The organism is Halomonas maura (genome assembly GCF_030409305.1).
In the GTDB taxonomy this organism is placed as follows: Bacteria; Pseudomonadota; Gammaproteobacteria; order Pseudomonadales; family Halomonadaceae; genus Halomonas; species Halomonas maura.
The window spans coordinates 55,504-109,372 of the sequence record NZ_JAUFPQ010000018.1 but is presented as its reverse complement, the minus strand read 5'-3'; the positions used below and the strand labels follow the sequence as shown (position 1 = coordinate 109,372).

At 69.7% G+C, this 53,869-nt stretch carries 58 protein-coding genes (2 of these 58 running past the window's edge); 31 read left to right on the top strand and 27 right to left on the bottom strand.

The window, feature by feature from the left end; all coding sequences use genetic code 11:
- Window positions 1-588, top strand: partial view of a methyltransferase domain-containing protein gene (locus QWY76_RS12600; RefSeq protein ID WP_290311598.1) — the 3' portion only. Its footprint begins 507 nt before the window's first position; only the last 588 of its 1,095 coding nucleotides appear in the window; the start codon falls outside the window, past its left edge; the stop codon is at window positions 586-588.
- Between the two features lie 87 nt (window positions 589-675).
- On the opposite strand, the gene QWY76_RS12595 is transcribed toward QWY76_RS12600, so the two are convergent.
- From QWY76_RS12595 to QWY76_RS12565, 7 genes are all read right to left on the bottom strand, one after another.
- The gene (locus QWY76_RS12595) at window positions 676-1,152 is read right to left on the bottom strand and encodes a VOC family protein (RefSeq protein ID WP_290311597.1); all 477 of its coding nucleotides are present in this window, start codon (window positions 1,150-1,152) and stop codon (window positions 676-678) included.
- A 106-nt stretch (window positions 1,153-1,258) separates the two neighbouring features.
- Window positions 1,259-1,612: a DUF1428 domain-containing protein gene (locus QWY76_RS12590; protein WP_290311595.1), complete on the bottom strand. Its 354-nt coding sequence runs from the start codon at window positions 1,610-1,612 to the stop codon at window positions 1,259-1,261.
- Window positions 1,609-1,986 (bottom strand): YciI family protein, encoded by a 378-nt coding sequence (locus QWY76_RS12585; RefSeq protein WP_290311594.1) that lies wholly within the window; start codon window positions 1,984-1,986, stop codon window positions 1,609-1,611. Before QWY76_RS12585 ends, QWY76_RS12590 begins: the two co-directional genes overlap by 4 nt.
- 19 nt (window positions 1,987-2,005) lie before the next feature.
- Window positions 2,006-2,827: a YciI family protein gene (locus QWY76_RS12580; protein WP_290311593.1), complete on the bottom strand. Its 822-nt coding sequence runs from the start codon at window positions 2,825-2,827 to the stop codon at window positions 2,006-2,008.
- A 143-nt stretch (window positions 2,828-2,970) separates the two neighbouring features.
- Window positions 2,971-4,194, bottom strand: a complete 1,224-nt coding sequence (locus tag QWY76_RS12575) for an RNA polymerase sigma factor (RefSeq protein ID WP_290311592.1) — start codon at window positions 4,192-4,194, stop codon at window positions 2,971-2,973.
- A gap of 117 nt (window positions 4,195-4,311) precedes the next feature.
- Window positions 4,312-5,157 (bottom strand): PhzF family phenazine biosynthesis protein, encoded by an 846-nt coding sequence (locus tag QWY76_RS12570; protein ID WP_290311591.1) that lies wholly within the window; start codon window positions 5,155-5,157, stop codon window positions 4,312-4,314.
- A gap of 463 nt (window positions 5,158-5,620) precedes the next feature.
- A complete protein-coding gene (locus QWY76_RS12565) occupies window positions 5,621-6,220 on the bottom strand; it encodes a LysE family translocator (protein WP_290311590.1) in 600 nt (199 codons plus the stop codon).
- A gap of 98 nt (window positions 6,221-6,318) precedes the next feature.
- On the opposite strand from QWY76_RS12565, the gene QWY76_RS12560 reads away from it, so the two are divergent.
- From QWY76_RS12560 to QWY76_RS12540, 5 genes are all read left to right on the top strand, one after another.
- Window positions 6,319-7,713, top strand: a complete 1,395-nt coding sequence (locus QWY76_RS12560) for an aminotransferase-like domain-containing protein (protein WP_290311589.1) — start codon at window positions 6,319-6,321, stop codon at window positions 7,711-7,713.
- 225 nt (window positions 7,714-7,938) lie between these two features.
- Window positions 7,939-9,147: an ammonium transporter gene (locus QWY76_RS12555; protein WP_290311588.1), complete on the top strand. Its 1,209-nt coding sequence runs from the start codon at window positions 7,939-7,941 to the stop codon at window positions 9,145-9,147.
- A 165-nt stretch (window positions 9,148-9,312) separates the two neighbouring features.
- A complete protein-coding gene (locus tag QWY76_RS12550) occupies window positions 9,313-11,061 on the top strand; it encodes a chloride channel protein (RefSeq protein WP_290311587.1) in 1,749 nt (582 codons plus the stop codon).
- Window positions 11,048-12,166 (top strand): extracellular solute-binding protein, encoded by a 1,119-nt coding sequence (locus QWY76_RS12545; protein WP_435388982.1) that lies wholly within the window; start codon window positions 11,048-11,050, stop codon window positions 12,164-12,166. Before QWY76_RS12550 ends, QWY76_RS12545 begins: the two co-directional genes overlap by 14 nt.
- A gap of 16 nt (window positions 12,167-12,182) precedes the next feature.
- Window positions 12,183-13,133, top strand: coding sequence for a threonine ammonia-lyase (locus QWY76_RS12540; RefSeq protein WP_290311584.1), 951 nt, complete (start codon window positions 12,183-12,185; stop codon window positions 13,131-13,133).
- Window positions 13,134-13,219: 86 nt separating this feature from the next.
- On the opposite strand, the gene QWY76_RS12535 is transcribed toward QWY76_RS12540, so the two are convergent.
- Window positions 13,220-13,747 (bottom strand): MarR family winged helix-turn-helix transcriptional regulator, encoded by a 528-nt coding sequence (locus QWY76_RS12535; protein ID WP_290311582.1) that lies wholly within the window; start codon window positions 13,745-13,747, stop codon window positions 13,220-13,222.
- 522 nt (window positions 13,748-14,269) lie between these two features.
- On the opposite strand from QWY76_RS12535, the gene hmgA reads away from it, so the two are divergent.
- The 3 genes from hmgA (at window position 14,270) to maiA (ending at window position 17,325) form a co-directional block, all read left to right on the top strand.
- A complete protein-coding gene (gene hmgA / locus QWY76_RS12530) occupies window positions 14,270-15,580 on the top strand; it encodes a homogentisate 1,2-dioxygenase (protein WP_290311580.1) in 1,311 nt (436 codons plus the stop codon).
- A 61-nt stretch (window positions 15,581-15,641) separates the two neighbouring features.
- Window positions 15,642-16,661 carry a fumarylacetoacetate hydrolase family protein gene (locus tag QWY76_RS12525; RefSeq protein WP_290311577.1) on the top strand — a complete coding sequence of 340 codons (1,020 nt, stop codon included), beginning with the start codon at window positions 15,642-15,644 and terminating at the stop codon, window positions 16,659-16,661.
- Between the two features lie 19 nt (window positions 16,662-16,680).
- A complete protein-coding gene (maiA, locus tag QWY76_RS12520; RefSeq protein WP_290311575.1) occupies window positions 16,681-17,325 on the top strand; it encodes a maleylacetoacetate isomerase in 645 nt (214 codons plus the stop codon).
- 103 nt (window positions 17,326-17,428) lie between these two features.
- Here maiA and QWY76_RS12515 read toward each other — a convergent pair whose 3' ends face one another.
- The 3 genes from QWY76_RS12515 to QWY76_RS12505 all read right to left on the bottom strand — a co-directional run bounded on the left by QWY76_RS12515 (window position 17,429) and on the right by QWY76_RS12505 (window position 19,772).
- The gene (locus QWY76_RS12515; RefSeq protein WP_290311574.1) at window positions 17,429-18,238 is read right to left on the bottom strand and encodes a DODA-type extradiol aromatic ring-opening family dioxygenase; all 810 of its coding nucleotides are present in this window, start codon (window positions 18,236-18,238) and stop codon (window positions 17,429-17,431) included.
- A gap of 22 nt (window positions 18,239-18,260) precedes the next feature.
- Window positions 18,261-19,208 (bottom strand): glutathione S-transferase family protein, encoded by a 948-nt coding sequence (locus QWY76_RS12510; RefSeq protein ID WP_290311573.1) that lies wholly within the window; start codon window positions 19,206-19,208, stop codon window positions 18,261-18,263.
- 81 nt (window positions 19,209-19,289) lie between these two features.
- Window positions 19,290-19,772 (bottom strand): DoxX family protein, encoded by a 483-nt coding sequence (locus QWY76_RS12505; RefSeq protein WP_290311572.1) that lies wholly within the window; start codon window positions 19,770-19,772, stop codon window positions 19,290-19,292.
- Between the two features lie 164 nt (window positions 19,773-19,936).
- Between QWY76_RS12505 and QWY76_RS12500 the strand changes: the two genes are divergently transcribed.
- From QWY76_RS12500 to QWY76_RS12470, 7 genes are all read left to right on the top strand, one after another.
- Window positions 19,937-20,845, top strand: coding sequence for a LysR family transcriptional regulator (locus tag QWY76_RS12500; protein ID WP_290311571.1), 909 nt, complete (start codon window positions 19,937-19,939; stop codon window positions 20,843-20,845).
- Between the two features lie 608 nt (window positions 20,846-21,453).
- The gene (locus tag QWY76_RS12495) at window positions 21,454-21,858 is read left to right on the top strand and encodes a cupin domain-containing protein (protein WP_290311570.1); all 405 of its coding nucleotides are present in this window, start codon (window positions 21,454-21,456) and stop codon (window positions 21,856-21,858) included.
- The gene (gene gstA / locus QWY76_RS12490; protein ID WP_290311569.1) at window positions 21,855-22,460 is read left to right on the top strand and encodes a glutathione transferase GstA; all 606 of its coding nucleotides are present in this window, start codon (window positions 21,855-21,857) and stop codon (window positions 22,458-22,460) included. Before QWY76_RS12495 ends, gstA begins: the two co-directional genes overlap by 4 nt.
- 143 nt (window positions 22,461-22,603) lie before the next feature.
- Window positions 22,604-23,023 carry a secondary thiamine-phosphate synthase enzyme YjbQ gene (locus QWY76_RS12485; RefSeq protein ID WP_290311568.1) on the top strand — a complete coding sequence of 140 codons (420 nt, stop codon included), beginning with the start codon at window positions 22,604-22,606 and terminating at the stop codon, window positions 23,021-23,023.
- Between the two features lie 397 nt (window positions 23,024-23,420).
- Window positions 23,421-24,509: a hypothetical protein gene (locus QWY76_RS12480; protein WP_290311567.1), complete on the top strand. Its 1,089-nt coding sequence runs from the start codon at window positions 23,421-23,423 to the stop codon at window positions 24,507-24,509.
- Window positions 24,510-24,561: 52 nt separating this feature from the next.
- Window positions 24,562-24,996: a DUF411 domain-containing protein gene (locus QWY76_RS12475; protein WP_290311565.1), complete on the top strand. Its 435-nt coding sequence runs from the start codon at window positions 24,562-24,564 to the stop codon at window positions 24,994-24,996.
- 110 nt (window positions 24,997-25,106) lie between these two features.
- Window positions 25,107-25,577, top strand: coding sequence for an aminoacyl-tRNA deacylase (locus QWY76_RS12470; RefSeq protein ID WP_290311564.1), 471 nt, complete (start codon window positions 25,107-25,109; stop codon window positions 25,575-25,577).
- A 53-nt stretch (window positions 25,578-25,630) separates the two neighbouring features.
- On the opposite strand, the gene QWY76_RS12465 is transcribed toward QWY76_RS12470, so the two are convergent.
- Complete coding sequence (locus QWY76_RS12465; RefSeq protein WP_290311563.1) at window positions 25,631-26,827, bottom strand: methyltransferase; 1,197 nt, start codon at window positions 26,825-26,827, stop codon at window positions 25,631-25,633.
- 128 nt (window positions 26,828-26,955) lie between these two features.
- On the opposite strand from QWY76_RS12465, the gene QWY76_RS12460 reads away from it, so the two are divergent.
- The 3 genes from QWY76_RS12460 (at window position 26,956) to QWY76_RS12450 (ending at window position 30,646) form a co-directional block, all read left to right on the top strand.
- Window positions 26,956-28,110, top strand: a complete 1,155-nt coding sequence (locus QWY76_RS12460; protein ID WP_290311562.1) for a ChaN family lipoprotein — start codon at window positions 26,956-26,958, stop codon at window positions 28,108-28,110.
- 389 nt (window positions 28,111-28,499) lie between these two features.
- Entirely contained in the window at window positions 28,500-29,984 is a 1,485-nt protein-coding gene (nhaD, locus tag QWY76_RS12455; protein ID WP_290311561.1) for a sodium:proton antiporter NhaD, read from the top strand.
- A 176-nt stretch (window positions 29,985-30,160) separates the two neighbouring features.
- Window positions 30,161-30,646, top strand: coding sequence for an SRPBCC family protein (locus QWY76_RS12450; RefSeq protein ID WP_290311560.1), 486 nt, complete (start codon window positions 30,161-30,163; stop codon window positions 30,644-30,646).
- 18 nt (window positions 30,647-30,664) lie between these two features.
- Here the strand turns inward: QWY76_RS12450 and QWY76_RS12445 are convergent, their stop codons facing one another.
- The 4 genes from QWY76_RS12445 to QWY76_RS12430 form a co-directional block, all read right to left on the bottom strand.
- Window positions 30,665-31,135, bottom strand: a complete 471-nt coding sequence (locus QWY76_RS12445; RefSeq protein WP_290311558.1) for a GFA family protein — start codon at window positions 31,133-31,135, stop codon at window positions 30,665-30,667.
- 141 nt (window positions 31,136-31,276) lie between these two features.
- Window positions 31,277-31,552 (bottom strand): hypothetical protein, encoded by a 276-nt coding sequence (locus tag QWY76_RS12440; protein WP_290311556.1) that lies wholly within the window; start codon window positions 31,550-31,552, stop codon window positions 31,277-31,279.
- 415 nt (window positions 31,553-31,967) lie between these two features.
- Entirely contained in the window at window positions 31,968-32,705 is a 738-nt protein-coding gene (locus tag QWY76_RS12435) for an aspartate racemase/maleate isomerase family protein (protein WP_290311555.1), read from the bottom strand.
- Between the two features lie 160 nt (window positions 32,706-32,865).
- Window positions 32,866-33,864 carry a zinc ABC transporter substrate-binding protein gene (locus QWY76_RS12430; protein ID WP_290311554.1) on the bottom strand — a complete coding sequence of 333 codons (999 nt, stop codon included), beginning with the start codon at window positions 33,862-33,864 and terminating at the stop codon, window positions 32,866-32,868.
- Window positions 33,865-34,028: 164 nt separating this feature from the next.
- Here QWY76_RS12430 and QWY76_RS12425 point away from each other — a divergent pair, with 164 nt between their 5' ends.
- Window positions 34,029-34,745 carry a metal ABC transporter ATP-binding protein gene (locus tag QWY76_RS12425; RefSeq protein ID WP_290311553.1) on the top strand — a complete coding sequence of 239 codons (717 nt, stop codon included), beginning with the start codon at window positions 34,029-34,031 and terminating at the stop codon, window positions 34,743-34,745.
- Complete coding sequence (locus QWY76_RS12420; protein WP_290311552.1) at window positions 34,742-35,566, top strand: metal ABC transporter permease; 825 nt, start codon at window positions 34,742-34,744, stop codon at window positions 35,564-35,566. Before QWY76_RS12425 ends, QWY76_RS12420 begins: the two co-directional genes overlap by 4 nt.
- A 47-nt stretch (window positions 35,567-35,613) precedes the next feature.
- Here the strand turns inward: QWY76_RS12420 and folE2 are convergent, their stop codons facing one another.
- Together folE2 and QWY76_RS12410 are read right to left on the bottom strand one after the other, a co-directional pair.
- Window positions 35,614-36,522: a GTP cyclohydrolase FolE2 gene (gene folE2, locus QWY76_RS12415; protein ID WP_290311551.1), complete on the bottom strand. Its 909-nt coding sequence runs from the start codon at window positions 36,520-36,522 to the stop codon at window positions 35,614-35,616.
- A 67-nt stretch (window positions 36,523-36,589) separates the two neighbouring features.
- A complete protein-coding gene (locus tag QWY76_RS12410) occupies window positions 36,590-37,021 on the bottom strand; it encodes a TraR/DksA family transcriptional regulator (RefSeq protein ID WP_290311550.1) in 432 nt (143 codons plus the stop codon).
- 121 nt (window positions 37,022-37,142) lie between these two features.
- Here QWY76_RS12410 and QWY76_RS12405 point away from each other — a divergent pair, with 121 nt between their 5' ends.
- Window positions 37,143-37,808: a DUF1826 domain-containing protein gene (locus QWY76_RS12405; protein ID WP_353960407.1), complete on the top strand. Its 666-nt coding sequence runs from the start codon at window positions 37,143-37,145 to the stop codon at window positions 37,806-37,808.
- Window positions 37,809-37,817: 9 nt separating this feature from the next.
- On the opposite strand, the gene QWY76_RS12400 is transcribed toward QWY76_RS12405, so the two are convergent.
- The 4 genes from QWY76_RS12400 to QWY76_RS12385 all read right to left on the bottom strand — a co-directional run bounded on the left by QWY76_RS12400 (window position 37,818) and on the right by QWY76_RS12385 (window position 41,047).
- The gene (locus QWY76_RS12400) at window positions 37,818-38,396 is read right to left on the bottom strand and encodes an antibiotic biosynthesis monooxygenase (RefSeq protein WP_290311549.1); all 579 of its coding nucleotides are present in this window, start codon (window positions 38,394-38,396) and stop codon (window positions 37,818-37,820) included.
- A gap of 37 nt (window positions 38,397-38,433) precedes the next feature.
- Entirely contained in the window at window positions 38,434-39,375 is a 942-nt protein-coding gene (locus tag QWY76_RS12395; protein ID WP_290311548.1) for a pirin family protein, read from the bottom strand.
- A 102-nt stretch (window positions 39,376-39,477) separates the two neighbouring features.
- A complete protein-coding gene (gene ycaC, locus QWY76_RS12390; protein ID WP_290311547.1) occupies window positions 39,478-40,101 on the bottom strand; it encodes an isochorismate family cysteine hydrolase YcaC in 624 nt (207 codons plus the stop codon).
- Window positions 40,102-40,177: 76 nt separating this feature from the next.
- Entirely contained in the window at window positions 40,178-41,047 is an 870-nt protein-coding gene (locus QWY76_RS12385) for a pirin family protein (protein WP_290311545.1), read from the bottom strand.
- Window positions 41,048-41,166: 119 nt separating this feature from the next.
- On the opposite strand from QWY76_RS12385, the gene QWY76_RS12380 reads away from it, so the two are divergent.
- A complete protein-coding gene (locus QWY76_RS12380) occupies window positions 41,167-42,102 on the top strand; it encodes a LysR substrate-binding domain-containing protein (RefSeq protein WP_290311544.1) in 936 nt (311 codons plus the stop codon).
- Window positions 42,103-42,133: 31 nt separating this feature from the next.
- Here QWY76_RS12380 and QWY76_RS12375 read toward each other — a convergent pair whose 3' ends face one another.
- Together QWY76_RS12375 and QWY76_RS12370 are read right to left on the bottom strand one after the other, a co-directional pair.
- On the bottom strand, window positions 42,134-42,727 hold the full coding sequence (locus tag QWY76_RS12375; RefSeq protein WP_290311543.1) for a cell wall hydrolase: 594 nt from the start codon (window positions 42,725-42,727) through the stop codon (window positions 42,134-42,136).
- A gap of 215 nt (window positions 42,728-42,942) precedes the next feature.
- Window positions 42,943-43,494, bottom strand: a complete 552-nt coding sequence (locus QWY76_RS12370; protein WP_290311542.1) for an HIT family protein — start codon at window positions 43,492-43,494, stop codon at window positions 42,943-42,945.
- A gap of 34 nt (window positions 43,495-43,528) precedes the next feature.
- Here QWY76_RS12370 and QWY76_RS12365 point away from each other — a divergent pair, with 34 nt between their 5' ends.
- From QWY76_RS12365 to QWY76_RS12335, 7 genes are all read left to right on the top strand, one after another.
- The gene (locus QWY76_RS12365; protein ID WP_290311540.1) at window positions 43,529-43,807 is read left to right on the top strand and encodes a peptidylprolyl isomerase; all 279 of its coding nucleotides are present in this window, start codon (window positions 43,529-43,531) and stop codon (window positions 43,805-43,807) included.
- 158 nt (window positions 43,808-43,965) lie between these two features.
- Window positions 43,966-44,172, top strand: coding sequence for a DUF6494 family protein (locus QWY76_RS12360; protein WP_290311539.1), 207 nt, complete (start codon window positions 43,966-43,968; stop codon window positions 44,170-44,172).
- The gene (locus QWY76_RS12355) at window positions 44,165-45,109 is read left to right on the top strand and encodes an ABC transporter ATP-binding protein (protein ID WP_290311538.1); all 945 of its coding nucleotides are present in this window, start codon (window positions 44,165-44,167) and stop codon (window positions 45,107-45,109) included. The genes QWY76_RS12360 and QWY76_RS12355 overlap by 8 nt, the downstream gene beginning before the upstream one ends.
- Window positions 45,106-45,867 (top strand): ABC transporter permease, encoded by a 762-nt coding sequence (locus tag QWY76_RS12350; protein WP_290311537.1) that lies wholly within the window; start codon window positions 45,106-45,108, stop codon window positions 45,865-45,867. The genes QWY76_RS12355 and QWY76_RS12350 overlap by 4 nt, the downstream gene beginning before the upstream one ends.
- A gap of 68 nt (window positions 45,868-45,935) precedes the next feature.
- On the top strand, window positions 45,936-46,940 hold the full coding sequence (gene yejK, locus QWY76_RS12345; protein WP_290311535.1) for a nucleoid-associated protein YejK: 1,005 nt from the start codon (window positions 45,936-45,938) through the stop codon (window positions 46,938-46,940).
- A gap of 78 nt (window positions 46,941-47,018) precedes the next feature.
- Entirely contained in the window at window positions 47,019-48,239 is a 1,221-nt protein-coding gene (locus QWY76_RS12340) for a GGDEF domain-containing protein (RefSeq protein ID WP_290311534.1), read from the top strand.
- Window positions 48,240-48,320: 81 nt separating this feature from the next.
- A complete protein-coding gene (locus QWY76_RS12335) occupies window positions 48,321-48,908 on the top strand; it encodes an NAD(P)H-dependent oxidoreductase (RefSeq protein WP_290311533.1) in 588 nt (195 codons plus the stop codon).
- Window positions 48,909-48,949: 41 nt separating this feature from the next.
- On the opposite strand, the gene trxC is transcribed toward QWY76_RS12335, so the two are convergent.
- Window positions 48,950-49,399: a thioredoxin TrxC gene (gene trxC / locus QWY76_RS12330; protein WP_290311531.1), complete on the bottom strand. Its 450-nt coding sequence runs from the start codon at window positions 49,397-49,399 to the stop codon at window positions 48,950-48,952.
- 138 nt (window positions 49,400-49,537) lie between these two features.
- On the opposite strand from trxC, the gene QWY76_RS12325 reads away from it, so the two are divergent.
- On the top strand, window positions 49,538-51,328 hold the full coding sequence (locus QWY76_RS12325) for an ABC transporter transmembrane domain-containing protein (protein ID WP_290311530.1): 1,791 nt from the start codon (window positions 49,538-49,540) through the stop codon (window positions 51,326-51,328).
- Window positions 51,329-51,344: 16 nt separating this feature from the next.
- On the opposite strand, the gene QWY76_RS12320 is transcribed toward QWY76_RS12325, so the two are convergent.
- Both QWY76_RS12320 and QWY76_RS12315 read right to left on the bottom strand, forming a co-directional pair.
- Window positions 51,345-53,708, bottom strand: a complete 2,364-nt coding sequence (locus QWY76_RS12320) for a DNA polymerase II (protein WP_290311529.1) — start codon at window positions 53,706-53,708, stop codon at window positions 51,345-51,347.
- Window positions 53,709-53,764: 56 nt separating this feature from the next.
- Window positions 53,765-53,869, bottom strand: the final stretch of a protein-coding gene (locus QWY76_RS12315) for a metallophosphoesterase (RefSeq protein WP_290311528.1). It continues 657 nt past the right edge of the window; the window shows 105 of its 762 coding nt (coding positions 658-762); its start codon lies off the right edge, out of view; it ends in the stop codon at window positions 53,765-53,767.

Below are 53,869 nucleotides of genomic sequence, written 5' to 3'. Positions count from 1 at the left end.
GCCCCGGGGCTCACCGAGCGCCTGGCGGCCGGCATCCGGGTGCTGGACTGCGCCTGCGGCCGCGGCCGGGCGCTGCTGGCCATGGCCGAGCGCTTCCCGGCCAGCCGCTTTGTCGGCTACGACCTCTCCGAGGAGGCCATCGGCTGGGCGCGCAACCAGGCCGAGCGGGCCGGGCTGACCAACCTGACCTTCGAGGTGCGCGACCTCGGCGACTTCGACGCCACCGCCGAGCCCGGCGCCTTCGAGCTGGTCACCACCTTCGACGGCATCCATGACCAGGGCCAGCCGCGCCGGCTGCTCGCGGGGATTCACCGCAGCCTGACCGCCGACGGCGTCTACCTGGTGCAGGACATCCACGCCTCGAGCCACCATCACCTGGACCGCGAGCACCCGCTGGGCGCGATGCTCTATGCCGTGTCACTCAGCCACTGCATGACCGTCTCGCTGGCCCAGGGCGGCGAGGGGCTGGGCACCATGTGGGGGCGCGAGCGGGCCCTGGCCTACCTGGAAGACGCCGGGTTCCGCGATATCCATGTCCACCAGCTGGAGCACGATATCCAGAACGACTACTTCGTCTGCCGGCCCTGATCCGCTGCAGCAACGCCCGAGCCTGCGGCGCGGAGACGCCTGGCGCGCCTCCGGACCGGCATCGATGCGCCCTGAACAGCCACCGGCTCAGCCGCCGTCCGCGGCGCGCTCCAGGTCGGCGATGATCAGCTTGGTCATCCCCATCATCGCCTGCATGGCCCGCCGGGCCCGCGCCGGGTCGGGGTCGCTGAGCAGCTCGTGCATGCGGGTGGGCACCACCTGCCAGCGGAGCCCCCAGTGGTCCTGGAGCCAGCCACACTGGATGGGGCGGCCGCCCTCGCTCAGGGCGTTCCAGTAGTAATCCACCTCGGCCTGGTCGGCACAGTCGATGTGCAGCGAGATCGCCTCGGTGAAGGGCACGCCGGGCCCGCCGTTCATGGCCAGGTAGCGCGCCCCGGCCAGGGTGAACTCGACGAGCAGCACCGCGCCGACCGGGACGCTCGGCGTGTCGGTGGGCGCGTGCACCACCCGCTCGATGCGCGAGTCGGGGAACAGCGAGACGTAGAAGCGGGCCGCGTCCTCCGCCTGGCCATCGAACCACAGGAAGGGCGTGATCTTCTGCATGGGAACTCCTCCCGGCAGGCGGGATCCCCTGCCGTCGAATGGAACGGCATGGCCGGCGTCCGCGGCACGCCATGGCGCACCGCGGGCGTCGGCCACCCTCGGCTGGCTACTCGTCCACCACCGTCTCGAAGCCACCGTAGATCAGCCGCTTGCCGTCGAAGGGCATGGGATTGACCTCCGGCGACAGGCGCGGGTCCTCCATCAGCCGGGGCATGGCCTGGTTGCGTACCTCGCGGGACGGCCAGACCAGCCAGGAGAAGACCACCGTCTCGTCGGGCCCGCATTGCACGGCCATGGGAAAGGAGGTCACTTCGCCTTCCGGGACGTCGTCGCCCCAGCACTCCACCACCTTGAGGGCACCGTATTCCTTGAAGACCACCGCCGCCTGTCGGGCGTGTTCGATGAAGGCCTGCCGGTTGGCGGTGGGCACGGCGGCCACGAAACCATCCACGTAGCTCATGATGCGTCTCCTGTAGCGTCTCTGGGAGGCAACTCCCGCACCGGGCGAACCTCGATGGTGCCGAAGCGCGCCGGGGGGATGCGGCCGGCCAGCCGCAGTGCCTCGTTCAGGTCGTGGGCCTCGAGCAGGTAGAAGCCCGCCAGCTGCTCCTTGGTCTCCGCGAAGGGGCCGTCGGAGACCAGCAGCTCGCCGTCGCGCAGGCGCACGCTGGTGGCGCTGTCCACGGGCTGCAGGGCCTGGCCGGTGACGAAGTGCCCGGCGTCCGTCAGGCGCTCCACTCCGGCCAGGCACTCCTGGTTGAGCGCATGCCACTCGGCCTCGCTCATGGCGTTGATCAACTGCTCCTGGTAGTACACCAATGCAACGTACTGCATGCTTCCCTCCTCCCTGGTGTCAGGGGCATTGGTCGCTCGGGGTGGCGACCATCCAGTGCACGCCGAAGCGGTCGGTGGCCATGCCGAAGCCCTGCGCCCAGAAGGTGGCCTCGAAGGGCATCAGCACCTGGCCGCCCTCGGCCAGCCGTTGGAACACCTGTGCCGCCTGATCGACATCCGCGTAGTCGAGGAACAGCTGGGCGCCCTGGGGCGGCTGGTAGCAATCGCCCATCATGTCGGCGCCCATCAGCCGATGGCCGCGAATATTCAGCGAGGCGTGGACCACCCGGTCGTGCCACTCCTGAGGCGCTTGCTCGGCGGCGGGCGTCTCGCCATAGGTCAGCACCGCCTCCAGGTGGCCGCCGGTGACCTCGGCATAGAAGGCCATCGCCTCCCGGCAGGTACCGGGAAAGGCGAGGTGCACCTGCAGCGCCCGGGGCATGCGGGACTGGGCCATGTGCTTGTCCAGGCCGGCGCCGGGATCGAAGTCCTCCATGGTGAAGTAGCGCCGCAGCTCCAGGGTGACGTTGCCCTCCCCGTCCTCGCGGGGCCAGCCCTTGGCCCATTCGATGGCTTCCTCTAGCGACTCCACCTCGAGCACGCTGTAGCCCGCCAGCAGTTCCTCGGTGGCGTCGAAGGGTCCCTGGATGACCCGGGGCTCGCCGCCGCGAAATTCGAGGCGACAGCCCTCCCCACTGGGGCGCAGGCCGTCACCGGTGACGAAGACCCCGGCCCGGATCAGCCGCTCGTTGTAGTCGCCCATGGCCTGCAGCAGTTCCTGGCTGGGCAGCACGCCCTGCTCGGTGTCCACATCGGCCTTGCGCATCAGCATGTATCGCATGACATCACTCTCCTCGGTGGGTGGTACTCAGGAGTCGTGCGGCGGCGGCGCGGATCGACAGCTGGCGCGCATTTTTTTTGCGGCCAGCGCCACGCCCCACCGCCGGCGACAGCCAGCGCATCGTCCCGGGGCTCGCGTCTGCCTCAGCCCGGCGCCTCCAGCTCCGCCAGGCGGCGCGCCAGGAAGCGGCGCTCCGGGGCCTGCACGACCAGCGCCAGCGCCCGCTCATAGGCCTGCCGGGCCGCCTCGAGGTGACCGGCGCGGCGATGCAGGTCGGCCAGCGCGGCATGGTAGAGATGGAAGTTGACGATCGGCTTGTGTCCGGCGAGCCCCTCGAGCAGTGCCAGGCCGGCCTCCGGCGAGTCGCGCATGGCCACGGCGACCGCCCGGTTGAGGGCGATCACCGGGGTGGGCTGGCGACGATACAGCGCCTCATAGAGCATCACGATGCGCCGCCAGTCCGTGGCCGCGGCGCTGGGGGCCTGGGCATGGACGGCGGCGATGGAGGCCTGCAGGGTGTAGGGGCCGGTGGGGCTCTGCGCCAGGGCCCGTTCCAGGCAGGCCATCCCGGCCTCGATCTGGGCCCGGTCCCAGAGCCGGCGGTCCTGCTCCTCCAGGGGCACCAGCTCCCCCCGGGCATCCTGGCGCGCCGCGCGGCGCGCATCGTGGAGCAGCATCAGCGCCAGCAGGCCGTAGGCCTCGCCCCAGGGCAGCAGCTCCGTCAGGGCCTCGGCCAGGCGGATGGCCTCATCGGCCAGGCGCACGTCCACCACCGTCTCGCCCTCGCTGCGGGAATAGCCCTCGTTGAAGATCAGGTAGATCACCCCGAGCACGCCGGGCAGACGCTCCGGCAGCTCACGGGCATCGGGAACCTCGTAGGGAATGCCGGCCTCGCGCAGCCGCCGCTTGGCCCGCACGATCCGCTGCGCCAGGCTGGCCGGGCGCTGCAGCAGCGCGCTGGCGACCTGCTCGGTGGTCAGCCCGGCCATCTCGCGCAGGGTCAGGGCGACGCGATCGGTGATCGCCAGCAGGGGATGGCAACAGGTGAACAGCAGCCGCAGCGGGTCATCCGCGATGCCCGCGTCAGCCGGGTCGCCGGTGTCCTCGGACACCAGCAGATGGGCATGCTGGCGGGCGGTCTGCCGGCGGCGGATCTGGTCGATGCCCCGGCGGTGGCCGACCCGGATCAGCCAGGCCACGGGGTCGTCGGGAGCCCCTTCCGCCGGCCAGCGGCTCACCGCCGCGGCGAAGGCCTCGTGCAGCGCCTCCTCCGCCGGGTCGAAGTCGCCGAGCAGGCGAATCAATGTCGCCAGCACGCGCGGGGCGTGCTGGCGATAGAGGGACTCGATGGAGTCGTGGACCTGCATGGCGATAGCGCTCCCGGGCCGTTCCCTGGCATGACGCGCCGGGCGTCAGTCTCCAGCATAGTCGCTGGGACCCGCGGCGCGAGTCGCCACGGGTCGTCACCGCCGGTGCGCCTGCCGTCAGGCGGCGAAGGCGAGATCGGCCACCTTGATGACATCGCCGCTGACCCGGACATCCGCGAGCTCCATGCCGTCGATGACCAGCTCCACCTCGATGCGGCTCGGCCGTCCCACGAAGCGCCCCTGGGCGATCGACAGCGTCTTGCCGAGCACCAGCCCGTGCTTGTGGAGATAGGCCGCCGCGGGGCCGGCGGCACTGCCCGTGGCCACGTCCTCGACCCGCCCGCGATTATCCCAGGTACGCCCCTCGAGGCCCTGCACATCGAGGACGTAGACGAACTTGGCCCCGTGCCAGGCGAGCAGCGGCGACAGGTCCGGCACCCGGAACTCGATCCGCTCCAGGCCGCCCGACACCGGCAGGATCAGGTAGGGCAAGCCGGTGGAGACCACCTCGGCCGGATAGTTGCGTCGCTCGTCGGCGCCCAGCCCCAGCGCCGCATAGACCTCCCCGGCTTCATCACGCGTCAGCGTCCTGAGGAAGTCGGGGCGCCCCTGGGCCATGGTCGCCGTGAAGCGGCCATCCCGCCAGGCGCTGGTCAGCTCTACCGTGCGTCGGTTCAGCCTCACCCGCCACTCGTGCCGGTCCCGGTCCCCGAACGCCTCATGAAGGTGGTAGGCCAGTCCCAGCAGCGGATGGCCGGCGAAGTCCAGCTCCTCTTCCAGGGTGAAGATCCGCGCCGCGAACTCGGCGCCTTGCCGGAAGACGAAGAGGGATTCGAACTGGCGCATCTCTCGCGTGATCGCCTGCATCTCCCCCGTCGACAGGCCATCGGCCTCGGGGAAGATCGTCAGGCCGTTGCCGCCGAAGCGCTCGGCGCTGAATACATCCACCAGCTTGGCTTTCATGTCACCCTCCCGATTCTTGACTGTGAGCTCCCCGGGTCGTCGACGCGCCTGGCACCAGCCGAGGATGAAGATCATGCAGGCCGCGGTCAGCGCGCCCCTGGTGCCGTTGCCCCCGCCAGGAGCGCGCCCCTTCGAACGCCAGGGCAATGCGTTCCTCGACCGCCCCCGCGGGATCCAAGGCCTCCCGCTGGGTGGAGATTCGACTCGGGCGGCGCATGCCATGCGGAGTCTGCTGGGCGGCCCCGGTTTTCGAAGCATCCCCCCGCGGCGAGTAAGCCGCAGTGGAATCCAGCGTGGTATTTTGCGCGCCGCCGTGACCGGGCCTCCAAGCCATCGGCCTCGGGGAAGATCGTCAGGCCGTTGCCGCCGAAGCGCTCGGCGCTGAACACATTCACCCGCTTGGCTTGCATGTCACCCTCCCGATGCTTGACGGTGGGGTTCCCGGGCTTCGACGCGCCTGGCGTCAGCCGAGGATGAAGATCACGCAGGCCGCGGTCAGCGCGCCCATGGTGCCGTTGAACACCCGCCAGGAGCGCGGGCCCTTCAGCCAGCGGCCGATGGCCATGCCGAAGCCCGCCCACAGCGAGATGCAGGGCAACGCCACCAGCTCGGCGAAACCGGCCAGCACCAGGGCGTTGACGAAGGTGTTGCCCTTCTCGGGCAGGAAGCTCGCCATCAGCGTCAGCCCCATCACCCAGGCCTTGGGGTTGGCGAACTGGAAGGCCGCGGCCTGCCAGAAGCTCAGCGGGCGTCCCTCGGCGTTGCCGAACTCCGGCGGCGGCGCCGTGGCGATGCCCCAGGCCAGGTACAGCAGGTAGAGGCTGCCGACGATGCGCAGCAGGGTCTGCACGATGGGGAAACGCTCGAAGACGATGCCCAGGCCCAGCGCAATGGCCCCGAACAGCACGAAGCAGCCGCCCATGATGCCCAGCAGGTGCGGCAGGGTCCGGCGGAAGCCGTAGTTGGCCCCGGAGGCGGTGAGCATCACGTTGTTGGGACCGGGGGTGATGGTCATGGAGATCATGAAGAGGGACGCGGGTCCCAGGAACGCCAGGGTTTCCATGGTATTGTACCCATACAATTTCGGATTGATCGCTGGATAATGCGCGTCTTTCAGAGCATAATAGGTACAATAATGACGTCAAAGGTTTTATTGTCACCATGACAATCTGGACACCGACCCTCCCCGACGACGGCCCCCGCTATCGCCGCATCGCCGAGGCCCTGGCCGAGGCCATCACCAGCGGCGAGCTGGCCCCGGGCGAGAAGCTGCCGCCCCAGCGCCAGCTCGCCGACCGCCTGGGCGTCACCGTGGGCACCGTCACCCGGGCCTACGCCGAGGCCCACCGCCAGGCCTGGGTGGAATCCCGCGTCGGCAGCGGCACCTATGTGCGCCGCCCGGCCGGCGAGGCGCCCACCACCTTCCGCGCCGGCCAGCCGGTGGCGGATGGGGTCATCGACATGGGCATGAGCCTGCCGCCGCCCCACCCGCTGCGGCCCCAGGGCCTGCAGCGGGCGCTGCGCACCATCGCCGAGGACCCCGTGGCCCTGCAGGCCGCCACCGACTACCAGCCGGAGGCCGGCAGCGAGACCCAGCGGGCGCGGATCGCCGCCTGGCAGGGCGGCCTCGGACTGCCCGAGGCGCCCGAGCGGCTGGTGATCACCCAGGGCGGCCAGCATGGCATCCACCTGGCGCTGCAGGTGCTCGCCCAGCCGGGCGACCTGGTGGCCGCCGACGCCCTCACCTACCCCGGCTTCGTCTGCGCCGCCCAGCAGGCTCACCTGCGCCTGGCGGCGGTGCCGATGGACGAGGACGGCATGGACGTCGAGGCCCTGGCCCGGCTCTGCGCCCGCCAGGCGCCCCGTGTGCTCTACGTCACCCCGGACCTCAACAACCCCACCGGTGTGCGTCTCTCCGACGAGCGTCGCGAGCGCCTGGCGGCGCTGGCCCGGGAACATGACATCTGGCTGGTCGAGGACGCGGTGCAATACCTGCCCGCCAGTGACCGCGGTGTCGCCCTGAGCACCCTGGCCCCGGAGCGCACCCTGCATATCTTCAGCACCTCCAAGATCCTGGCCGGCGGGCTGCGCATCGGCAGCCTCACGGTGCCGGATCCCCTGCTCGAGCGCCTGGGCGCGGCCATCCGCTCGCAGAGCTGGATGGTGCCGCCGCTGATGGTGGAGGCCGCCTGTCGCTGGATGGAGGACCCCGCCAGCCATGAGCTGCTGGAGTGGCAGACACGCGAGATCGCCGCCCGCCAGGCCCTGGCCCAGGAGCGGCTGGCGGCCTATGCCCCCCAGGGCCGGACGAATTCCTCCATCCTCTGGCTGCCCCTGCCCGCCGGCCGGCGCAGCAGCGAGGCCCAGGCGCTGCTCGCCCAGCGCGGGGTCAAGGTCTCCACCCCCGAACCCTTCTGCGTGGGCAGCGAAGCGGCCCCCCAGGCCCTGCGGCTATGTCTGGGCCCGCCGGCCAGCCGCGAGGCTGTCGAGCGGGCGCTCGGCATCGTGCGCGAGACCCTGGACGCACCGCCCTCCTCGCCCTGGCAGACCCTCTGAGGGTCTGCCCACGAAGCGTGCATGGCGGCGCCGACTGGCACCACGACGGTGCGGCGACGCCGCCGTCTTCCCACCCACCCGCCTTCCATGTCCCTGTGATCTCATGACTTTCCGAGGCAACTGACTGTCGGTCGGCCTGATGCGCCAGGATGGAACGGAGCTTGCATCAATTTGGTGCCTAATCGCTTCATTCACGACTTTCATGCATCAGGAGAGATCATTCCCGTGGATATCACGAGTGCCGTCGAGACCCTGACCCAGAGCGCCAACACGCTGTTCATCCTGATCGGCGCCATCATGGTGCTGGCCATGCACGCCGGCTTTGCCTTCCTCGAGGTGGGCACGGTGCGCCACAAGAACCAGGTCAACGCCCTGGTCAAGATCATCACCGACTTCGCCGTCTCCGCGCTGGTCTACTTCTTCGTCGGCTACACCATCGCCTACGACACCCACTTCCTGCAGGGCGCCGGCGAGCTCACCGCCGGCAACGGCTATGCACTGGTGAAGTTCTTCTTCCTGATGACCTTCGCCGCGGCGATCCCGGCCATCGTCTCCGGGGGCATCGCCGAACGTGCCCGCTTCTACCCGATGCTGATCGCCGCGGGGCTGATCGTCGGGGTGGTCTATCCCTTCTTCGAGGGCATCGTGTGGAACGGCAACTACGGCCTGCAGGGCTGGCTGGCCGCGAGCTTCGGCGCCGGCTTCCACGACTTCGCCGGCTCGGTGGTGGTGCACGCCTTCGGCGGCTGGGTGGCCCTGGTGGCCCTGCTGCTGCTGGGGGCCCGCCACGGCCGCTACCGCAACGGCAAGGTGGTGGCCTTCGCCCCGTCCAATATCCCCTTCCTGTCGCTGGGCGCCTGGATCCTGACCATCGGCTGGTTCGGCTTCAACGTGATGTCCGCCCAGACCCTGGACAGCATCAGCGGCCTGGTCGCGGTCAACAGCCTGATGGCCATGGTCGGCGGCATCCTGGTGTCGATGGTGATGGGCCGCAAGGACCCGGGCTTCATCCACAACGGCCCGCTGGCCGGGCTGGTGGCCGTGTGCGCCGGCTCGGACCTGATGCATCCCATCGGTGCACTGGTCACCGGCGGCGTGGCCGGGGCGATCTTCGTGGTGCTCTTCGAGTGGGCCCAGGAGCGCATCGAGCGCCTCGACGACGTGCTGGGGGTCTGGCCGCTGCACGGCGTGTGCGGCCTGTGGGGCGGCATCGCCGCGGGCATCTTCGGCCAGGCGAGCCTGGGCGGCCTCGGCGGGGTCAGCCTGATGGCCCAGCTGGTCGGGTCGCTGGCCGGCGTGGCGGTCGCCGTGGTCGGCGGCCTGGTCGTCTACGGCCTGGTGGCCAGGGTCTCCGGCCTGCGCCTGACCCAGGAGGAGGAGTTCAACGGCGCCGACCTCAGCATCCACCGCATCGGCGCCACCTCGCTGGACTGATCCCGCCCGCGGGGCAATTCGTGCCCGGCCATTAACCTGGCAATCCAATGGGTCGTCCTGACCCATTGGATTATCGCCCGCGCCGGCCTGGCGGCGGTCGGCGGCACTCCCCGTGCCGCTATTCTTGCAGGCGCCCCCCGCCGCACCTACACCTTGAACATGGACATGCCACAGGCAGGGGAGCGCGCGGTGCAGGGTCCGGGGGGCGTCATACGCTTCCTGGGCCTGGTGCTGCTGGGTGCCGTCATCGGCGGCCTGGCGGCGCTGGCGGCCGTGGGCTTCGTGGCCGCCGTGCTGTGGCTCAACGACCTGCTGCTGATCTCCCCCCGCGGGCGCATGATGTTCGCCCGTCCCGAACTGCTGGCCCTGGCCACCGTGCTGGTGCCGGCGCTGGGCGGCCTGGTGGTCGGCCAGCTGCACCGCGCCATTCCCGAGCGCCGCCCCCATACCCCCGCCGACGTGATCGCCGCGGTCCAGACCCGGCGCGGCCGGCTGCCTGCCCGGGCCGGCGTGCTCTCGGCGCTCTCCGGCCTGGTCTCCCTGGGGGCCGGGGCCTCGGTGGGCCAGTACGGCCCGCTGGTGCACATGGGCGCGAGCCTCGGCTCGACGGCGGCGCGGCTGCTGCGCCTGGGCCGCTCGGAGGACAACATCACCATCGCCTGTGGCGTCGCGGCGGCCATCGCCACGGCCTTCAACGCGCCCCTGGCGGGGATCGTCTTCGCCCACGAGGTGGTGCTGCGCCACTATGCCCTGCGCGCCTTCGCCCCGGTGGCCGCCGCGACCCTGGTCGGGCACGTGATCGCCACCAATGTGCTGGCCCGCGGGGCCCTGTTCCACGTCGCCGAACCCGCCCTGCCCCGGCCCTGGGAGTTCGCCGCCTTCCTCGCCATCGGCGGCCTCGGCGCGCTGGTGGCCGGCGCCTACATGCGCAGCATCCTGGCGGTGGGCCGCCTCGCCGGGCGGCTGCCCCTGGCGCCCCCGCTGCGCCCGGCGCTGGCCGGCGCCATGCTCGGCGTGGCCGCGCTGTGGGTTCCCGACATCCTGGGCATGGGCCAGGAGACCCTGCGCTTCGCCACCATCGCCGGGGCCTTCGGTGGCCTCGAGCTGGGCGTGGTGCTGGTGCTCAAGCTCGCGGCCACGGCGCTGTGCCTGGGGATGGGCTTCGGTGGCGGGGTGTTCAGCCCGGCGCTGGTGATCGGCACCCTGTTCGGCGCCCTGTGCGGCACCCTGGTGGCCGCGGCCGGCGGCGCCCAGGACACCTTCGTGTTCTACGCCATCTGCGGCATGGTGGCGGTGACCGCGCCGGTGATCGGCGCCCCCCTGACCAGCCTGCTGATCGTCTTCGAGCTCACCGGCAGCTACACCCTGACCACCGCGGCCCTGGCCAGCGTGACCCTGGCGAGCCCCATCGCCGCCCAGCTGTTCGGCCGCTCGCTGTTCGACATCCAGCTCGCCGGACGCGGGCTCGACCTCTCCTCGGGGCGCAGCCGCGCCGTGCTCGAGGACGCCCGGCTCGAACAGCTGATGAGCCAGGAGGGCGTGACCCTGCGCCCCGACGCCAGCGTGGCCGAGGCCGTGGCGCGGCTCGGCCGGGCCGGCCACGGCGAGGCCTACCTGGTCGACGCCGAGGGCCGCTACCGGGGCAGCGTGACCCTGGCCGACCTGGAGGTGATCCGCGAGCAGGGCGAGGACACGCGCACCGTGGACGACTGCCCGCAGACGCCACGCCCGGTGCTCGGCCCGCAGACCTCGGTGTGGACGGCGATGCGCCACCTGCAGGAGATGACCGGCGAGGCCATCGCCGTGGTGGATGACGACGACACCTTCCTCGGCGTGGTCTTCGAGGCGAGCATCGCCCGGGCCTTCCTGCGCTACAGCGACGAGCTGCGGCGGGAGGAACATGGTGCCGGCTAGGCGCCTGACCCGGGCCTGCGCCCTGGCGCTGGGGCTGTGGGTGGCCTGGCCGGCCGGCGCCGCGCCCGAGGGCATCACCGTGCTGAGCTGGGGCGGTGCCTACGAGCGCGCCCAGAGCCGCGCGCTCTTCGCCCCCTTCACCGCCGCCACCGGCACCCCGGTCAGCGTGGCCCGCTACGACGGCGGGCTCGCCGACCTGCGCCGCGCCGTGGCCGCGGGCGAGGTGCCCTGGGACGTGATGGACATGACCCGCAGCGAGGCCATGGCGGCCTGCCGCGAGGGGCTGCTCGCGCCGCTGTCGCCGTCGCTGGCCGAGCCGGCACCGGATGGCACTCCCGCCGAGCGCGACTTCATCGACGAGGCCTTCGGCCCCTGCAGCATCACCCACTCGGTGTTCGCCACCGTGGTGGCCTATCGCCGCGACGCCTTCCCCGGCCAGCGTCCCACGCGGATCGCCGATCTCTTCGACCAGCGGCGCTTCCCCGGCCCGCGGGCCCTGCAGCGCACCCCCTCGGTCAACCTGGAATGGGCCCTGCTGTCCTACGACGTGCCCCGCGAGGAGCTCTACCGGCTGCTCAGCACCCGCCGCGGCCTGTCGCTGGCCCTGGAGCGCCTGGCCGGCCTCGAGGAGCTGCGCTGGTGGGAGGCCGGCAGCACCCCGCCCCAGCTGCTGGCCGAGGGCGAGGTGGTGATGGCCTCGGGCTACAACGGCCGCTTCTTCGATGCCATGGTCAACCGCGACGTGCCCATCGACATCCTCTGGGACGGCCAGGTCCAGGAGCACGAGGTGTGGGCGATCCCGCGCCGGGCACCGCATCCCGAGGCGGCCCGGGCCTTCATCCGCTTCGCCACCGGCACCGAGCGACAGGCGGCGCTGAGCCGCTATATTCCCTACGGCCCCTCGCGGCACAGCGCCGCCCTGCGCATCACCACCCACGCGGACAGCGGCATCGACATGCGCCTGCATATCCCCACCCACCCGCTCAACGCCGAGCGGTCGGTGACCAAGGACGAGGACTGGTACGCTCACACCCGGGAGCGCATCGGCGACTACTTCCGCGCGGCGCTCTTCCCCGACGCCGACGAGACGCCGTCCGTCGACTGACCGTCAAGGAGAGCCCATGCTCGACATCGCCACCCTCCGCGAGGCCCGGGCACGCCTGGGCGACACCCTGCCCGTCACCCCCCTGGTGCCGGACCACGGCCTCTCCGAGCGCCTCGGCCGGCGGGTCTGGCTCAAGGCCGAGTCGCTGCAGCGAACCGGCTCCTTCAAGGCCCGCGGGGCGCTGAACTGGCTGCTCACCGCGAGCCGCGACGAGCTGGCCGGCGGCCTGGGGGCGGTCTCGGCCGGCAACCATGCCCTGGGGCTGGCCTGGGCCGCCCGCCAGGCCGGGGTAGCGGTGACCATCGTCATGCCCGAGAACGCCAGCGCCTTCAAGGTCTCCGGCAGCCGCGAACTGGGCGCCGAGGTGATCCTCCACGGCGACATCAACGCCGCCTGGGCGCTCATGCATCGGCTGGTGGACGAGCGCGGCCTGACTCTGGTGCACCCCTACGACGACGAGCGCATCATCGCCGGCCAGGGCAGCGTCGGCCTGGAGCTGCTCGACCAGGCGCCCGAGGCCAGTGCCGTGCTCTGCCCCATCGGTGGCGGCGGGCTGATCTCGGGCATCGGCGTGGCCACTGCGGCCCTGCGGCCGTCGCTGCGCCTCATCGGGGTGGAACCGCTCGGCGCGGCCAGCATGGCCCATGCCTGGGCCGAGGGCGGCCCGGCCCGGCTCGACCGGGTCGAGACCGCCGCCAAGAGCCTTGCCGCGGCCATCGTCGGCGAGCATACCTACCCGCTGTGCCGGGCCCAGGTGGTGGCCCTGGCCCAGGTCAGCGAGGCCGACCTCGAGCGCGCCATGCATCACCTGCTCTACGGCGCCAAGCTGATGGTCGAGCCCGGCGCCGCCGTGGGTGTCGCCGCCCTGCTGGCCCGGCACGGGCCCGACCTGCCGCCGGACGGCGACCTGGTGGTGGTGATCACCGGCGCCAACCTCGGCCCCGACGAGCTGCGCGACTATACGTGACTGCTCCTCGCCCGAGGGGGCGAGGATTCAGCGGATTATTGCTGAACGGCAGGCACGCGGGAGCCAGCGGAGGCCAATGCGATGCACTAGCCCTGGCCGATCCGCTCCAGCTGCCGCTCGAGCTTGCCCATGGCATTGAACAGGTCGCGATACTCGCCAACGCTCAGGGTGGCCACCAGTTCGGCCTCCCAGGCCTGGGCCTCGGGGACCAGGCTCGCGAGCAGTTCCTCGCCCGCCGGGGTCAGGTGCAGGTCATGGACGCGCTGGTCGTGGACCGACGGCTCCCGATAGATCAGGCCGCGATCCTCCAGCGCCTGAACGGCGCGGGAGACCCGCGCCTTGTCCATGTTGGTATAGGTGCAGATCTTCTTCGCCGTCAGCTCGTCGCAGTGACTGAGCCAGGCCAGCACACGCCACTGGGCGACATTGATGTCGTAGCGCTCGGCGTACATGCGCTCCAGCTCGTCGCTGATGCGATCGGCCAGCCGGTTGAGCCGATAGGGCAGGAACTGGGACAGATCCAGTTCCGCACGGGGAAGGGAGCCGGGTCCGGCATCCCTGCCCGCGCCGGCGGAGGCCCCAGGCTCACCGCTTGATCGCTCGTCCACCTCCATGGGCCCTCCTCGTAAAGTCGTGACGGCAGGAAGGGTACGACAGCGGGCAAGGCAGCACCAGCCAGCCTGCGCGACCCCACTATCTCGGCCCTTGACCAGTCTCATCTTCAACTAAAACATCGACAATCGCGCATAAGACTTAAGTCTTATATTTACGTAACTGTTTGTTTTTTATCTGTTGTCATGCCCACTTGCGGCACTGCCAGGCATGATAGGCGCCGACCTTCTGGACAAATGGTTTCATAAGAAACTATATTACCGCCAGAAGGCCACGCCGACCGGAAAGGCCCACGGCCCCAGTCGCCCACGGTCAGAGACATCGCCTTAAGCTTTGTCTGAAAAGTCGACGAGCGATGGCCAAACAAGGCAAAAATCGGAGAAAAGACGGAGTTCACGCGGTGTAAATGAGTACTTTGATCCGATTTTTAACGCCGGATGGGCGAGCGCAGGCAGTTTTCAGACAAAGCGTAGCCCGTCTGGCCAGGCCAACAAGAACAGCGCCGATTTCGAGAGGATTCCGAGATGATCACCGATACCCTTGAGTATCAAAGCGGTTTTCGCAATCACTTCGCCAGCGAGGCGTTACCCGATGCCTTGCCCAAGGGTCAGAACTCTCCCCAGCGCTGTGCCTATGGCCTCTATGCGGAACAGCTGACCGGCTCGGCCTTCACCTCGCCGCGCCCGCAGAACCTGCGCAGCTGGCTGTACCGCATTCGTCCCTCGGTGGTGCAGGGCGCCTATCAGCCGCTGGACAACCGGCGCGTCGTGACCGCGCCGCTGGCCGAGCCGGCCGCCGATCCCAACCAGATGCGCTGGGACCCGGCCCCGCTGCCCGAGTCGCCCACCGACTTCGTCGATGGCCTGCTGACTATCGCCGTCAACGGTGACGCCGGCGCCCAGTCGGGCTGCGGCGTGCATGTCTATGCCTTCAACCAGGACATGACCGAGCGCTTCTTCTACAACGCGGACGGGGAGCTGCTGATCGTGCCCCAGCTCGGCACGCTGCGGCTGCGCACCGAGCTCGGCGAGCTGGACGTGGCCAATGGCGAGATCGCGGTCATCCCCCGCGGCATCAAGTTCCAGGTGCGTCGCGCCGACGGCGTGGAGGCCGCCCGGGGCTATGTCTGCGAGAACTACGGCAGCCCCCTGGAACTGCCGGGCCTCGGCCCCATCGGCGCCAACGGCCTGGCCAACCCCCGGGACTTCCAGAGTCCGGTCGCGGCCTACGAGGACCGACAGGGGGACTTCACCCTGGTGGCCAAGTTCTCCGGACGCTTCTGGCAGACCCGCCTGGACCATTCCCCGCTGGACGTGGTCGCCTGGCATGGCAACTACGCGCCCTACAAGTACGACCTGGCCAACTTCAACACCATCAACACCGTGAGCTTCGACCACCCGGACCCGTCGATCTTCACGGTGCTGACCTCGGCCTCCGACACCCCGGGCATGGCCAACCTGGACTTCGTGATCTTCCCGCCGCGCTGGATGGTGGCCGAGAACACCTTCCGTCCGCCCTGGTTCCACCGCAACCTGATGAGCGAGTTCATGGGCCTGGTCCACGGCGAGTACGATGCCAAGGCCGAGGGCTTCGTGCCGGGGGGCGCCAGCCTGCACAACTGCATGTCGCCCCATGGGCCGGATGCCGAGACCTTCGAGAAGGCCTCCGCCGCCGAGCTCGAGCCGGAGTACCAGGGCAACACCCTGGCCTTCATGTTCGAGAGCCGCTATGTCTTTCATCCGACCGGCGCCGCCCTCGACGCCGATTTCCGCCAGCGCGACTACGTCGATGTCTGGTCGACGCTGCGCTCGCACTTCGACCCGACCCAGCCCTGAAACGTTGACACCCGGACGGGGCCGCCAAGGCCTCGCTCCCTGACGAAAGGATCAACAGACGATGAAACTCGCTACCCTCAAGACCGGTCGTGACGGAGAACTGATCGTGGTCTCCCGCGACCTCAGCCGCGCGGTTCGCGCCACCGAGATCGCCCTCACCCTGCAGCACGCCATCGAGAACTGGGACCAGCTCAGCCCGCAGCTCGAGGCCCTCTACACCCGGCTCAACGAGGGCCAGGCCGAGGGCGCCTTCGCCCTCGACATGGCGAGCCTGCACTCGCCGCTGCCGCGCACCTACCATTGGGCCGACGGCTCGGCCTACCTCAATCATGTGCAGCTGGTGCGCCAGGCGCGCAATGCCGAGATGCCGGAGACCTTCTGGACCGATCCGCTGATGTACCAGGGCGGCGGCGACAAGTTCCTGGCGCCCCAGGAAGATATCGAGGCCGTCAGCGAGGCGCACGGCATCGACTTTGAGGGCGAGATCGCGGTGATCACCGATGACGTGCCCATGGCCGTCGCCCCGGAGCAGGCCGCCGAGCACATCAAGCTGGTCATGCTGGTCAACGACGTCAGCCTGCGCGGCCTGATCCCGGGCGAGCTGGCCAAGGGCTTCGGCTTCTTCCAGGCCAAGCCGGCCTCCGCCTTCTCGCCGATCTGCGTGACCCCGGACGAGCTGGGCGACGCCTGGCAGGACGGCAAGGTCCACCTGCCGCTGACCGTGCACCTCAACGGCGAGAAGTTCGGCGAGCCGGAGGCGGGCCCCGACATGATCTTCAGCTTCCCGCAGCTGGTGGCCCATGCGGCCAGGACCCGCTACCTGGGCGCCGGCGCCATCATCGGCTCCGGCACGGTCTCCAATCCCGACGCCGATGGCGGCCCCGGCAAGCCGGTGGCCGACGGCGGGGTGGGCTACAGCTGCCTGGCCGAGGTGCGCATGGTGGAAACGATCCTCCACGGCGAGGCGAAGACGCCCTTCATGCGCTTCGGCGATCGCGTGCGCATCGAGATGTTCGACCGCCAGGGCCAGAGCATCTTCGGCGCCATCGACCAGCAGGTCGTGCAGTACGACTCCAAGTGACAGCTCCGGAGAGGCAACCATGACGACGCTGTATGGCTACTTCCGCTCGTCGGCCGCCTACCGGGTGCGCATCGCGCTGAACCTCAAGGGCCTGGCCTATGACCAGGCCCCGGTCAACCTGGTCAAGGGCGAGCAGCGCGGCGACGACTTCCGGGCCCGCAATCCCCAGGGCCTGGTCCCGGTGCTCGAGACCGACGAGGGCCAGCGCCTGACCCAGTCGCTGGCGATCTGCGAATACCTGGAGGAGCGCCATCCCGAGCCCGCCCTGCTGCCGGCGGACCCCGCCGGGCGGGCCCGGGTCCGGGCGCTCACCCAGCTGGTGGCCTGCGAGATCCATCCCCTCGACAACCTGCGCGTGCTCAAGTACCTGGTCCACGAGCTCGGGGTCGACGACGCGGCCAAGCTGGCCTGGTACCGCCACTGGATCCACGAGGGCTTCGCCGCCCTGGAGGCCATGCTGACCCGGGAGGCCGGCACCGGCGAGTTCTGCCACGGCGACACGCCGAGCCTGGCGGACCTCTGCCTGGTACCCCAGTTCTTCAATGCCGAGCGCTTCGACTGCGACCTCTCGGCCTACCCGACGATACGACGGATCGTCGCCAGCTGCCGGGCGCTGCCCGCCTTTGCCCAGGCCGCACCGGGCGAGCAGCCGGACGCCGGCTAGGCGTCACCCCGCGTGCCGACCGCAGCGGGCACGTCTTCCCTTCCCCGGGAAGCATGCCCGCCTGCTTGCTGCTGGCATGGGAGGTCGTCGACGCCCCCCGTGCTCACGCGGTCACCCGCCAGTGGAACATCCCCGATGTCTTCCCGAGGATCGTGGCCGCCATATGTGTCTCGCTGGGCCTTCCCGCCAGCCCGTAGCAGACATGCAGCGGCAGCAGATGCTCCTCGCGGGGATGGCAGAAGCGGGCCTGGGGAGCGCGGTCCCAGTGGATCAGACGCTCGGCTCGCTCCGCTTCCTCGATCCGCTCGTCGCAGCAGGTCTGCTCCAGCCAGTCCTCGAAGGCCTGGTTGCGGGCCTGAACGTCCGGGGTGTTGGGCGCGAAGAAGGCGCGCATGTTGTGGAAGGAGAAACCGGACCCGATCACCAGCAGGCCGTCGACGTCCAGCGCCTGCAGCGCCCGGCCGATGGCCAGGTGCGTCGCCGCATCCAGGCTGTTGACCAGCGACAGCTGCACGCAGGGAATGTCCGCCGCCGGGTACATCAGCTTGAGGGGGACGAACAGCCCATGGTCGAAGCCCCGCTGGTCATCGAGACGTGCATCAAACCCGGCCTGCTCCAGTGCCTGGTGCACCCGCCGCGCCAGCGCCGGCTCGCCGGGGCAGGGATACTCGATCTCGTAGGACTCGGGCGGAAAGCCATGGTAGTCGTAGAGGAGCCCCGGGTTGGCCCCGGCGGTGATGGTCGGCACCGCCTCCTCCCAGTGGGCGCTGATGACGAGGATGGCGGAGGGCTTGCGCAGCTGGCCCGCGATCTCGGTGAGCCGCTCCACCATTTCACGGTGGTCCGGATCGCCCAGCAGCGGCATCGGCCCACCGCCATGGGAGATGAAGAGAACATCGGTCGTGCTGGTCATGGCTGTCGCTCCTCGGTTCACGTCAGATCTCGCCGGGCCCGGCCGGCACGATCCCGGTGGGGTTCAGCGCCTTGATGGAGTAATACCCCGCCTTGATATGGTCGAGGCGCACGGTATCGGCGATACCGTCGAGGGCCAGGATCCGGTGCATGAAGGCGTGCAGGCCCGGCATGGCCCGCAGCGTGTTGCGGTTGCACTTGAACAGGCCATGGTAGGCGGCATCGAAGCGCACCAGGGTCACGAACAGGCGCAGGTCGGTTTCCGTCAGGCGATCGCCGAACAGGTAGGCGCGCCCATCGGCCAGCCGGGATTCCAGCTCGTCCAGCGCGGCAAACACCTTCCCGTATGCCTCATCGTAGGCCTGCTGGCTGGAGGCGAAGCCGGCCTGATACACCCCGTTGTTCAGGTCCGTGTAGAGATAGGCGTTCAGGGCATCGATCTCGGCGGCCAGGTCGTCCGGGTAGAGGTCCGGTCCCTGGTCTTCGATGCCGGCGAAGGCACCGTTCAGCATCCGCAGGATATCGGCCGACTCGTTGTTGACGATGGTCCCGGTCTGCTTGTCCCAGAGCACCGGCACCGTGGCGCGACCGGAGATCTGCGGATCGGCACGGGTGTATAGCTCATGCATGTAGCGCGCGCCGTTGAGCGTGTCCTCGTCGGCCCCGGGGTAGCCGCCGAACTGCCAGCCCTGATCGGTCAGCCGGGGATCGACGACCGTGACGTCGATCACCTCCTGCAGCCCCTTCAGCGCGCGGACCATCAGCGTTCGCGAGGCCCAGGGACAGATATAGGCGACGTAGAGCCGATACCGCCCCTTCTCCGCCTTGAAGCCCCCAACACCGGTGGGACCCGGCGTCCCATCCGGCGTGATCCAGTGGCGAAACGACGAGCTCTGGCGAATGAAGCGCCCCTGCTCATCCTTCGCCTGCACCGGCTGCCAGTTCTCCTGCCAGACACCCTGTACCAGCATGATCCTGCTCTCCTGTGGTAGGGGCACGCCCCCTAGAGGGGGCGTGCCTGTCAGTCACTCCCGGCGGCATGATGCGCCCGCTTACTTGCCCGGGACCGCACTCTGGCCGCCCACGGCCGTCCCGAGACGCTCGAGCAGCAGGTTATCCAGCGCGAAGCGTCCAGCGCCCTGAATCGCCAGGGCCAGCGTGACCGCGAACAGGCTCAGGGCGTACTCGTAGCCGTTGTTGGCCATGAACAGGCCATTGCCGATATGCACGGCGAAGATGGCCACCAGCATCGTGAAGGCCGACACCAGCGCCGCCGGACGGGTCAGCAGGCCCAGCACCAGCGCCAGCCCGCCGAAGAACTCGGCGCCACCGGCCAGCAGCGCCATCAGGTAGCCCGGCCCCAGGCCGATGCTCGCCAGCCACTGCCCGGTGCCTTCCAGGCCGTAGCCACCGAACCAGCCAAAGAGCTTCTGCGCGCCGTGGGCGGCCAGGATCAGCCCCACCGGGACCCGCAGGACCAGAGCGGCAACACCGCCGCGGGAGCTGAAGAGGGTCTGGGCGAATTGCGTGTTCATGAGGGTCACCTCGCATCTTGATCTGTTGGTGTGTCCCTGGAGCCCCGCCCCAGGCGATGGGCTTACTCTACTATCACCAAACAGGAAGACTAAGATGGCGAGTATTGCTTAATTATCAACCATGCGTTGATAATCTGGAGAGGCCACCCCCACTGGAGTCACCGATGGACCGTATCGATGCCATGCGCGCCTTCATCACCGTCGTGGCCGAAGGCGGCTTCACCCGCGCCGCCGAGCGTCTGGAGATGTCCCCCCAGCTGGTCAGCAAGTACGTGTCCCAGCTCGAGCAACATCTGGGGGTGCGCCTGCTCAACCGCACCACGCGCAAGATCCACCTGACCGAAGCGGGCACCCGCTATCACCAGCGCGCCCAGCAGGTGCTCACGGACATCGACGACATGGAGCACCAGCTCGGCGACCTGCAAACCCAGGCCCAGGGGCTGCTGCGGATCAGTGCCCCGGTGTCCTTCGCCACCCACCACCTGGCACCGCTGCTGAGCGACTTCCAGCGCGCCCACCCCGCCGTCGGCATCGACCTGCAGCTGAACGACCGCAAGGTCGACATCGTCGAGGAGGGCTTCGATATCGCGCTGCGCATCGGCCACCTGAAGAGCTCCTCGCTGATCGCCAAGCGGATCGCGCCGGTACGCCTGGTGATGTGCGCCTCGCCCGGGTACCTGAAGCGGCACGGCACGCCCCGCCATCCGGAAGACCTCAAGACGCATTGCTACCTGCGCTACAGCTACATGGAGCAGGAGGCCGGCGAGTCGGTCGTCAGGTGGCTGCCGGGCCGTGACCAGCACCCCGGCGGCGATCTGATCAGCAACAACGGCGACGTGCTGGTCGCGGCGGCCATCGCCGGTGCCGGCATCGCCCTGCAGCCCACCTTCATCTCGGGCGCCGCGATCAAGGCAGGAAAACTGCGGATCATCCTGGCGGAGCACGAACCCGAACCGATGTCACTCTACGCGGTGTACGCCCATCGCCAGTTGCTGGCGAGCAAGGTGCGATGCTTTGTCGACTTCCTGGACGGCTATTTCGGCACCTCCCCCTACTGGGACGACTTTGCCTAGCGGGAGAGGCCACGCTCGCGGCGCTTTCCCCCAGCATGGCTTGACCGCCGGGCGCGACGCCGACAAGCCAGGACCCGACGCAGGAAGCGCCGTGGGCGGGAGCCGTCGTTCCAGCATCGGCCCGGCGCAGGCCTTCGGAGAGGGCCCGCACCCCGAACCTGGTCGCGCAGTCTACGGTCGCGTCGCGGCCCCTCTTGTGCCCGTAGACCGACGACATGTTGATGAGAGCCACCTGGCGTTCCATGTCGGTTGGCCGACTATCGTGTCGACGCTGCCGGTCGCCCAGGACGTCTGCGAATCGCGGGCCACGTGAAGCATCCGGCGACACCTGGGAATCCGAAGGGCTTCGCGCTCCCTGCGTCACTCGCCGCGCCTTCACGAAGCTTGCCCCTACGGGCCTACAATCAGATGGGATGCGTCCGCCAGGAAGCACGCTGAACACCGTCAATGACCGAGTGCCACGGCGTGCGGCGGCAGATCGCTCTTTATATTCGGGATAGCGTAGAGGGTGAGGCCATCGCGCGTCAGATCTCGCGACGGGGCGGGATGTCTCTCGTCCCCGCCACAGGCGTCCGGGTGTGACCAGCGTCGAACACGGAGCCAACCATATGAAATATGTCCAGATATGCACCGGGAACGACGGCGATTCCTATCTCGCCGACCACACCTGGCCGCTCGTCGACGGCGATTTCACCCCGCCCTCGCCTGCGGGGTACAGCGTTACCGATACCATGGCAGCGACCGGCGTCTTGATGATGCATCACCCTGCCAGCTATCGGGACGAATGGCATTGCGCTCCCGCGCGGGTGCTTGGCAGCGTTCTGACCGGGTCCGTTCGCATCCAGACGAGCAACGGTGATGCCCGCGTGCTGTCACCCGGCGACCAGTTTGTCGCAGCGGACCTGAGCGGCAAGGGGCACAAGATGGAGGAAGTGAATGGCGGGGCCTACGACCTTGCGTTGGTCGTTCTTGATGATCTTCCCGACATGCTATCCGGCGGAGAGGCGAAATGAAGCTCTATTACATGCCCGGCGCCTGCTCGCTGGCGCCCCATATCGCCCTGCGCGAAGCCGGCCAGCCATTCAGCCTGGTCGAAGTCGACTATCAGACCAGACGGACGGCAGCCGATCAGGACTATCTCGAGATCAACCCCAAGGGCTATGTTCCGGCGCTGGTGCTGGAGGATGGCGAGCTGTTGACCGAAGTTCCGGTGATCCTGCAATTCGTGGATGGCCAGGCGCCCGACGCCGGCCTATTGCCCGCATCCGGCATGCCGCGGTTGAGGGCACTGGAATGGTTGAATTTCACGGCGACCGAGATTCACAAGAGCTTCAGCCCGCTCTTCCGGCCGACGACCCCAACGGCATTCCTGAAACCGGGCCGAGAGCATCTGTCACGGCGGCTGGCCGTGATCGAGCATCACCTGAACGAGCACAGGTACCTGCTGGGGAGCGACTTCTCGCTGGCGGATGCCTACTTGTTCACCGTTTGCCGCTGGCTGGGGGATCAGGACCTGTCCGTCGCAAACTGGCCGGCATTGCAACGGCATTTCGACGATATCCGGTCGCGGCCGGCTGTCCGCGATGCCTTGGCCCGAGAGGGGCTGACGGAGTGATCCCCTCGGGAGTGCATCGCGCTTGCTAGTGCATCCGGTGCCGGTACAGCCAGCCGGCCACTGCGTACCAGAATGGCTCGCCCGGCTTGAAAAGGGCTGGAGACTTTCAAGATTGTGGTTCCATCAAGCAGCAGGACGTCACCATGTGGATACAGAAGGAAATCAATCTAAAGCCCCGCTCACGCGGATTCCATTTGATCACGGAGGAGATCGAGCGCGGCATCGGCCATCTCGGCCATATCCAGACCGGCCTGCTGAGTGTGTTCATCAAGCACACCTCGGCATCACTCACCATCAATGAAAATGCCGACCCCACGGTACGTGCCGATTTCGAGAGCTTCTTCAACCGTGTGGTGCCGGAGGACGAGCCGTATTACCAGCACACCTTCGAGGGGAGTGACGACCTGCCGGCACATCTGAAGAGCAGCATCCTGGGCCCGAGCGTTCAGATCCCCATCACCGACGGACGCCTCAATATGGGCACCTGGCAAGGGATCTACCTGTGCGAGCATCGCGACCACGGCGGTAGCCGGCGCCTCGTGATGACCGTCCATGGAGAGTGACAGACGTCCATGTCGCGTTCCTTCCCACCGTGTGGCGCCCCGGCCGACCCGTGTGGCGGCGCGCCTGCCGGGTACCCAGTTCTCTGGCGGTGCGCGGCGGCCGGCTGACGCTTCGCTCCCGGCAGGGCCTCGGGCTCGGCGAACACCACGACAGGGAGGGTGCTCGCCGCCCCCGCGACCAGGTGCGAATCATGAAAAATCCATGCATAACAACAACCTATACCCTGCACACAGGTTTACTTCCCGCCTCGAGATTGATACAAGTCAAAGGGCCACTTCCGCGACTAGGCTAGCCTTGAAGCCACGCGGGTTCCGGCCAGCTTGCACAGGCGGACCGTGGGACACTCACCGATCGATGCAGACCCAAGCGGGCCTCGGGCTCGTCAGGAGACACACCATGCAACGTCCCAGCTTTCCCCTCGCCCTGGGCACGGCCCTGGCCCTCGCGGTGCTCGCCAGCCCGGCCGCCATGGGGCATGGCGGTGCGCATATGGACCCCGATGACCAGGGCATGGGTCCCGGCATGATGGGCGGCTATCCTGGCCAGGGCATGGGCCCCGGCATGACGGGCGGCTATCCCGGCCAGGGCATGGGCCCCGGCATGATGGGCGACTATCCTGGCCAGGGCATGGGTCCCGGCATGATGGGCGGCTATCCTGGCCAGGGCATGGGTCCCGGCATGATGGGCGGCTATCCTGGCCAGGGCATGGGCCCCGGCATGACGGGCGACTATCCTGGCCAGGGCATGGGTCCCGGCATGATGGGCGACTACCCCGGCCAGGGCATGGGTCCCGGCATGATGGGCGGCTATCCTGGCCAGGGCATGGGCCCCGGCATGATGGGCGACTATCCTGGCCAGGGCATGGGCCCCGGCATGATGGGCGGCTATCCTGGCCAGGGCATGGGCCCCGGCATGATGGGCGGCTACCATGGCCAGGGCATGGGCTCCGGCATGATGGGCGGCTATCCCGGCCAAGGCAGGGGCCCCGGCATGATGGGCGGCTACCCTGGCCAGGGCATGGGCCCCGGCATGATGGGCGGCTACCCTGGCCAGGGCATGGGCCCCGGCATGATGGGCGGCTATCCTGGCCAGGGCAGGGGCCCCGGCATGATGGGCGGCTACCATGGCCAGGGCATGGGCCCCGGCATGATGGGCGGCTATCCTGGCCAGGGCATGGGGCCCGGCTTCTGGACCCTGCTTTCGCCGGAACAGCACCAGCAGGCCCGGCAGCTGATGGCGGAACACCAGGCCGCGCAATATGAGCGTCGCGGCGAGATGATGCGGCTCCATCAGTCCCTGATGACGGAACTCCATGCCGAGGACGCGCCGGATGCCGATGCCCTCGCGGAGACCCAGACCCGCCTGGCCGAGCTGCAGCGCGAGATGTGGCTCGAACGTCGCGCCCTGCACGATGACCTGCTGGCTCTCCTCGACGAGCAGCAGCGCCAGCGACTCACCCCCGGGGACAAAGCCTCCCCCGAATGACCTGCGATCCCGGCCGGCGCTCCCGCCGGCCATTCATCACCGGAGACCCACGATGAAAGCCAGCCTGGTTCCCCTGCTGACCACCGGCCTGCTGCTCACCGGCGGCATCGCCCACGCCGATGCCCTCGAGGCGCGGCTCTACAAGAATCCCTCCTGCGGCTGTTGCACGGCCTATGCCCGCCAGATGGAGGAGCGGGGCTTCGATGTGGAGGTCATCGACACCCAGGACATCGGCAGCGTGAAGCAGGCCGCCGGCGTCCCCTACGGAGAAGGCGCCTGCCACACCATCGAGCTCGAGGGCTATGTGATCGAGGGCCATGTGCCCTTCGCCGCCATCGATCGCCTGCTGCAGGAACGCCCCGACATCGACGGCATCGGCCTGGCCGGCATGCCCACGGGGACCCCGGGCATGCCCGGCCCCAAGCAGTCCCCCTATGAGGTCAAGCAGTTCATCGACCGTGAGGCCTCGCCCTGGATGACGATCTGATCGCATCCGTGGCCAGCCGCGCTATGCTGGAAGGTGTGGAGTCCTACATGCCAAGCAGGGAGACACGCTAACCCGATGTTTCGGCCCCGGTGGCCGAAGGAGGCAACGTCATGGCCATGCCGATGACGATACGGGAATACCTCCGCGCCTGTGATATCGACTACGAGGAAGTTCCCCACCCACGCGAGGTCTCGACCAGCCGCATCGCGCAGATGTCGCATGTCGGCGGCAACCAGATGGCCAAGGCGATCATGCTGCATGGTGACGCCGGCTATCGTGTCGCCGTGGTGCCCAGCACCTGCGATGCCGACCTGGAGAAGCTCTCGCAACTCTTCCACGAGAAGCTGGAACTGGCCTCGGAGGACGAGATCCGGCAGGAGTTCGAGGACTGCGACCCCGGGGCCACCATCGCGGTGGGCCAGGCCTATGGGCTGCAGGTCTATCTCGACGACCAGCTGCGTCACCAGCCGGACATCTACTTCGATGCCGGCGACCACGAGACCCTGGTGCACATGAGCGGCAGCGAGTTCGACCGCCTGATGGCCGACAGCCGCCACGGCGAGTTCAGCCGTCACCACTGACGCCAGGCGTCTCGACCTCGACCGGCCATGCGGATACCCGCATGGCCGGTGTTCTATGGGGGCGTGGCCTCGATCAGCAGGTTGCGCGGGGTGAGATCCCGCTCGCAGAAGGTGGCCAGGGTGACCCGCAAGCCGGCCTCCTCCAGCAGGCGCACGCGGTCCAGCGCCAGCCAGATCTCCAGCGGACGCCGGAACAGGTGGCGCACCAGTTCCAGCCGCGTGACCGCGGCCAGGCGCCGCCAGCCGGCGGCCTCATGGGCGGACCAGTCGAGACCCGCCGGCAGGGCCAGGCCCTTGCGCTGGGCCGCCCAGTGGCAGAAGCCGGCGAAGCCGTCGGGCAGCTTGCCATAGGCCAGGCTGGGCACCGGCAGGTAGGCATCGCGCCGGCGCACTTCCCGCTGCAGCAGGTCGAACCCCAGCCGCCAGGCATTGGCCCGCTCGCGGTGACGGCGCACGCCACGCGGCGCGGTCACCGTTTCCTGCACCGCCATGGCCAGGTCCTCGCGGCGCGGCGTCCAGTCTCCGGCCGCCAGGAGCTCCCGACCCTGGCGGGACAGCGGCCGGTAGTCCGCCGCGGCGGTGCGATGGTAGCAGCAGGGGGCCAGGCTCACCGCGCTACCGATCTCGGCGGCCAGGGTCAGCAGCCGCCCATGCAGGTCGCCACAGGCATGCAGGGCCGCGACCCGCACGCCGGGCGCCAGCCAGCGTGCGGCATCCGGGGCCATCACGTCCTGAGGCTGCAGGCGCACCGCCAGGCCCTGACGGTCGGCCTGTTGCTGGCCCGCCTCGCAGAGGCTCGGCTGCCACTCCAGCCCCGTCACCGAGCGCCGATGCAGCCGTGCCAGGGTACGGCTCAGATGGCCCTTGCCGGCACACCACTCCACCAGCTCACCCTCATCCATGGGCACCCGGGACGCGAAGGCCTGGACCTGTCGCCACTTGCGTGCGCCGATGCCCTCGCCCCAGGCGTCCGGCAGCGGGGCGACGGGCGACGCGCCCGACGGCAGGGCCACCAGCGCGGCCAACTCGTCCACCGGCAACCAGGCCGCCAGCGGCGAGTCCACGAAGGGCGCGGCCTGCAGCCGAGCCACCTCGTCGCCGGGCAGCGCCAGCAGGGTGTCGGCGAGGCCGGCGACGCTACTCCCCCAGGGCATCTCGCGATGCTGGAAGGGCAGCGGGCGCCACAGGGCCTGCCAGTCGGCCAGCAGGGCGGTCAGGCGCTGGAAGCGCTGAGCATGGGACAGGGACATGACGCCTTCCGGGGATGGCTCGCGGGAGGCGCAGGGTAACGCATTCCCCGCCCTGGAGCATGGCCGGCTTTGCTCGCGCCCCGCCTGGAGGTAGGGTGAGAAACCCAGCCCCCCGCGAGGAGCCTCCCATGTCGCGACGCGCCCGTTTCGCCGTCCTCGGGTCCCGCCTGGCCCTGGTGGCGGGGCTCGCCCTGCCCCTCGCCGGCCTGGCCGCGCCCTGCCCGGCACCCGGCCAGTGGCTGGTCGCCGACGGCACACCGGTGGCCACCGACGCGCTGATGCGGGACCTGGCCCGCCAGTCGGTGGTGCTGCTCGGCGAGGAGCATGACCGGCCGGCCCATCATCGCTGGCAGCTGCACACCGTGGCCGGCCTGCATGCCCTGCGCCCCGACCTGGTGATCGGCCTGGAGATGCTGCCCCGGGAGGCCCAGCCGGCCCTGGATGCCTGGGTGAATGGCGAGCTCGACGAGGCCGCCTTCCTCGAGGCCAGCGACTGGGCGACGGCCTGGGGCCTCGACCCGGCCCTCTACCTGCCGATCCTGCACTTCGCCCGCATGCATGGGGTGCCGCTCAAGGCGCTGAACGTCGCCCCCGCCCTGCGTCGCCGGCTGGCCGGCGACGGCTGGGCCTCGGTCCCCGCCGGGGAGCGCTTCGCTATCCCGCCGCCTGCCGCCCCCTCGCCGGCCTATCGTCGCTCCCTGGCCGAGGCCTTCGAGCGGCATGCCGGGGACGACGATCCCGCCGCGCTGGAGCGCTTCGTCGCCGCCCAACTGGTCTGGGACCGAGCCATGGCCAGCGCCCTGGCCGCAGTGGCCGAGGACGGCCCCCTGGTGGTGGGCCTGATGGGCCTTCGGCACCTGGCCCATGGCCATGGCGTGCCCCACCAGTTGGCCGACCTGGGCGTGACCGATCAGCGGAGCCTGATGCCGCGCCCGCGGCAAGCGGACTGCCAGGCGCCGCCCGAGGGACTGGCCGATGGCTATTTCACCCTCGGCGACGAGGCCCCCTTCGCGGCCCCGGTACCGCCACGCCTCGGCGTGATGATCGGCCCCCACCCGGCCGGGGTGGTGATCCAATCGGTCGAACCGGACTCGGTGGCCGCGGCGGCCGGCCTGCGGGAAGGCGACGTGATCCTCGCCGCGGCGGGTCGGCCGCTGGACGCTCCGGCGGAGCTGTCCGCCCGGGTCCGCGAGCAACCTCCGGGGACGCTACTGCCCCTGGAGATCCGTCGCGACGGCGACGTCCGGGAGGTGCTGGCCCGCTTCCCGGCCACGGCACCATGACGCACTGGCGCCCTGCGCCACCCTGGCCGGCACCGCGATGTGGTCCGGTATGCCGGCGGCGAGACGCGGGTGGCAGGCACCTGGCCGGCGCCTCCGACCAGCCTCCACATTCGCCTCGGCGCGCCCGCCACGTTCGGCAACGAGGGTCCCCTGGGCCCGCCCCCGCGCCCCGTCCTTCCTTAAGAAAGCCTTAAGCCTTTTCCTTCAGACTGCCGCCGCCTCGCAGGCCCGACGGGGCAGGAGACTGAAACCTACGGGACGGGAAAGCCCGTCGATGGCGAGATTTCATAAGCCGATCCAGCCGACCAAATAGTGATATCTCCGGCCCTGATGTAGAATCTTCTGCGCTTTCCACCCCCTCCCCCATCTTTCCCAGGATGTTTCCGTTCATGCTGACACACCGACATTCCTCCCACTGGCTCCGGCACAGCGCCCGATGGCCAGGGCTTCTCGTGCTCATCGTTCTGGCGCTGTTCAGCCCACCGCTGCTGGCCGCCGGCGCCGGCGAACTCGACCTGACCTATTCGCTGAGCGGCTTCACCGCGGTGATGCTGTTCCTCGTCGCCTACGGCCTGGTGATGGCCGAGGAACAGCTGCACATGCGCAAGTCGAAGCCCGTGCTCGTGGCGGCGGGCCTTATCTGGATGTTGATCGGTTGGATCTATGTCCAGGAAGGCCTGCCGGACGCCGTCGAGCACGCCTTCAGCGAGACCCTGCTCGAGTACACCGAGCTGCTGCTCTTCCTGCTGGTGGCGATGACCTACGTCAACGCCATGGAGGAGCGCCGGGTCTTCGACAAGCTGCGCGCCTGGATGGTGGAAACGGGCTTCAGTTACCGCTCGCTGTTCTGGATCACCGGCGTGCTGGCCTTCTGGATCTCGACCGTCGCCAACAACCTGACCACCGCCATGCTGATGTGCGCGGTGGTGCTCAAGGTGGCCGAGGGCGACAAGCGCTTCATCAACCTGTGCTGCGTCAATATCGTGGTGGCCTCGAACGCTGGCGGCGCCTTCAGCCCCTTCGGCGACATCACCACCCTGATGGTATGGCAGGCCAAGCTCGTGGAATTCCAGGAATTCTTCGAGCTGCTCGGGCCGTCGCTGGTCAATTACCTGCTGCCGGCCCTGGTGATGAGCGCCTTCATCAAGAACCGCAAGCCCGGCTCCCTCGAGGAGGTGGTCTGGCTCAAGCGGGGCGCCCGGCGCATCGTCTGCCTGTTCCTGCTCACGGTGGTGATCGCCGTGCTCTGCCATACCGTGCTGAACCTGCCGCCGGCCCTGGGCATGATGATGGGCCTCGGCTTCCTGCAGTTCTTCGGCTACTACCTGCGCCGCAGCCTGCCGCGCTCCCTGGCGCGCAAGCGCACCCGCTACAGCCAGCGCGGTGACTGGCGCAAGCTCGAGTCGCTGGGCAGCGTGGTGCCCTTCGACGTCTTCACGCGTATCGCCCGTTCCGAGTGGGATACCCTGCTGTTCTTCTACGGCGTGGTGATGGCGGTGGGCGGCCTGGGCTTCATGGGCTATCTGGCGCTGCTGTCCCAGACCCTCTATGCCGGCTGGGATCCCACCTGGGCCAACGTGGTACTGGGCATGGTCTCGGCGGTGGTCGACAACATCCCGGTGATGTTCGCGGTCATTTCCATGGAGCCGGACATGTCCATGGGCAACTGGCTGCTGATCACCCTCACCGCCGGTGTCGGCGGCAGCCTGCTCTCCGTGGGTTCCGCGGCCGGGGTGGCGCTGATGGGCCAGGCCCGGGGCATCTACACCTTCGGCGGCCACCTGCGCTGGGCCCCGGTCATCGCCCTGGGCTATGTCGGCAGCGTGCTCATGCACCTGTGGCTCAATGCCGAGAGCTTCAACGTCTTCCACTGATCCTGCCCCGCCCGGCGCCTCGCCGCCGGGCCCGCCATGGCCCGTCACCGCGGGCCATCGCTGCCTCTCCCGGCGCTGTCGCTGACGGCGACGCCCGCATCCACCGGCCCGGGGACGGTGACGGCACTGCTATGCTGTTCGGCAAGCACAGCCAGAACCGCTCCGGCCCCCGACCCATGACACTCTACCGTTTCATCACCTGCTGGCGGCTCGAGGCGCCGATCGACCGGGTCTACCGAGCCTTGAGCCACCCGGACCAGTGGCCGGGCTGGTGGCCGGGGCTGGTCGAGGTGGAACCCCTGGCCCGGGGCGACCGTCGGGGCATCGGCAGCCGCTACCGCTATACCTGGCGGAGTCGCCTGGGCTACCGATTGTGCTTCGCGATCCGCGTGACCCGGGTGCGCCCGCCCACGCTGATCGAGGCCGAGGCCCGGGGGGACCTGGAGGGCGTGGGACGCTGGGAACTCCGCGAGACGGAAGACGGCACCGAGGTTCGCTACCACTGGCAGGTGCGCACCCGCCGGCGCTGGATGAACCTGCTCGCCCCCCTCGCCCGCCCCCTCTTCACCTGGAGCCATCACGCCATGATGCGACGAGGCGCGCTCGGTCTGGCCGGCTTCCTGCGGGTCCGGCTGCTGACCAGCGCCCCGGCTCGGGAGTGACGCGCGTGACGGATCGGTTCAGCGCCTCAGGCCGAGGCGCTCATGCCATGCGGCGATGCTCTCGTCCGGATAGCCGGTGAAGCACTTGTCGGTGTCCCTGGCCTCGAGCTCCACCCAGCTCGGCTTGCTCGCCAGCATCAGGTGCACCCGTTCGGGCGGCACCGGCAGCTCGGTATCGATGGCCGAGGCGAAGGGATGCACCAGCTCGGGCCAATCCGGATCATAGACCCAGAGGGCGCTGCCGCAGCGCGCGCAGAAGTGCCGTTCACCGCGGCTGGTCACGCCATCGATCACCGCGTGGTAGATCGAGGTGAAGGCCTCGCCCTGCACCTCCAGCGTCTCCGCCCGGCCGCTCAGGTTGATGGCGTAGCCGCCCCCGCCGGCCGTCTTGCGACAGATCGAGCAGTAGCAGCGATTGAAGGGATAAGGATGCGGTGATTCCACGCGAAAGGTGACCGCCCGGCAGTGACAGGATCCCTCGAGCAGCATGGTGGCTTCCTCCGATGCCGATGATGCTCCCCAGCCTAGATCGCGTGGCTCGCTCTGCAAGCCAGGCGGGCGAGGCCGAGCGGCATCGCCAACGAAAGGGCCGGGGCGCGAGGCCCCGGCCCGGGACATGCTGCCACCGACTCACCGCCACCAGGGGTTCGCTTCCCTGACGCTGCGCCCCTGCAACTGGGGCTGGTCCCGGAGGACCGTCGCCTTGTGCAGGTGTGCACTGCGTTGTTCCCAGTAAGCGGAATCGTTGGCCAGGACCGGACGCTCACCGGCCTGCATCATGCTGGTACCACCGCCGGCGTGGAGACCGTCTCTGTGCTGCTGCAATGCCGACGAATCCATGGCCAGCGCCGATGCGGAGGTCAGCATGCACAGGACGAACGAGGTCGTAAGAATCGTGCGTTTCATGGGACACCTCGAACTGCCGTGAAGCCATCAATGCCGTTCCGCGGATCGCCCGACCCACCGGGTCACGGCCATCCACGGACAACCCTGCCAGATCCGGCCGGTCCTGGTGTGAGAGAGAAGAGGAATCGCATGAAGAAGATGAGGTCGCACATGGGGTACATAGACCCAGGTTCTTTGCGCTTAGCCTTCTGGCCGCCCGGGTGGGCGTCCGGCCTGGCCTATTCACTATAGTCCCCGGCGGGGCCGAGGGTATCGGCAACCCAAGGGAAAAGACGGTGGCCGATGCAAAATCAGGCTTTCGACTGCCGAGAGACCCGGCCATGGGTCGGCGACCTCGATGGGCGCGCTGTGCTCGGGACCGAGCGGCCGGGACCGCCTTGGGCAGGCCCCTGGGCACCCACCGATACCCGCAGGGTTAGCGTGCCGCCGCCAGATCACCGAGCAGGCTCGGTGGACAGGCGGGCCAGCCAAGGCGCCTGAGCCCCGCCCAGAGGCTGACCTGGTTGGCGGTCAGCACCACGCTGCCGGCCTCGCGGCCCAGCGCCGCCAGCCGGGCGAGACTGTCGACGGCGGTGTCGGGCACCAGCAGGGGCCTAGAGGTATCGGGATGCTGGTCGCGGAAGCGGCGGATCTCCGCCAGGAGATCGGCCCGGTGCGAATCGGCGGCATAGGGACAGTCCAGCGCCTTGGCATGGTGCACCGTGACGCCCCCCTCACGCAGGAAGCTCACCAGCCGCAGCGTCACGTCATCGGGATAGGGGCTCAGCAGGTCGACGTGGTCGCGCCCCAACGCCTCGAGGGCCTCGAGGAAGGCCAGCGCCGTGCTCGTGACCGGCACGCCCACTGCGGCCTGCAGCGCGGCGGCCTGCTGCCGGGCCCAGTCCAGGCCACCGACGAAGCTGGCGCTGGTACAGGCCCAGACCACCGCCTGGGCGCCCTGCCCCACCAGCGCGGTCCCCACCGGGGCGAGCCGTTCGGGGGCGCCGAGGGCCAACAGTGCGGCCGGGGTATGGTGGCCATCGCTGGGAATCCCGCCGATCTCGAGGCGGGGCAGTCGCTCGGCGTCGGGCCCTGTCGTCCCCAGGCTGTACCACTCGTAGTCATCCGGGCCATCATCGGGCAGCAGGATACCCAGGCGGTGCTCCGGCGTCATGGTCGGCCTCTTTCGGTCACAACGGAACGCTTCGATCTCGTCTGACCTTACGCTGGCACATGGCATGTCCCTGGGCAATGCCGTCGGTCACGCAACGCCAACCTTCTCGATGCTTTCCGTCGTCTGGAGCGAGGCAACACCTCCTGGGGGCGAGCCGGCATCAGTCTGCCGCGCAACGTGCCACGCCCTCCGCCAGGTCGCGGACGACGCCGGCATAGAGGTCGGGACCGGGGGTGTGGCCCACGCCCAGGGGGTCGATGACCACCGAGGTGTCTACCTCCATGTCGCCGAAGACGCTGCGTACCAGCTCGGGGTTGTACTGAGGTTCGGAGAACACGCAGTCGATGTCGAGCGTCTCGACACGACTCTGGATTTCCCTCACCCGCGCCGGGCTCGGATCGGAGGCGTCCCCCAAGGAGATGGCGCCGGCGGCCGGCACGCCGAAGCGGCGCTCGAAGTACTGGTAGGCGTCGTGGAAGACGATGAAACGGGCCTCTCCGGCCGACGCCAGGCGCTCCTCGACCTCCTCGATCAGCCGCTCCAGGTCGGCCTGGCCCTGCCGCGCGTTCGCCCGATAGATCGCCGCATGCGACGGGTCCGCCTCGGCCAGCGTCTCGGCCATCACCCCCAGCCAGACCTGGGCGTTGCGGGGATCGAGCCAGGCATGGGGATCGCGGCCGTCGTGGCCATGCTGACGGCCGCCCTCGGCCTGATGGTCATGGTCATGGTCATGGTCATGGTCATGGTCGTCGGTATCGTGGTGACCAGGCCCCGGTTCCTCGCCATGCTCATGGGCCTCGAAGGTGGCCCCGTGGCGGTAGTCATGGCGGACCAGGCCGGGCACGTCCAGCAGCTCGACGGTGGTGGCGTCACCGGCCAATGACGCGAGCGAGCGCTCGAGCCAGGGCGTCAGCGACTCCCCGACCCAGAACACCACCTCGGCCCGGTCCAGGCTGGCGGCCTCGGAGGGGCGCATGGAATAGCCATGGGGCGAGGCGCCGGGCCGGATGACCAGCTCGGGCGTGCCAAGCTCCCCCATGACCCGGGAGGCCAGGGCATGCACCGGCGGGATGTCCACCGCTACCGTGGGGACCTCGGCGGCCGCGAGAGTCGGGATGGCAAGCAACGAGAGCAGCAACGGGCGCGTGCTGGGGGGCATGACAGGTCTCCTTGGTGTAGGTCCTTTATGGGAAGCAACAAAATGTTATAACATAACAATAATAGCAAGCCCCACGAACGCGGAGCCACACCATGGCGAGTCGACCTGCCGAGACCGGCACCCTCATCCAGCGTCCAGTGCACGACGCGGGCCAGGAGGTTTCCATGCCCCTGCTGACCCTGCACGACATCGGCGTCACCCGGCGCGGCAACACCATCCTGACGGGCATCGACCTGGCCCTGCAGGCAGGCGAGATCGTGACCGTCGTGGGACCGAACGGCTCGGGCAAGACCACCCTGTTGCGGGTGATCATCGGTGCCCTGACGCCGACCCGGGGCGAGATCGAGCACCGCCAGGCGCTGACCCTCGGCTATGTGCCGCAACGCCTGCACATCGATCCGACGCTGCCCATGACCGTGGCCCGCTTCATGGCCCTGCCCCGGCGCCGGCCCGCCGATGCCCTGTACCGGGCACTCGAGCAGGCCGGCGCCGAGGGGCTGGCCGACCGACAGATGGCCACGCTCTCGGGGGGCCAGTTCCAGCGCGTGCTGCTGGCCCGCGCCCTGCTCGGGCGGCCCGACCTGCTGATCCTCGACGAGGCCAACCAGGGGCTCGACCATCGCGCCACGGCGGCCTTCTATCGCCAGATCGACCGCGTGCGCCGGGAGCTCGGCTGCAGCGTGCTGATGGTCAGCCACGAGCTGCACGTGGTGATGAAGGCCTCGGACCGGGTGATCTGCCTCAACGGCCACATCTGCTGCCAGGGCCGGCCCGAGGCGGTGGCCGGCTCTCCGGCCTACCGCGACCTGCTGGGCGTCGAAGAACGGGACGCGGTGGCCTTCTACCGACACGATCATGACCTCGCGGAGGCCTTGCCATGATGCTCGACGATTTCCTGGTCCGCGCGGCCCTGGGCGGTACCGGCGTGGCCCTGGCGGCCGCGCCGCTGGGCTGCTTCGTGGTCTGGCGACGCATGGCCTATTTCGGCGACGCCACCGCCCATGCGGCCATCCTCGGGGTGGCGCTCTCCCTGGTGCTGTCCACCTCGCTGTTCGCCGGGGTGCTGACGGTCTCCTTGCTGATGGCGATGACCGTGTCGGTGCTGAGCGGCCGGGGCTACGCCATGGATACCCTGCTGGGCGTCACGGCTCACTCGGCGCTGGCCTTCGGGCTGGTGGCGGTGTCCTTCGTGTCGGGCGTGCGCCTCGACCTCATGGGCTATCTCGTCGGCGATATCCTGGCCGTGAGCCGGGCGGACCTGGCGATCATCTGGGGCGGCGCGCTGCTGGTGCTGGCCTTGCTCGGCCTGCGCTGGTCGGCCCTGCTGACCGCCACCCTGAGCCCGGACCTGGCCCATGCCGGCGGCATCGACCCGAAGCGCGAGCAACTGGTGCTCACGCTGTGCCTGGCGATGGTGGTGGCCGTGGCCATCAAGGTGGTGGGCGTGCTGCTGATCGCCGCCTTGCTGATCATCCCCGCCGCCGCGGCCCGGCCCTTCAGCCATACCCCGGAACGCATGGTGCTGGTCGCGGCGGCGATCGGCGTCCTCTCGGCCAACGGCGGCCTGGCCACCGCCTATCGCCTGGACACTCCCACCGGCCCCACCATCGTCTGCCTGGCGACGCTGCTGTTCCTGGCGGCCAGCCTGGCCGGCCGGCGGCTCGGGCCCACGGCCCCGCGGGCCACCGGGCCACGCCAATAGGCGGGCGAGCTTTCGCGTCGCGCCCTCTCGGCCGGTGGAGCGAGGCGTCAGATCGGCCCTGCCTCGCGCCAGTTCCACTGGCTGCGCGCCACGGCGTCATGGGCGTGCAGGCTCTCGGCGTGCACCACCCGCAGCCGGAAGCCGATCACGCCGGGCTGATCGCGCAGGACGCGATCCAGCCGACGGGCGGCGTCCTCGCAGAACATCAGGTTCTGGCCGTTGGCCAGGGCGAAGGCCTGCTCGTCGACCCGCTTGACCGCCGTCTGCAGGGCGGTGCCCAGGGCGCTCTCCACCCGGTCGATGACCTCGACCACGGGCAGGGTCTCGGTCTCGGGATCCAGCCGCAGCTGGAGATGTGCCTGGCTGCGCTGACTGTGCGGCGTGGCGACGATGCCCTGCTCGCTGCCCAGCCAGGCCCGCACGGCCTCGCGGTCAACGGCCTGCCCCTCGGCGAAGTCGCGGTCGAAGCCTTCCTGGATGAGCTGGCGCGCCAGGGCCGCGGAGCAGGGACAGGTCGAGGAGTAGCCGATGGCGAGCTCCAGCCGCGCCTCGACCCCCTCATGGGTGAGGCGACTGCGGACGGCCAGGGGGTAGGCCTTCCAGCCCGCCAGGGGGCTGACCAGGGCGGGCCGGCGCAGCAGGACATCCCCCTGGAGATCGAGGAAGGCGCCCTGCGAGAGCCCGTGGTGGCTGTCGAGGAAATGCGCCAGCACCTCGCGCAACCGGGTCGGGGTGAGGTCCTGGCCCGCCAGGCGCTCGAGGGCCAGGTAGAGCCGCGACATGTGGATGCCCCGGGCCCCGGGGTCGTCCAGACTGACGCCCGCATCGGCCCGCCCCGCCATGGGCTGCCCGGCCACCCGCAGCGGCAGGTCGATGCCCTCCATGCCGACCCAGGCCAGGCTGGCGGGCTGATGGGCGCTGCCCTCGGCGATGTCGATGAGTGAGGTATGCGTCATGCGTCCTGGTCCTCGGCAACCTGGGGAGCGAAGTCGGCGAAGGGGTCGGGCAGGGACTGAGACTGGCTCATCGGGTGTCTCCTCTCGCCTTGTGATAATGGTGTTCCCGCTGTTCCTGACGCGCCTTGGCCTCGACGCAGAGCCGCGCCGTGGGACGAAACATCAAGCGGGCCAGGCCGATCGGCAGGCCCGTTTCCTCGCAAAAGCCGTACTCGCCCTCGTCGAGGCGTCGCAGTGACGCCTCGATGTTGCGCAACAGGCGTGTCTCACGATCCGCCTGACGCAGCGACAAGCGGATCTCTTCCTCACTGGCGGCCTGATCGAGCTCATCGCCGCCACGCTCATGGTGGGCGATCGACTCGCGCACCTCCTGGAGGCGCGCCTCGATGATCCCGCGCTCGTCGAGCAGACGGCAGCGAAAGAAGGCCCGCTGCTCGTCGTCCATGTAGGCCTCGTCGGGCATCGCCAGCAGGCGACGCTCCTCTGCGCTGTACGCCATCTCGGGGGCTCTCCTGAGCCGCGGGGTGGGATGCGGCTTCAAGCGGCGAAAAAGATACGTTATAACATATCAAACATGCAAGTCACCCGGTCGCTCCGGTGACGCCACCGAGGAGTTCCCGATGCCGATGACCGCCGCCGTCTCGTCCCTTTCCGTTTCCCCCGCCGCGGCCACTCACTGGGCCGAGGGAGGCGGCATCGAGGTGCTGCCGCGCATCTTCGAGGACGCCATCACCCTGGCCGTGCTGCGCCGTCCGCTACCCTACGATGTGCTGGCCGGCGCCCTGGCCCAGACGCAGGCCAGGCATCCCCTGTCCTTCGCCTGGCGGGGCGAACCCGGCGACGCCTTGCGTGCCGCGCTGCGGGAGGCGCTGCACTGCCCCGTTGTCTGCGGCCCCCTGGTGGAGGACATCCAGACCCTGGCCGAGGCCATGGCGTTCCTGTTCGACACCGATGAGGTGGGCCTGCGGCTGCGCCGGCTGGACGCGCCCATGTGCCCGCGCTTCCATTGCGACAACCTGCCGGTACGCCTGGTGACCACCTACCTGGGCCCGGGCAGCGAGTGGCTCCCCGAGACGGCAGTCGACCGCGCCGGCCTCGGCGCCCCGCATCCCGACAAGCCGGCCATCGTCCTCGCGGATGCCGCCATCCAGCGATTGGAGGCCGGCGACGTGGCCCTGCTCAAGGGCAGCGGCTGGATCGGCAACGAGGAGCGCGGGCTGGTGCACCGCAGCCCGGCGATGGACTCGAGCCAGCAGCGGCTGCTGCTGACCATCGACCCCGCCTGAGGGAAGGCCCTACTCGAACATCCAGTGGGCCACCAGGCGCACCACCCGGGGCATGACCAGGTAGACCACCAGGGCCACCACGGTGGCGGCGACGAGGCCGTGGCGCAGCCCCCAGGTATCGAGCAGGGGAAACACGGAGAAGACCGGCCGCCAGAGCAGCGGCACCAGCATGGTCAACGGCCAGATCACCGCGGTGGTGACCAGCCATTGCTTCCAGCGCACGGGCTGCTTGCTGGTGGCCGTCGGCGGCGTGAACCAGTAGTCGATACCGGAAAGGATCTCGACCGCCTCCTCCTGCTGCAGGGCATCGCGGATATCCTCCAGCAGCTCGCGGCGCTCGTCGGAGGCGCGCCAGCGCTCCGCCTGGGCCTCGGAGGCGAAGCGCACCGCGATCTCGTAGTCCTGGCCACCCTCGGGGGGCCTGAGGATATGCACGCCCTGGTGGCCGGCATAACCAGAGGCGGCCGCGATGATCCGGCGCAGCCAGGCCTCGTAACGCTCCCTGGCCTCGGGGCGCACCCGATGATGGATGCGGATGGTGACGCCATCGCCGCCCGACGATGGCGCCGCGGAGTGGAGCTCGGCCATGCGCTGTCCTTCGCGGTGGGGGAAGCCTGGCGTCTGGCTATGCCTGCCAGGGCAGCGGCGGCGGCATCAGGGGCTCGCCGTCGTAGTCGGGAATGCGGCCGAAGCGCTCGCTGCCGGCTTCCCAGTCGCGCTGCGCCTCGGCGATCTCGGCCTTGCTGTGGCCGACGAGGTTCCACCAGATCAGGATCTCCTCGCCCAGCGGCTCGCCGCCGATCAGGATGGCCCGGCCGCCCTCGGGCAGGTCGAGGCTGACCTCGTCACGGCCGCGCCCCAGATAGGCCAGTTCGTTGGTGGCGAAGCGGTCCCCCTCGATGGCCAGCTCGCCCTCCAGGGGCAGCACGCCGTACTCGAAGTCCTGGCGCAGCGTCAGCCGCAGGCGGCTCGCCTCCCGGCTTACGAGATCCAGGCCCACCAGCGGCGAGAAGGCCAGGGTCGGCGCCCGCCGGCCGGCGAACTCGCCGGTGAGCAGGGTGAAGGCGACGCCCTGCTCTTCCCAGGACGGCAGGTCGGGATAGTGATCGAAGCGCGGATCGGTGCGGCGGTCCGCCTCGGGCAGGGCGATCCATAGCTGGGCGGCATGCAGTTGGCTCTCGCCGGGCACCGATTCCTCGGTGTGGCTGATGCCGCGTCCGGCGGTCATCAGGTTGACCTGGCCGGGGCGGATCACCTGCCGGTTGCCCAGGCTGTCGCGGTGCAGCACCTCGCCCGCGATCATCCAGGTGAAGGTCTGCAGGCCGATATGCGGGTGGGGCCCGACCCGCAGGCCGCGGGAGTCGCCCTTGAAGACGGCCGGGCCGGCATGGTCGAGGAAGCACCAGGCGCCCACCAGGCGCCGCTGTCGCGAGGGCAGTACCCGGTTGACGGGGATGCCGCCGACATCGGCGGTGCGCGGCGTCACGTGCTGGACCAGGCGCTTGCCCTCGACGACCGGGCAGTCCAGCGACGAGGCCAGGTCGCGATCATCGACGAGTGTGCTCATGGGAATATCCTTTCGAAAGAAGCGAACGGGGCTCGGCCCCGCGGGGAGCGCCTTCAGCATAGGCGGTCCAGGGGGTGGCCGCGCGGGCCGAGCCGAGCGCGCTTAGCCCTGACTCTGCTGAGAGTAGCTCTGCATCAGGTTGGCATAGGCCGGCAGGTGGCCGGCCAGCAGGCCGCCGAAGCCTTCGATGTCGTTGCGCCAGTCACGATGCAACTCGCAGCCGACGCCGAACCAGGTCATCAGTTGGGCACCGGCCCGGGACATGCGATCCCAGGCGGCGTCTCGGGTGATCGGGTTGAAGGTGCCGGAGGCATCGGTGACCACGAACACCTCGAACCCCTCCTCCAGGGCGGAGAGCGCCGGGAAGGCCACGCAGACCTCGGTGACCACGCCGGCGATCAGCAGCTGCTTCTTGCCGGTGGCCTTGACCGCGGCGACGAAGTCCTCGTTGTCCCAGGCGTTGATCTGGCCCGGACGGGCGAAGTAGGGCGCGTCGGGGAATGCCTCCTTGAGTTCCGGCACCATGGGCCCGTTGGGGCCATCCTCGAAGCTGGTGGTGAGGATGGTGGGGATGTCGAAGAACCTGGCGATATCGGCGAGCGCCAGCACGTTGTTCTTGAACTCGTCCGGAGCGTAGTCGCGTACCAGGGACAGCAGGCCGGCCTGATGGTCGACCATCAGCAGGGCCACGTCATCCTTGTCCAGGCGGTGGTAGGTAAAGGACATGGTGGGTCTCCTTTCATCGGGTTGGGAAGGCCCGGCAGCCCAGCTGCCGGGCAAGCACGCCAGCGGACATCTGCCGCTAGCCGTTCAGGGCGCCGTACTTCCCGCGCTGGAAGTCGGCGAAGGCCTGGTGGATCTGCTCCACGCTGTTCATCACGAAGGGCCCGTGGCCGACGACCGGCTCCTCGATGGGCTCGCCGCTGAGCAGCAGCAGCCTGGCGCCGTTGTTGGCCTCCAGGTGCACTTCCTCGCCGCGACGCTCGAAGGCCACCACGGCCTCGTCGCGCACGACGGTCTCGCCATTGACCTGGACGGTGCCCTCCAGCACCACCAGCAGGGTGGTATGGCCCTCCGGGACGGGCAGCACGGCGTCCCGTCCCGCGGCCAGCCGGAGGTCCCACAGGTTGATCGGCGTGAAGGTGCGGGCCGGTCCCGCGTGGCCACGATAGGTTCCCGCCACCACGCGCACCCGACCGGCCTCGTCATCCAGCGCCACGCTGGGAATCTCGGCGTCGAGCAGCGTCTGGTAGGCCGCCGGGGCGTCCTTGTCGCGAGCGGGCAGGTTGATCCAGAGCTGCACCATCTCCAGGGTGCCGCCTCGCTCGGTGAAGGCCCGGGAGTGGAACTCCTCGTGGACGATGCCGGCGCCGGCGGTCATCCACTGCACGTCCCCCTCGCCGATCCTGCCGCCGCTGCCGGTGGAGTCGCGGTGCTCGAGTTCGCCCGCGTAGACCAGGGTCACCGTCTCGAAGCCGCGGTGGGGATGCTGCCCCACGCCGCGCGGTCGCCTGGCCGGCCTGAAGGTGTGGGGACCGGCGTGATCCAGCATCAGGAAGGGGCTGATGTGCTCGGCGCCCATGCGCTCATAGGTGAACAGGGAACGCACGGGGAAGCCGTCACCGACCCAGTGGCCGTGGGGGGCGCCGTATACCGCCTGGATCTGTTTCATGGTCGGGCTCCTGTTGGCAGGGAGGGCGCGAGGGCCCCGATGCAGAAAGCCTAGATAAGGAACGCTTCCCGCAGTAGATGGTATGATTCGGACGGACCGTTCCACTCACAGGACGACCGATGCGGGACCTCAACGACCTCTTCTACTTCGTTCAGGTGGTGGATCACGGCGGCTTCGCGCCCGCCGGCCGGGCCCTGGGCATCCCCAAGTCCAAGCTGAGCCGGCGCATCGGCCAGCTGGAGGAGCGCCTGGCGACCCGGCTGCTCCAGCGTTCGACCCGGCATGTCTCGGTGACCGAGCTCGGTCAGGCCTACTACCGCCACTGCGTGGCGATGCTGGTGGAAGCGGAAGCCGCCGAGGAGCTGATCGCGCACCACCGCGCCGAGCCGCAGGGCACCGTACGGCTGAGCTGCTCCCCCAGCGTGCTGCACTACCTGATCACCCCCCTGCTGGTCCGCTTCATGGCCCAGTGCCCGAAGGTGGAGGTGAGGGTCGAGGCCACCAGCCGGCGCGTCGACGTGATCAGGGAAGGCTTCGACATGGCGATCCGCATCCGCTTCCCGCCGCTGGAGGACAGCGACCTGACCATGAAGGTCCTGTCGCGCAGCCCCCAGCGGCTGGTGGCGGCCTCCGGCCTGTTCGAGGCCCACCCGCTGCCCCGCACGCCCGCCGACCTGTGCCGGCTGCCCAGTCTGGATTTCGAGCAATACGACAGGCAGCACGTCTGGGACCTGGTGGGCCCCGAGGGCGCCACCGCCCAGGTTCACCATCGGCCGCGCCTGGTGACGGACAGCGCCGAGACGCTGCATGAGGCGGCCCTGGCCGGGATGGGCGTGGTCAAGCTGGGCCTGCTGGTCGCCGGGCATGACCTCCAGGCCGGCCGACTGGTCGACGTGCTGCCGGGCTGGGAACCCCGCGGCGGCATCCTGCATGCCGTCTATCCCTCGCGTCGCTGCCTGCTGCCCTCGGTGCGGGCGCTGCTGGACTTCCTCGCCGCGGCGATCGCGGAGGAGGATGTCACGTCACGCGCCGCCCTGCCGAGCGACGCAAGGTGACGGGCCGACCGGGCAACCTGCCGGCCCTCGACTAGTGGGACGCCCCGCCGCGGGGCCGATAGAAGGCGAAGCCGCCGACGTCGACGGTCTTGGCGTATTCCGCGGCCCAGGTAGGGAGCACCGAGCGATGGTGGAAGTAGAGGGCGCCGTCGGTGTGATCGCCGAGCTGCTGGTTGAGGGCGCGCCGGGCGATCTCCTTGGCCGCCGCATAGGCGGCGTCCTCGTCGGCCTCGTCCACCCGGCCGTCACACCACCAGGAGAACTGGCAGGCGCCCTGCTCGGCCCCCTGCCTGACCACCGCGCAGACCGAGTCGGGAAAGCCCTCGTGGGCCAGACGGTTCATCACCACATTGGCCACGGCCTCCATGTCGGCGACCGCCTCGCCGCGGGCTTCCCAGTAGATGCTGCGGGCCAGGCAGGTGAGGGCATCGTCCAGCGGCGCCTTGCCGGTCGGGTCGACCGCCTGGGCCTCCGGCTTCTCGATGGTGGCGGCGGGGGTGACGGGGCCATCCTCGCCCGCCTCCACGACGCTCTGCTCCAGCTGCGCCGCCTTGCGCTCGGCCGCCTCGGCCGGCTCGTGCGCCATGGCCAGGGGCACCAGCAGGCAGGCAGCCAGACAACACACGAAGCACCGCCAAGACGGGGGCATGCCATGTCTCCGGGCGCCTCTCGTAAGGCCAACTCCCTCGACAGTCGCCAGGCCGCCGACGACACCCGGATCGGCAAGCCCGGACAGCGGCTGGCGAGACCTATCGTGCCGCCCCGCAGGGCGAGCCGATGCCGTTTCAGTGTAGCCTGAAGCCGGCCTTGGCGGGCGCCGCCAGGGAGCGTGCCAAGGGGCTAGGCGAAGGTGCGGATCCGGGCGGCGAGTTCGGCGAGTCGCTCGTCGTCGGCCCGACGAAAATCGTGCGAGGACAGGTACCCTTCGTAGCGCGTGAAGTACTTGTCCACCCGTGATTCCACGGCCTGGAAGGTCGGGTCGTTGCCGGTGCCATGCATGGGAAACAGCTTGCTGTGCAGGTGATCGACGCCGTAGCCCTCGAAGAACATGCCGCTGCGGGCGACGCCGTCCAGCGACCGGTCCAGCAACCGGGCCACGCACTTGGTGGCGAGCACCAACCGGCACAGCACCTCGTCCGACTGGTCGAAGGCATAGCTCGAGTGGTGGGCCTTGGGGATCACCACGGTGAAGCCCGGCGTATTGGGGTAGATGGAGAGGAAGGCCAGGTGTTCCTCGTCTTCCCATACCCGATGGCAGGGCGAGCGCCCCGCGACGATGTCACAGAAGATGCAGCGCATGGGTGGTTCCTCCTTGAACCGGGTGACCAGCGCGACCAGGCGCGCCGGTGCTGGCCCCAGCATGGGGCCGGCATGGTATCCTTGTCCCTTCATCCCCACCCTACCATGTCCCATCGAGGAGATTCCCATGGCCCAGGCATCCGCCCGTCACATCCTGGTCAGCAGCGAAGAGCAGTGCCAGGCCCTCAAGGCCGAGATCGAAGGCGGCCGCGACTTCGCCGAGGTCGCCCGCGAACATTCCCAGTGCCCGTCCGGCAAGCAGGGCGGCGAGCTCGGCAGCTTCGGCCCCGGCCAGATGGTGCCGGAATTCGACAAGGTCGTGTTCTCCGCTGAGCTCAACAAGGTCCAGGGCCCGGTGAAGACCCAGTTCGGCTACCACCTGCTCGAGGTCACCAGCCGCACCTGATCCGCGGCGAGGACGCCCGCTCCGGCGTCCTCCCGGGCGCCCCTGACCGACGAAAGCCGCGCGTGGGCCACCACCGCGGCTTTCGTCGTTGGTGGGCGATGTTCCATGGCGCCAGCCGCGCTAGGATGGGGGGGCCGCCCACCCATAAGGACATACCGATGCATGACGAGACCTTTCACCAGAGCATCCGCAAGCTGCTGAAGACCGTCGGGGTCCAGTCCCAGCAGCGCATCGAGGAGGCCGTGGCCCAGGCGCTGGCCGAGGGGCGACTGGCGGGCGACGAGTCGCTGCCGGCCCGCGTGACGCTGGAGGTGGCCGGGCTCGAGCTGAAGGTGGAGTTCCAGGGAGACATCGAGCTTGAGTGATGACACCGTGATTCGCGTCGAGGGCCTGTCGAAGACCTACGACAGCGGGTTCCAGGCGCTCAGCGACGTGGACCTCGAGATCCGCCGCGGCGAGATCTTCGCCCTGCTCGGCCCCAACGGGGCCGGCAAGACGACCCTGATCAGCGTGATCTGTGGCCTGGTCAATGCCAGCCGGGGCCGCGTGCTGGTGGATGGCCACGACAACGTCCGCGAGTTCCGCCGCGCCCGGGAACGCATCGGCCTGGTCCCCCAGGAGCTGACCAGCGAGGCCTTCTCCACGGTCTGGGACACGGTGAGCTTCAGCCGCGGGCTGTTCGGCAAGCCGAAGGCGCCCGGGCACATCGAGAAGGTGCTGAAGTCGCTGTCGCTCTGGGACAAGCGCCGCAACCGGCTGATCACCCTCTCGGGGGGCATGAAGCGCCGGGTGCTGATCGCCAAGGCGCTGGCCCACGAGCCCGAGATCCTGTTTCTCGACGAGCCCACCGCCGGCGTCGATGTCGAGCTGCGCCGCGACATGTGGGAGGTGGTGCGCGGCCTGCGCGACAGCGGGGTGACCATCATCCTGACCACCCACTACATCGAGGAGGCGGAGGAGATGGCCGACCGCATCGGGGTGATCCGCGGCGGCTCGCTGGTGCTGGTGGAGGAGAAGCGCGAGCTGATGCGCAAGCTCGGCCGCAAGGAGCTGACGCTGCAGCTGCGCGAGCCGATCACGCGGGTGCCGGCCGTCCTGAACGGCCATCGGCTGACGCTGGCCGAAGACGGTCATGCACTGATCTACACCTACGATGGCCGCCACAACGGCGAGGACGACCAGGCCGGCATCGCCGACCTGCTCGCCGACCTCGAGGCCGCCGGCATCCGCTTCAAGGACCTCCACACCCGGCAGAGCTCGCTGGAGGAAATCTTCGTCAGCCTGGTCAGGGAGAGCGCATGAACCTGCAATCGGTGAAGACCATCTACCTGGCGGAGATGGCCCGCAGCCTGCGCACGGTGCTGCAGAGCATCGTCTCGCCGGTGATCTCCACCTCGCTGTACTTCGTGGTGTTCGGTGCGGCCATCGGCACCCGGATCAGCGAGGTGGACGGGGTCAGCTACGGGGCCTTCATCGTGCCCGGCCTGATCATGCTGATGCTGCTGACCCAGAGCGTCTCCAACGCCTCCTTCGGGATCTTCTTCCCGCGCTTCTCGGGGTCGATCTACGAGATCCTCTCCGCCCCCATCTCGTACTTCGAGGTGGTGCTCGGCTTCGTCGGCGCGGCGGCCACCAAGTCGGTGCTGCTGGGATTGATCGTGCTCGGCACGGCGAGCCTCTTCGTGCCCTTCTCCATCGCCCATCCGCTGATCATGCTGCTGTTCCTGGTGCTCACGGCGCTGACCTTCAGCCTGCTCGGCTTCATCATCGGCATCTGGGCCGACGGCTTCGAGAAGCTGCAGCTGGTCCCGCTGCTGGTGATCACCCCGCTGACCTTCCTCGGCGGCACCTTCTACTCCATCGACATGCTGCCGCCGTTCTGGCAGGCGGTGACCCTGGCCAACCCGGTGGTCTACCTGATCAGCGGGTTCCGCTGGAGCTTCTACGGCCTGGGCGACGTCAGCATCTGGGCGAGCCTGGCCATGATCGCGCTGTTCCTGGCGGTCTCGCTGGGGGTGGTCAGCTGGATCTTCCGCACCGGCTATCGCCTCAAGCCCTGAGGGGCAGCCGGGCACGGGGCGGCTGCGGTATCATCGCCGCCTTTCCACCGCGAGCCGCGAGGTCTCCCATGCCGATCCTGCACAGCATCATCCACCGCATCGACAAGGGCGACGGCGAGACGCCGGCGCGTCTGGCGCCCGCCCAGGCGGAACTGGCCGCCTCCCCGGCCCTCGACGACCTGCTCGCCGGGCTGGGTGACGCCTACCACGCCAAGACCAAGACCTGGGGCCGCTTCGCCGACGACGAGGAGGACGCCGGCCCCTTCCCCGCCGCGCTGGCCCGCTACCTGGAGGACGGCCTCGACTTCGCCGAGCTGAGCCGGACGCTGGCCGAGCGCCTCACCCCGCTGATCGATGCCCACCTGCCGGTGGGCGGCCACTTCCTGGTCATCGACCACCGCCAGGGCGAGGCCCGCTACCTGATCATGGCGCTGCTGCACCACCGCCAGGGCTTCGGCATCAGCGAGACGCTGGAAGTGGTACCCAGCCACCAGCTCAACCTGGCCCAGATGACGCTGGCCGCTCGGCTCGACTTCGGCCAGTGGCAGGGCGGCTCGTCCTCGCATCCCTACCTGTCCTGGACCCGGGACCGCGGCGGCAGGAAGCTGGCAGAGGGCTTCGCCGAGGTACTGGGGGCCCGGGAGCAGGTCGACGCCACCCAGGAGACCCGCACCCTGCTCAAGGCCTTCAGCGACTACGTGGAGCGGGAGGATCTGCCCGAGGAGGCGAGCCGCGAGAAGACCGACGCCCTGATCGACTATGCCAGCGACCAGGCGAGCCGTGGCGAGCCGATCACCCTGGAGGCGCTCTCCGAGCTGGTCGACGAGCAGCAGCCCAAGGCCTTCTTCGAGCACATCCGCAACAGCGACTATGGCCTGGCCCCGGAGATTCCTCCCGACAAGCGCACCCTCAAGGCGTTCCGGCGCTTCACCGGGCGCGCGGCGGGCGTGTCGATCAGCTTCGATTCCCACCTGCTGGGGGCCGCCGTGGAGTACGACCAGGACCAGGATCGCCTGATCATCAAGAAGGTGCCCACCGGACTGCGTGACCAGCTCAAGCGGCGCCAGGACTGAGGCGGCCGCATCCGCCTATCGCCAGAGACGCCAAGCCGGGCTAGTCTTTCGAAAGGGGCCCCATGGAGCCGTCTCACCGTGATTGCATCGGACCGTCATGCCCTGACGCCATGGACCGCGGAGTTTACCGATCCTCGTCTGGAAGCCGACTATCGGCGTTACGTGCTGCCGCGTACCGCCGGCCAGCTGCAGACCTCGCTGCTGGTCATCGCCCTGCTGTTCACCCTGCTGGGGATGGCCGACTACCTCCTGCTCGGCGCGTCGCCGACCTTCTTCCTGCTGCTGGCCCTGCGCGTGCTGGTGGCGATCGCCTGCCTGCTGACCTGGCGCGCCCTGCGCCGGCGACCCGCCCGGGTGTTTCGCTTCCTGCCCCTGAACCCGGTACTCTGGCTCGGCTGCCTGGTGATCATCCTGATCGTGCCGCTGCGCGCCGACTCCATCGGCACCCATGCCTCCGCCACGGCCGTCGCCGTGATGGCCCTCTACCTCTTCGTGCCCAACCGCCTGCCCTGGATGATCGCGGCCAGCCTGTTGCTGAGCCTGGGCTTCCTCTCGGCGATGCTACTCTGGGCCGCGGTGCCCGCCGGCGTCATCCTCATCCAGGCGGTCGTGCTGCTGTTCGCCAACACCGTGGGACTGATCACCGCCCGGCGCCTGGCGCGCCTGCAGCGCGAACAGTACGCCTCGCTGCTCGACGAGCGCGCCTCCAGCGAGCGGCTGAGGCACGAGATCGGCGATCACCTGCACCTCGAGGAGCGGCTTCGCCACATGGCCGGCACCGATGAGCTCACCGGCCTCGACAACCGTCGGCGCTTCTTCGAGCGTGCCGACCAGGAACTGCGTCGCGCCCTCCGCCATGGCTCGCCGCTGAGCTTCTGCATGGTCGATATCGACCACTTCAAGGCCATCAACGACCAGCATGGCCACTCGGTAGGCGACCTGGTCCTGACCCGGGTGGCGGCCACGCTGCGCGGTGACCTTCGCGAGGTCGACTTCATCGGCCGCTTCGGCGGCGAGGAGTTCGTCATCGCCCTGCCCGGCGCCGACCCGGCGGCCGCCCGGGAGGTGGCCGAGCGCCTGCGCTCGCGCATTTCCGAGCTGCCCCACCCCGACCCGGGCGTTCCTCACCGGATGAGCGTGACCATCGGCATCGCCCGGCTGGCGCCCGGCGAGACGACCCTGGACCCGGTGCTCAAGCGTGCCGACCAGGCGCTGTATCGCGGCAAGGCCGGCGGCCGCAACACCGTGGTGCTGGCCGACGAGCAGGAAGGCGTCGGGATGGCGGCGGCGAATGGCTGAGCGACCGACGCCGGGAGGGCGGCGAGTCGCCGCCGCAAGGGTCTATGCTGATCGCGCCTCATTGCCACCCGGAGACCCGTCATGCCCCGCCGCATCCTGCTCCTCCAGGGCCACCCCGACCCGGCGACGCCCCACCTCTGCCACGCCCTGGCCGATCACTACCTGGCCGGGGCCCGGGAAGCCGGCCACGAGGTTCGCCAGGCGGTCCTCACCCGCCTTGACGTTCCCCTGCTGCGCAGCGCCGAGGACTGGAAGGAGGGCCGCCTCCCCGAGGGCCTCGAGGCGGTGCAACAGGATATCGCCTGGTGCGACCACCTGGTGCTGGTCTTCCCGCTGTGGCTCGGCGACATGCCGGCGCTGGTCAAGGCCTTCCTGGAGCAGGTGATGCGCCCGCACTTCGCCTTCGAGTACGAGGCGGGCAACCCCCTGGGGCGCAAGGGACTCACCGGGCGCTCGGCGCGGGTGATCGTCACCATGGGCATGCCGGCGGCGATCTATCGCCATGTGTATCGGGCGCATAGCGTGAGGGCACTGGAGCGTAACGTGCTGGGCTTCGTCGGTTTCGCCCCGGTCCGCGAGACGCTGATCGGGTCGGTGGATGGGCTGGAGCCACGGGCCCGCCAGCGCTGGTTCGACAGGCTGCGACGGCTCGGCGCGCGGGCCATGTAGCGGGCTGGCCCGCGGCCTGTCGCGGCGAGGGTGCTCGCCGATCAGGCCGGATGGGTAGCCAGGTGCGGCATCAGCCACCGGCGCAGCTGCGGGCCTTGCAGCAGCCCCGGCTGGCGCGCCACCTCCTGGCCACCGCGGAACACGATAAGCGTCGGAATGCTGCGGATGCCGAAGCGGGCGGCCAGTTCCTGCTCGGCCTCGGTGTCGAGCTTGGCGAAGCGCATGCGCGGCTCGAGCTCCCTGGCCGCCTCGGCGAAGATCGGCGCCATCGTCTTGCAGGGGCCGCACCAGCTGGCCCAGAAGTCGACCACCACCGGCAGCTCGCTGCGCCCCACCAGGGCATGGAAGTTGGCACCGGTCAGTGCAACGGGTTCGCCGGCGAACAGCGGCAGCTTGCACTTGCCGCAGCGGGGGCCGGACGCCAGGCGGCCGGCGTCGACGCGGTTCAGGGCGCCACAGTGGGCACAGCCCAGGACGAGGGATTCGGGCATCATGCGGCTCCGCGGGCAGGGATCACTGCCGACGACTATGGCCGCTCGGCGCCCAGCCATCAAGCCCATGCAGCCACGCCGACGCGCTGCTAACGTGCCGTGAGACCGACACCCTGCCCACCCCTCCCGGAGAACCCCATGGGTCCAAGCCCTGATCCGCGTGTCCTGCTGCGCCTGCTGGGGCTGCTGCGTCCCTACCGCTCACGGCTGCTGCTGGCGGGGCTCGCCCTGCTGGTGGCGGCCGGCTGCGTGCTGCTGCTCGGCCAGGGCCTGCGCCTGGTCATCGACCAGGGCTTCCTGGCCCGCGATGCCCGGCAGCTCAACCAGGCCCTGATCGGCATGGTGGCCTTGGTGGCGGTGCTGGCCGGCGCCTCCGCCCTGCGCTACTACCTGGTGAGCTGGATCGGCGAGCGACTCGCCGCCGACCTGCGCCGCCGCGTCTTCGACCGCCTGCTCGACCTCGAGCCCGGCTTCTTCGAGAGCGCGCGGGAGGACGACCGCGGCGCCGGCGAGATCGCCTCGCGGCTGACGGCGGACACCACCGTGCTGCAGAGCCTGTTCGGGTCCTCGGTATCACTGGCCCTGCGCAACCTGATGCTGCTGATCGGCGCCGCGGGCCTGATGCTGGTGACCCAGCCCTGGCTCTCGGCGCTGGTGCTGCTGGGGATTCCCGCCACCCTGGCCCCGATCCTCTGGTACGGGCGCCGGGTGCGCCGCCTCTCCCGCCATAGCCAGGACCGGGTGGCGGAACTGGGCCGCTATGCCGGCGAGGCCCTGTCCGGGATTCGTACCATCCAGGCCTTCAACCACGAGGACACCGACCGCCGCGGCTACGCCCGCCGCGTCGAGGAGGCCTTCGACGCCGCGATGGCGCGCAGCCGCCAGCGGGCCTGGCTGACCGGGGCCGCCCTGCTGGTGGTGTTCGGCGCGGTGGGCATCATGCTGTGGCAGGGTGGCCGGGCGGTGCTCGCCGGCGATCTCACCGCCGGGGAGCTCTCCGCCTTCGTCTTCTACGCCGTGCTGGTCGCCGGCGCCGTGGCCACCCTGGCCGAGGTGGCCAGTGACGTGCAGCGCGCCGCCGGGGCCGCCGAGCGCCTGCTCGAGCTTCGGGACGCTCGGCCGCGGATCGCCGCCCCGCCGGTACCCACGCCCCTGCCCCGGCCGGTGGCCGGGGCGATCCGCCTCGAGGGCGTGACCTTCACCTATCCGGGCCGGGAGCGCCCGGCGCTGGCCGGGCTGGAGCTGGCCATCCAGCCCGGCGAACGGGTCGCCCTGGTCGGGCCCTCCGGGGCCGGCAAGAGCACCCTGCTCGCCCTGCTGCTGCGCTTCCACGACCCCGACCGCGGTCGGCTGAGCCTGGATGGCCTCGACCTCAAGGCTATCGACCCGCATGCGCTGCGCGCGGCGATCGGCCTGGTGGCCCAGGAGCCGGTGCTGTTCACCGGCTCCGCCGCCGACAACCTGCACTTCGGCAAGCCGGACGCCAGCGACGAGGAGCTGCGCCGCGCCGCCCGCGACGCCAATGCTCTGGACTTCCTCGAGGCGCTGCCGCGGGGCCTCGACACGCCCCTGGGACCGGGCGGGGTGCAGCTCTCCGGCGGCCAGCGCCAGCGCCTGGCCATCGCCCGGGCGCTGCTCAAGTCGCCCGCCGTGCTGCTGCTCGACGAGGCCACCAGCGCGCTGGACGCCGAGAGCGAGCGGCTGGTCCAGCAGGCCCTGGACCGGCTGATGGCCGACCGCACCAGCGTGGTGATCGCCCATCGCCTGGCCACGGTGGTGGCCGCCGACCGCCTGCTGGTGATGGACGAGGGACGGCTGGTGGCGGCCGGGCGCCATGACGAGCTGATGGCCTCGAGTCCCCTCTACCGACGCCTGGCCGAGCTGCAGTTCGGCCGACCGTCCGGGGCCCGGACCACCGGCCGCGCCTGAGCCGACCAAACCCGACTCAGAACAGGCCGAGCTGGCGATCGATCAGCGCCGCGAAGTCGTCGCCCACGAAAGGCAGGATGGCATCCGCCACCGGGCGCAGCTGGTGGTTCAGGTAGTGGTCGGTGTCGATGGCCGAGCGCCGGCGCTCCAGGGGCTCCGGCCCGGCCACTGTCATCACGTAGCGGATCCAGCCGCCCTGCTGGTACTGGCGCGGCCGCCCCCGCTGATCGTTGACCGCATCGGCGAGCCGGGCGGCTCGCACATGCGGCGGCACGTTGCGCCGGTAGTCGGAGAGCCGCCGGCGCAGGCGCTTGCGATAGACCAGCCGATCGTCGAAGTCGCCGGACAGGGTGCGCTGCACATAGTCGCGCACGAAGTCCCGATACGGCTCGCCGGTGAAGATGCGCCGGTAGAGCTCCTCCTGGAACTGCTTGGCCAGGGGCGTCCAGTCGCTGCGCACGGCCTCCAGGCCCTTGAAGACCACCCGCTCATCGCCGGCCGCGTCCCGCACCAGCCCGGCATAGCGCTTCTTGCTGCCCGCCTCGGTGCCGCGGATGGTGGGCATCAGGAAGCGCCGATAGTGGGTCTCGAACTGCAGCTCCAGGGCGCTCTCCAGGCCGTACTCGTCGGCCAGGTGCTCCCGCCACCAGGCATTGACGTGGGCCACCAGGCGACGGCCGATCGCCGCCGCCTGCGCCTCGGGATGCGCGCCGCCGAGCCAGACGAAGGTGGAGTCGGTATCGCCGTAGATAACGGTATATCCCTCGGCCTCGATCAGCGCCCGGGTGCGGCGCATGATCTCGTGGCCACGCAGGGTGATCGACGAGGCCAGCCGCGAATCGAAGAAGCGACAGCCCTTCGAGCCCAGCACCCCGTAGAAGCTGTTCATGATGATCTTCAGGGCCTGGGCGAGCGGCGCGTTGCCGGCGGCCTTGGCGGCCTCGCGACCCTCCCACAGCTGCGCCACGATGGCCGGCAGGGCATGCCGCGTGCGCGAGAAGCGCGCGCCGCGAAAGCCCGTCACCGAGGCGGCGTCCGAGGGGTCGGCGAGGCCCTCGATCAGCCCCGCCGGGTCGATCAGGAAGCTGCGGATGATCGCGGGATACAGGCTCTTGAAGTCGAGCACCAGCACCGAGTCGTAGAGGCCGGGCCGGGAGTCCATGACGAAGCCGCCGGGGCTCTCGTCTGGCTGGCCCTCGCCGAGGTTCGGCGCCACCAGGCCCAGGCGATGCAGGTGCGGCAGGTAGCGGTGGGTGAAGGCCGCCACCGACCCGCCGCTGCGGTCGGCGGGAAGCCCGGTCACGCTGGCCCGCTCCAGCAGGAAATCCAGCAGCTCGGTGGTCGCGAAGATCCGCGTCACCAGCTCGCAGTCCCTGAGGTTGTAGCGTGCCAGCGCCGGCTTGTCCTCGGCGAACATGCGCAGGATGTCGTCGAGGCGCTGGTAGGGGTTGTCGATGGCCTTGCCCTCGCCCAGCAGGGTGCGGGCCACGTTCTCCAGGCTGAAGGAGGGGAACTGCCAGGTCGCCGAGCGCAGGGCCTCGATGCCGTCGATGATCAGCCGTCCCGCCGCCGAGGCCACATAGCGGCCGGTCTGGTGGCCCTGGGCACGCCACTCCAGCGCTTGCCCGCCGCGGCCCAGACGTAGCACCACGCCGCAGCGCCGGGCATGCTCGTGGAGGATCCGCAGGTCGAACTGCACCAGGTTCCAGCCGATGATCGCGTCCGGGTCGTGCTCGGCGAACCACTGGTTCAAGCGTTCGAGCATCGCCGCGCGGCTCGCGCAGTAGTCGAGGCGGAAGTCGAGCCCCTCGGCGCGGCCGTTGGGCGGGCCCAGCATCAAGACCCGGCGCTGCCCGCCCCCTTCCAGGGCGATGGAGTAGAGCTCCCCCGTTCCACTGGTCTCGATATCCAGCGAGACCAGCCGCAGCCGGGGGCGATAGTCGGCGGCGGGCCCGAGGCGCGCCGCCACCAGGCCGCCCTGCCCGTCCGGCTCACCCTCGACACTGACGGAGGCGGTGATAAAGCGCTCCATCAGGTAACGCTCCGGCGGGCGGATGTCGGCCTCGTAGACCACCACGCCGGCGTCCTTCAGGCGGCGTGCCAGGGCGAGAAGCCGGCGGTGCTGCCGGCCGTAGAGCCCCAGCACCGGGCGATGCTGGAAATCGCGCAGCGCGAGTGGCCGCAGCTCGACATCCGGCGCGGCGCCGAGGACGGCCGCCGCCTGCTCGCGCTGCTCCGCCGGCACAAAGGCCACCGACGGCCGGTGCGGCAATCGTACCCGGAGCGGCCCGGCGTCGGTCGCCAGCCAGAACGCGACCTCGATGCCCTCGGGCGTGTCCTGCCAGTGCCGGGTCAGGATGAACCCCTGTCGTGACGCCACCGCCGTTCCTCGCCCGCTATCCTCGACGCCTCGATCTTACCGGCGCCGGGCCGATCTCACACCTCGATCACCAGGTCGGGCCGGAACGGCGGTGACGCGAGCTCGCCCGGGTACCCGCCGGGGTTGGCGATGACCCGGGTGCCGGCGACCCTCAGGTCCAG

What these genes read in the sequence shown, in the direction of transcription:
- QWY76_RS12560 (WP_290311589.1), top strand. Translation starts at nt 6,319, where the DNA reads ATGACAATCTGGACACCGACCCTCCCCGACGACGGCCCCCGCTATCGC.
- QWY76_RS12525 (WP_290311577.1), top strand. Translation starts at nt 15,642, where the DNA reads ATGAAACTCGCTACCCTCAAGACCGGTCGTGACGGAGAACTGATCGTG.
- QWY76_RS12445 (WP_290311558.1), bottom strand. Translation starts at nt 31,135, where the DNA reads ATGCTGCTCGAGGGATCCTGTCACTGCCGGGCGGTCACCTTTCGCGTG.
- QWY76_RS12495 (WP_290311570.1), top strand. Translation starts at nt 21,454, where the DNA reads ATGAAATATGTCCAGATATGCACCGGGAACGACGGCGATTCCTATCTC.
- QWY76_RS12585 (WP_290311594.1), bottom strand. Translation starts at nt 1,986, where the DNA reads ATGCAGTACGTTGCATTGGTGTACTACCAGGAGCAGTTGATCAACGCC.
- QWY76_RS12450 (WP_290311560.1), top strand. Translation starts at nt 30,161, where the DNA reads ATGACACTCTACCGTTTCATCACCTGCTGGCGGCTCGAGGCGCCGATC.
- QWY76_RS12430 (WP_290311554.1), bottom strand. Translation starts at nt 33,864, where the DNA reads ATGCCCCCCAGCACGCGCCCGTTGCTGCTCTCGTTGCTTGCCATCCCG.
- QWY76_RS12475 (WP_290311565.1), top strand. Translation starts at nt 24,562, where the DNA reads ATGAAAGCCAGCCTGGTTCCCCTGCTGACCACCGGCCTGCTGCTCACC.
- QWY76_RS12460 (WP_290311562.1), top strand. Translation starts at nt 26,956, where the DNA reads ATGTCGCGACGCGCCCGTTTCGCCGTCCTCGGGTCCCGCCTGGCCCTG.
- gstA (WP_290311569.1), top strand. Translation starts at nt 21,855, where the DNA reads ATGAAGCTCTATTACATGCCCGGCGCCTGCTCGCTGGCGCCCCATATC.
- QWY76_RS12335 (WP_290311533.1), top strand. Translation starts at nt 48,321, where the DNA reads ATGCCCCGCCGCATCCTGCTCCTCCAGGGCCACCCCGACCCGGCGACG.
- QWY76_RS12325 (WP_290311530.1), top strand. Translation starts at nt 49,538, where the DNA reads ATGGGTCCAAGCCCTGATCCGCGTGTCCTGCTGCGCCTGCTGGGGCTG.
- QWY76_RS12590 (WP_290311595.1), bottom strand. Translation starts at nt 1,612, where the DNA reads ATGAGCTACGTGGATGGTTTCGTGGCCGCCGTGCCCACCGCCAACCGG.
- QWY76_RS12575 (WP_290311592.1), bottom strand. Translation starts at nt 4,194, where the DNA reads ATGCAGGTCCACGACTCCATCGAGTCCCTCTATCGCCAGCACGCCCCG.
- yejK (WP_290311535.1), top strand. Translation starts at nt 45,936, where the DNA reads ATGCCGATCCTGCACAGCATCATCCACCGCATCGACAAGGGCGACGGC.
- QWY76_RS12480 (WP_290311567.1), top strand. Translation starts at nt 23,421, where the DNA reads ATGCAACGTCCCAGCTTTCCCCTCGCCCTGGGCACGGCCCTGGCCCTC.
- QWY76_RS12370 (WP_290311542.1), bottom strand. Translation starts at nt 43,494, where the DNA reads ATGAAGGGACAAGGATACCATGCCGGCCCCATGCTGGGGCCAGCACCG.
- QWY76_RS12470 (WP_290311564.1), top strand. Translation starts at nt 25,107, where the DNA reads ATGGCCATGCCGATGACGATACGGGAATACCTCCGCGCCTGTGATATC.
- QWY76_RS12595 (WP_290311597.1), bottom strand. Translation starts at nt 1,152, where the DNA reads ATGCAGAAGATCACGCCCTTCCTGTGGTTCGATGGCCAGGCGGAGGAC.
- QWY76_RS12580 (WP_290311593.1), bottom strand. Translation starts at nt 2,827, where the DNA reads ATGCGATACATGCTGATGCGCAAGGCCGATGTGGACACCGAGCAGGGC.
- QWY76_RS12545 (WP_435388982.1), top strand. Translation starts at nt 11,048, where the DNA reads ATGGTGCCGGCTAGGCGCCTGACCCGGGCCTGCGCCCTGGCGCTGGGG.
- QWY76_RS12395 (WP_290311548.1), bottom strand. Translation starts at nt 39,375, where the DNA reads ATGAGCACACTCGTCGATGATCGCGACCTGGCCTCGTCGCTGGACTGC.
- nhaD (WP_290311561.1), top strand. Translation starts at nt 28,500, where the DNA reads ATGCTGACACACCGACATTCCTCCCACTGGCTCCGGCACAGCGCCCGA.
- QWY76_RS12365 (WP_290311540.1), top strand. Translation starts at nt 43,529, where the DNA reads ATGGCCCAGGCATCCGCCCGTCACATCCTGGTCAGCAGCGAAGAGCAG.
- QWY76_RS12550 (WP_290311587.1), top strand. Translation starts at nt 9,313, where the DNA reads ATGCCACAGGCAGGGGAGCGCGCGGTGCAGGGTCCGGGGGGCGTCATA.
- QWY76_RS12510 (WP_290311573.1), bottom strand. Translation starts at nt 19,208, where the DNA reads ATGCTGGTACAGGGTGTCTGGCAGGAGAACTGGCAGCCGGTGCAGGCG.
- hmgA (WP_290311580.1), top strand. Translation starts at nt 14,270, where the DNA reads ATGATCACCGATACCCTTGAGTATCAAAGCGGTTTTCGCAATCACTTC.
- QWY76_RS12570 (WP_290311591.1), bottom strand. Translation starts at nt 5,157, where the DNA reads ATGAAAGCCAAGCTGGTGGATGTATTCAGCGCCGAGCGCTTCGGCGGC.
- QWY76_RS12425 (WP_290311553.1), top strand. Translation starts at nt 34,029, where the DNA reads ATGCCCCTGCTGACCCTGCACGACATCGGCGTCACCCGGCGCGGCAAC.
- QWY76_RS12565 (WP_290311590.1), bottom strand. Translation starts at nt 6,220, where the DNA reads ATGGAAACCCTGGCGTTCCTGGGACCCGCGTCCCTCTTCATGATCTCC.
- QWY76_RS12440 (WP_290311556.1), bottom strand. Translation starts at nt 31,552, where the DNA reads ATGAAACGCACGATTCTTACGACCTCGTTCGTCCTGTGCATGCTGACC.
- QWY76_RS12405 (WP_353960407.1), top strand. Translation starts at nt 37,143, where the DNA reads ATGCCGATGACCGCCGCCGTCTCGTCCCTTTCCGTTTCCCCCGCCGCG.
- QWY76_RS12515 (WP_290311574.1), bottom strand. Translation starts at nt 18,238, where the DNA reads ATGACCAGCACGACCGATGTTCTCTTCATCTCCCATGGCGGTGGGCCG.
- QWY76_RS12380 (WP_290311544.1), top strand. Translation starts at nt 41,167, where the DNA reads ATGCGGGACCTCAACGACCTCTTCTACTTCGTTCAGGTGGTGGATCAC.
- ycaC (WP_290311547.1), bottom strand. Translation starts at nt 40,101, where the DNA reads ATGTCCTTTACCTACCACCGCCTGGACAAGGATGACGTGGCCCTGCTG.
- QWY76_RS12500 (WP_290311571.1), top strand. Translation starts at nt 19,937, where the DNA reads ATGGACCGTATCGATGCCATGCGCGCCTTCATCACCGTCGTGGCCGAA.
- QWY76_RS12505 (WP_290311572.1), bottom strand. Translation starts at nt 19,772, where the DNA reads ATGAACACGCAATTCGCCCAGACCCTCTTCAGCTCCCGCGGCGGTGTT.
- QWY76_RS12360 (WP_290311539.1), top strand. Translation starts at nt 43,966, where the DNA reads ATGCATGACGAGACCTTTCACCAGAGCATCCGCAAGCTGCTGAAGACC.
- QWY76_RS12385 (WP_290311545.1), bottom strand. Translation starts at nt 41,047, where the DNA reads ATGAAACAGATCCAGGCGGTATACGGCGCCCCCCACGGCCACTGGGTC.
- QWY76_RS12535 (WP_290311582.1), bottom strand. Translation starts at nt 13,747, where the DNA reads ATGGAGGTGGACGAGCGATCAAGCGGTGAGCCTGGGGCCTCCGCCGGC.
- maiA (WP_290311575.1), top strand. Translation starts at nt 16,681, where the DNA reads ATGACGACGCTGTATGGCTACTTCCGCTCGTCGGCCGCCTACCGGGTG.
- QWY76_RS12350 (WP_290311537.1), top strand. Translation starts at nt 45,106, where the DNA reads ATGAACCTGCAATCGGTGAAGACCATCTACCTGGCGGAGATGGCCCGC.
- QWY76_RS12485 (WP_290311568.1), top strand. Translation starts at nt 22,604, where the DNA reads ATGTGGATACAGAAGGAAATCAATCTAAAGCCCCGCTCACGCGGATTC.
- QWY76_RS12400 (WP_290311549.1), bottom strand. Translation starts at nt 38,396, where the DNA reads ATGGCCGAGCTCCACTCCGCGGCGCCATCGTCGGGCGGCGATGGCGTC.
- QWY76_RS12435 (WP_290311555.1), bottom strand. Translation starts at nt 32,705, where the DNA reads ATGACGCCGGAGCACCGCCTGGGTATCCTGCTGCCCGATGATGGCCCG.
- QWY76_RS12540 (WP_290311584.1), top strand. Translation starts at nt 12,183, where the DNA reads ATGCTCGACATCGCCACCCTCCGCGAGGCCCGGGCACGCCTGGGCGAC.
- QWY76_RS12410 (WP_290311550.1), bottom strand. Translation starts at nt 37,021, where the DNA reads ATGGCGTACAGCGCAGAGGAGCGTCGCCTGCTGGCGATGCCCGACGAG.
- QWY76_RS12420 (WP_290311552.1), top strand. Translation starts at nt 34,742, where the DNA reads ATGATGCTCGACGATTTCCTGGTCCGCGCGGCCCTGGGCGGTACCGGC.
- QWY76_RS12465 (WP_290311563.1), bottom strand. Translation starts at nt 26,827, where the DNA reads ATGTCCCTGTCCCATGCTCAGCGCTTCCAGCGCCTGACCGCCCTGCTG.
- trxC (WP_290311531.1), bottom strand. Translation starts at nt 49,399, where the DNA reads ATGCCCGAATCCCTCGTCCTGGGCTGTGCCCACTGTGGCGCCCTGAAC.
- folE2 (WP_290311551.1), bottom strand. Translation starts at nt 36,522, where the DNA reads ATGACGCATACCTCACTCATCGACATCGCCGAGGGCAGCGCCCATCAG.